This window comes from Micromonospora antibiotica, assembly GCF_017599305.1.
Taxonomy (GTDB): domain Bacteria; phylum Actinomycetota; class Actinomycetes; order Mycobacteriales; family Micromonosporaceae; genus Micromonospora; species Micromonospora antibiotica.
Window position 1 is genome coordinate 1 of record NZ_JAGFWR010000037.1, and the last position, 40,653, is coordinate 40,653.

Consider the following 40,653-nt stretch of genomic DNA (forward strand, 5'->3'; position numbering starts at 1 on the left):
GTGTTACGGCGGTCATGGCGGAGGGGAAACGCCCGGTTACATTCCGAACCCGGAAGCTAAGCCCTCCAGCGCCGATGGTACTGCACTCGGGAGGGTGTGGGAGAGTAGGACACCGCCGGACAATCTTTAGTTGAGGCCGACCCTTCGGGGTCGGCCTCAACTGTTTTCACGCCCCGAACACGCCAAGCCACACCGTCCCCTCTGCTGCCGATTTCGGTCAGCACCAGCAGTCCCGGTTCCTGGCGTTCTGCCACCCGCCCGGGCCCGCCCGGCCCCGACGATACTGCGACCGTATCGACGAATGCAGATCACCACCATTTTCGTTGACCTTTATTGCGTCGTCATTCTGACATTCATGACTCTTCTTCCGTTGTCTCGGGAAGATGTGATGGATGGACGAACTGACCAACCGGAAACAGTCGTCGTCGGGTCCGGGCCGGCCAGCAGAAGCCGAATCGTCGACGATCCGGGTCGTCGTGGTGGGCCCACCGGGCCTGCTGCGTACCGCGCTGGCAGCGGTGTTGGCCGCCGCCCCCGGGTTCGAGCTGGCGGGGGAGAGTGATCCCGACCACCAGGTCACCGATCGGGTCGTCACCCGCCGTCCACACGTGGTCCTGGTCGACCTGGACGGGATCGACGACCCGGCCGTCCTCACCGGACGGTGGCACGCCAGGGTGCCGGAGTGCGCCGTGGTGGTGTTGACGTCCCGGCGGACCGCGCGGGTGCTGCGGCGGGCGCTCGGGGCGCGGGTGCGGGGCATCATCGCCAAGGACGTCCCGCCGCAGGAACTACTGGATCAACTGCGGCTGGTCGCCGAGGGCAACCGGATGATCGACCCGGTGACCGCGCTGGCCGCGCTCGACGCCGCGGTCAACCCGTTGAACGAGCGGGAACGGGAGGTGACCGCCGCAGCTGCACGCGGTCTGTCGACCAAGGAGATCGCCGCCCATCTGCATCTGGCCCCCGGCACCGTCCGCAATCACCTGTCGGCGGTGCTGCGCAAGACCGGTGCCCGCAATCGTTGGGAAGCTGTCCTGCGCGCCCAGGACGCAGGCTGGATCTGACCAACCGTGAGAAGGGGTGTCGGTTCAGTTACGAGTTCAATAAGATTCCCAACCGTGCGTCATGGGTTGCGCACATTTCGTCAACACCTGCTTGATCTCGGGAGTTGCTTATGGTCCGCACACTGCTCGCTCTCCAGGGCGGGCTGCTTCGTGGCGCCCTCGCTCAGGTGCTCTCGGCCGAGCACGACATCGAGATCGTCGGCGAGGTGGACAGCCCGCACCAGCTGCGCGCTGCGGTCCGGGCCGAACGCCCCGACGTGGCCGTGATCGAGTTCGACATGCTGACCGTGGCGGAACTGATCCACCTGGCGACGGCCGAGCCCGGTGCCGACCCCATGGCCGATCCCGGAGCGGGGGCCATCGGCCGGGCCGACACCGTGACGGCGGGTTGTGCTCCGGTGGCCACGGACATCGTCGGTGCTGCGTCCCTGCGGCAGCGCACTGCTTCTCCGGTCACCCGCGCAGGGTCCCTGCTGGTCCTGGTGGAGCAGCGGCGGGCGGGGCGGCTCGGGTCGGTGCTCGCCGAGTACGGGAACCGGATCGGCTTCCTCAGTCGGGACGTTCCACCCGGGCGGATCGTCGATGGGGTGCGCCAGCTCGCCGAGGGCCGGGTCGTCCTCGATCCGGATCTGGTGGTCGCCGCCCTGGAGGTCGCCGCCAGTCCGTTGACCAATCGGGAGCGGGAGGTGCTCGACGTGGTCGCCGAGGGGCATCCGGTCCAGGAGATCGCTGATCGACTGGTGCTGTCGACCGGGACGGTGCGCAACCACCTGTCGCGGATCATGGCGAAGACCGGGGCCCGGACCCGTTGGGAGGCGGTGCGTATCGCCCGCGAGTCGGGCTGGCTGTGACCCGTCCGCCCTACCCCGTTGCCCGCCCCGCCTCGTTGCGTGGCGCAACCCCCGGTGACGACCCGGCACCGGCGGCCTACGCGGCACCCCCCGCTCCGGTCGTCGACCCCGTTGCGGTCCGGGCTGTCGCCTCCGACCCGGCCCGAGCCGTCGCCACCCTCGCGCCCCGGACCGTCCCGGTGCGGGGCGTCCTGTCCGTCCCTACGGCCGGTTCCGTCCCTGGCTTCGACGCCGGGCCGGTCCCCGCCTTGTCGTCCGGTGTCGTCCAGCAGGTGGCGATCGCCGGCGGCTCGTCCTGCGTCTCGCCGTAGCCGACCAGGGCGCGGTAGGCCGCCGAGCGGGTGAGCAACCCTTCGTGGGTGTCCAGCAGCGCGGTCCGTCCGTCCAGCAGCAGGACCCGCCGGGCCCGCAGGGCCGAACTGACCCGGTGTGCGATGACCACCAGGGTGCCCGGACGGGTGGCGAAGACGCTCTCCAGTCGGGCCTCGGTCGCCGGGTCGAGGTGGCAGGTGGCCTCGTCGAGGATGATCAGCGGGGCGGGGGAGAGCCAGGCCCGCAGCAGCGCGATCTGCTGGCGTTCCCCTGCGGACAGTTTCCCCGGGCACAGCAGCGCGTCGTGGCCGCCGAGCCGGGCCAGCAGCCCGGTCAGGCCGAGCCGGGCCGCCGCCCGGTCGACCGTCTCGTCCGGCAGGCCGGGCGCCAGGTAGCCGAGGTTGTCGCGCAGCGTGCCGGTGAAGACGTACGCCTCCTGGGGGATGAGCACTCGCCGGTCGGCCAGCTCTCCCGGTGTGGCACCGGTAACCGGCAACCCTCCGACGTGGATGGTGCCGGACTGCGGATACAGCACCCCGGCGATCAGACCCGCCAGGGTCGACTTGCCGATCCCGCTGGCCCCGACGATCACCAGGTGGTCCCCGACGGGCACGTCGAGGTCGAGGTGGTCGAGCACCGGGTCGGCGTGGGGGCCGTACCGGAAGGTCACCGCACGCAGCGACAACGCCGTCGCGGCCCGCTGCGCTCCGGGGGGCGACCATCCGGGCGGGCCGGCGGCGGGCCGGCAGTCGTCAGGGGGGAGCGCAGGTGCGGAAGCGGCCGGGCCGGCGGGCCGTGGCGCGGCGGGCCGGCCGCCGGTGGTGCCGGTGGGTGTGGTGTCCGCCGGTGCGGCGGTGCGTAGCAGCCGGTCCAGGGTGACCGCGAACCGGAGGCCGCCGGCAGCCACCCCCTGCACCAGGCTGTGCAGCGCCGGCTGCACCCCGCGCGTCACGTAGACCAGCGCGCCGAGCACGGCACCCGGCCCCAGGCCCTGGCGGACCAGCCAGGGCGTGGCCAGCAGCAGCACCGGAACGGGCAGCCAGCCGCCCAGTGCCAGGCTCAGACCGCGCGTCGCCGCCATGGTGGCCAGCCGCCGCTCCACCCGGGCCTGGGCGTCGACGGACCCGCCGACCCAGCCGGTGACCTGGTCCCGTGCGCCGCTGGCGGCGACGTCACGATGGCCGGTCACCGCGGTCACCACGGCCCGCCCCAACTGCTCGTCGGCCTGCACGTACTCCCGTTGCCGGGTCACCATCACCGGCAGTGCCACGGCGAACAGGACGAGACCGGCCAGCACCGGCACCGCCACCACCAGGGCCACCGGGGCGGCCAGCGAGAACAGACCGAGCACGGCGGCGCCGAGCGCGAACAGGAAACCGCGTACCACCATCAGGAGACCGGCGTAGGTGTCCCGGACCAGCTCCACCTGATGGGTGAGGCGGGCGACCGCCGCGTTGTCGGCCCGGCCGCCGGCCGCAGCGGCGACCGCGCCGCGTACCACCCGGCGGAGCAGGTCGTCGCGGAACGGCTCGACCACGGCCCCGAGCAGCGCGTACGACCGGTGGGTGCCGGCCGCGCCGACCAGCACCGCCAGCCCCAGCAGGGCCAACCAGGCCAGCCCGACGTCCGGCCGGCCGGCCAGGAAGCCGCTGTCGACGGCGCGGGCGGTCAGCAGCCCGGACAGGGCCGCCGGGAGCACCTCCGCCGCCGACCAGCCGGCCAACCGCCACAGCTGCGCCCGGCGGGCCCGCAGCGCGGCCCGGGTCACCCCGACGACGGTGCTCACGACCGGAACACCTCCCGGTAGTCGGGGTCGGCCCACAGTGTCGGGTGCGGGCCGACCGCCCGGACCCGACCGCCCGCCACCCACGCCACCAGGTCCGCGCGGGCGGCCATGCCGAGCCGGTGACTGACCACCACCCGGGTACGCCGGTCACCGGGGCCGGTCAGCGCCCGGGTCACCTGGTACTCGGTGGCGGTGTCCAGGCTGGACGTGGCGTCGTCGAGGATGAGCAGCCGTTCGGCGCGCAACGCGCGGGCCAGCCCGAGCCGCTGCCGTTCACCGCCGGACATGGCGACCTCGGCCAGCGGGGTGCCGTACCGGTCGGGTAGCCGTTCGACGAAGTCGTGGATGGCGGCGGCCCTGGCCAGCGGCACCGGGTCCACGCCGACCCCGACGGCGGCACCCACCGTGTCGCCGACCAGCACCGGCCGTTCGAACCCGTAACCCACCGCGGCGTGCAGGGCTGCCGGGGCCAACTCCGGCAGCGGTACGCCGTCCAGGAGCACCACGCCGTCGTCGGGGTCGCGCAGCCGGCCGGCGACGGCGGCGAGCAGGGACTTGCCCGCACCCGAGGCACCCACGACGGCCAGCAGGGTGCCACCGGGCACCCGCAGGTCCACCCGGTCGAGCAGGGCCCGGCCCTCGGCGTCGCGCACGGTGACTCCGCGCAGTTCCAGGGTGCCCGGCCCGGGTGGCAGGGCCCGGGTGCCGTACGGCCGGGCGGGTTCGGCGAGCACCTCGGCGGCCCGGCGGCAGCCGGCGCGTACCCGGACGGCGGTGTTCAGGGCGGCGACCACGGTGCCGAGGCCGGCACCGAGCGCGGCGTACTGGATGGCGGCCAGCAGTTCTCCGGGTGTCAGCCGGCCGGCGGTCAGCGACAACCCACCGACGGCGACGATCGCGACCTGGAGCAGCGGGTTGAGCACGGCACCCCGGGTCGCCGCCCCGGCCAGCACCGTCCAGGTGCGTGCGCCGTGCCGGTGCAGCGCGGCGAGGGGGGTCAGCACCCGGTCGACCTCCCGTTCGCCGGTGCCGGCGGCGGCGATGGTGCGCGCCCCGGCGAGGGTCTCCACCAGCCGGCCGGCGAGGTCGCCCTGGGCCTGCTGGTAGCCGGCGACGGCGGCGGAGGCGTCGGCGACGAAGCCGCGCAGCAGCAGGGCGAGCAGCAGCAGGCCCAGCACGAAGGTGACACCGAGCCACGGGTCGATCAGGGTGAGCGCCACCAGGCTGCCCACCGGCGGCAACGCCACGGTGGCGGCCGTGACGACCGTGGGCGCGGCCTGCCCGGCGTCGGCCACCTGCCCCACCACCCGGCCGGCCAGGTCACCCACCGGGCGGCGGGCGGCGGTGCGCGGGTCGAGGGCGAACAGGTGCCCGACCAGGGTGTGCCGCAGGTGCGCCACCGACCGGGCGGTGGCCGCGCCGGTGCCGTAGTCGCGGATGACGCCGACGACGACCAGCAGGGCGACCAGGGCGGCGACGGCGGCCAGCCAACGGCCGGGGGAGGACTGCGGGGCGGCTCCGACGGCGGCGTCGACGGCCCGTCCCAGCACGGCCGGCAGGGCCAGTTCGGCTGCGGTACCGGCCACGGTGACCACGGCCAACGTCGGGGTCCACCAGCCGGCGGCGCGCACCGCCCGCAGCAGGAGCCGGTCGTCCGGTGTCATCGCGCCCCTTCCCACGCCGCGCGGCCCCGGACCGGCAGGTGCCGGTCCGGGGCCATGCGATACCGGTCGATCAGTTGCAGGTGGTGACGCTGAGCGAGCTGTCGCCGCAGAGCAGCAGGCTGGCCTGGCTGCCGCCGCCGGTACGCTCGGTGGCCGGCAGTTCCATCGCCTGGAGGTCGAGCAGAGCCATGGTCTTACCTCTTTCTGTCGTCATTGGACGTGCCTGGTGGTGAACCTCGTCGGGTCGTCGGTCGACGACCGTCGGCTCAGTTGCAGGTGGTGACGCTGAGCGAGCTGTCGCCGCAGAGCAGCAGACTCGCCCGGCTTCCGCCGCCGGTACGCTCGGCGGCCGGCAGCTCCATCCCCTGAAGGTCGAGCAGGGCCATGTCTTTCCTCCTTTCCACAGGTGTCGGGTCGGGTGGCCCCGGGGTGACCCCCGGGGAGCGGGTGGGCCGTCAGTCGGCCGGGGTGGTGTCGGTCGCGCCCAGCAGCGGCAACCGCACCGGGTCGGTGGGCCGGCTGGCCGCGACGGCGGCCAGCACGCCGGCGGTGCCGGTGGCCAGGTCCATGGAGAGCCGCAGCAACTGTTCGCCGGGGAAGGCGGTGCCGTCGGCGTACGGCAGGGCGTGCCAACCCAGCAGCCGGGCCTGGGCGTGGGCCGTCTCGTGCTCGCCCCGGCCGGCCAGGTAGGCCACGATGCCGGCGCGTCCGGCGAACAGTCCGGACTGGGCGTAGAACGGGAAGTCGGCGCAGCGGCGGATCGCCTCGGCCTGCTCGGCCAGGCCCTCGTCGGGCCGGTGACGCAGGTAGCGGTCGAGCACCAGTCCCACCCCGACGCTGCCCTCGGCGAGGTACGGCATGGTCCGCCAGCCCTCGTTGACCTCCAGGTGCCCGTCGTCGCGGCGGACGCACCGGCGCAGGTCCTGCCGTAGCGCGGTGGCGGCGTGGTCGAGGAGCCGCTCGTCGGGTTCCCGTTCGTGCCGGCCCAGCAGCATCAGCGCCACCCCCGCCCCGCCGCGCATCAGTCCCGCGTACGGGTGCCGGCCGCCGCTGACCTCGGCCACCGAGTCGACGTCGCCGAGCCGGTCGACGACCAGGTCGACGGCGTGCCGGGCGGCGGCCTCGTAGCGGTCCTCGCCGGTCAGCGCGGCGAAGTGGGTCAGGTTCAGCGCGATGCCGGGCAGGCCGCCGACGAGGTCGTTGCCGAGTTTCGGCCACGGTTCGTCGAGGCAGCGGTCGAGCAGCCGGCGGGCGTCGTCGCGGTGCCCGAGCAGGTCCAGCACGTACGCCACCCCGTGCAGCCCGTCGAAGAAGCCGAGCCGGCTGCCGGAGGCGGGTTCCCGGACCCGGTCGATCAGCCACCGGACGTGGCGGGGGTCGACGGGGGCGCCGGTGGCGTGCAACGCCCAGAGCACCCCGGCCGCGCCGTGGGCGAGGTTCAGCCCGCCGTCGTTGCCGCTGAACTGCCGGATGTCGCCGGGGAAGAGCCGGTCGTCGCGCTGGGGCGTGGCGCTGGCGGTGATCGCCCGGACCAACCGGTCGCGCAGGCCCGGCCAGTCGTCCGGGTCGATGCGCACCACGTCCGGGTCCAGCCGGGGCCGGGTGGCCGTGTCGGGTGTCGTCGGGGTGGCCGCGTCGGGTGTGCCGGTGGCCGGTGGGTCGCCGACGATCACCGCGACGGTCTCGTCGAGCACCGCCCGGTCGACCGGGAAGTGCTCGGCCACCACGTCGGCCAGGTGCGCCGCCTTCGTCGGGGCCAGCCGCAGCATCGCGGTCAGCGGCAGGAACAGGGCCAGCCGCAGGCAGGCCAGGGCATACCGGTCGACGTCGGGGCCGACCCGGTCGCGGGGCGCGGCGAACGCCTGGTTGCGCAGCGCGGGGCGGCTCGCCTCGGCGGCGGGTGCGGCGACCTCGAAGTCGATCAGGGTGACCGCCCCGTCGTCGCCGACCATGATGTTGAACATGTGCAGGTCGCCGTAGACGATGCCGTGCGCGTGGATGGCCTCGACCGCCTCGGCGACCTGCCGGTGCACGTCCAGCGCCCAGCGGGTGTAGCCGGCCCGGTCGGCGTCGGGGTGCACCAGCGGGTAGCGCTGCACCACCTCCTGGTTGAGCGGGCGGCCCTCGACGAACTCCAGGGCCAGGAACTCGTGCCCGCCGAAGCTGAACTCGTCGTGCACCCGGACCAGGTGCGGGACGTCGGCGAGTTGGCGCAGCACCTCGGCCTCCCGGCGCAGCCGGGTCACCGCGTCCGCCCCGGTGGCGTCGAGGCCGGCGTACGGGCGGGCCTCCTTCAGCACCACCCGGGTGTCGGTCCGGGTGTCCCGGGCCTCGTACAGGCCGCCGCCGTTGGAGAAGTGGACGACCTTCTCGATCCGGTAGGGCAGCTCGGTGGTGCTGGCGGCGTTGCGGGCGGCCAGGTGCGGGGCGAGGAAGTCCGGCAGGGTCACCCAGTCGGGCAGGTGGAACACCGGGTCGCGGCGGTCGGGGACCAGGGTGCCGGTGGCGTCGGCGATGGCGGGCACCACCTGACCCTCGGGTGAGAGGCAGTAGCGGGCGGCGAAACCGCCGTAGCGCAGGTAGACCGGGCCGTCGCCGTAGCGCAGGTCGCTGAGGATGTAGGGCCCCTGCTCGCCGTCGAGCAGCGCCGACAACTCCTTGGCGGTCAGCTCCAGCTCGGCGTCGTCGCGCGGGTAGACGGTGACGAACTTGCCGCTGCCGCCGCGGCGGGCGTACTTGCTGTTGCGCATCAGCAGCATCCGGGGGCCACGCAGGTGCTTGAACGGGATGCCGCGCGGCTGGCAGTAGTCCATCACCCGGGTCAGCACCCGCTCGGCGTTGTCCAACCGGGCCGAGACGTGGATCTTCCAGCCCTGGGCGGGCAGGGTGCCGCCGACCGGCGCGTGGATCAGCCAGTCGTCCTTGACCTCGGACTCCCAGCCCGCCGGCTGCGGGCGGTCCGCGGCGTAGCCGATGCCGGTGGCGGTGGCGCTCGCGCTGGACAACGAGTCGTAGAAGAGCGGGTCGACCGCGCAGTACGCGTCGTATCTGTCGTCCATCTCGGCTGCCTCCCATCCCCTGATCGGTTGATGTCAATCCTGCGATCAGTGGGCCGTCGGGCACAGTGCGATGCGTCATCGACCAGCGGTGAGATTCCGGGCGGAAACTCGTGACAATGGCGGAGTTTGAAATCGTGAATACGGCATCACCTGCGGGGCGGCGCAGGTGGACGCCCCCCAGGGCGGTCAGCGCCGTGCCGGGGCGGCTGCCCCGATCCCGGCCCCTGCGGGCGACGTGGTCGGTGCTGACCACCCGGGCACGCCGACTCCCGCGCGTCGCCGGTCGGGCGACGCGCGGAGCCGTGCGGGAGTACGCCGGCCGTGCCACGACCCGGTCGGCGTCGGTGGCCCGGCTGTGTCGCGGGCCGAGGTGTCGTCAGACGGTGTAGAGGACCTTCACGCCGCTGACGGTGGTCGCCGAGACGGCGGTGCCCCGGACGTTGGAGTTGAGGTTGCGCCAGCCGTTGTTGCTGGCGGCCTCGTGCACCAGGCCGCCGACCACGGTGTAGATGATCTTCACGCCGTTGAAGCTGATCACGGCGAGGGCGTCGGAGCTGACCCCGGAGATGCCGGTCCACAGGTTGCGCCAGCCGTTGATGCTGTTCGCCTCGTGCACCAGGCCGTTGACGACCGTGTAGATGTACTTGACGCCGTCCATACTGATCACGGCCAGGGCGTTGTTGCTGACGCCGGAGATGCCGGTCCACAGGTTGCGCCAGCCGTTGTTGCTGGCCGCCTCGTGCACCAGGCCGCCGACCACGGTGTAGATGATCTTCACGCCGTTGTGGTTGATGGCGGCCAGGGCGTTGTTGCTGACCCCGGAGATGCCGGTGTTCAGGTTCTTCCAGCCGTTGGCGCTTGACGCTTCGTGCACCCAGCCGCCGACCACGGTGTAGATGTACTTGACGCCGCCCACGTTGATCACGGCGAGGGCGTTGTTGCTGACGCCGGAGATGCCGGTCCACAGGTTGCGCCAGCCGGTGTCGCTGGACGCCTCGTACACCAGGCCGTTGTTGACCGTGTAGAGCAGCTTGTTGGTGCCCATGACCATGGCCGCGGTGGCCGAGCCGGTGATGCTGTTGACCGGCAGCATCTGCCAGCCGCTGTGGCTGCCCGACTCGTACACCTGGCGGTTGGCGGCCTGACCGCAGTTCTGGCTGGTCATGTTCCGGGCCGGCGAGGTGGGGCCGGAGACGTAGAGCGGGCCGGTGGACGGGCTGCCGTCGGAGGTGATGCCGGAGGGCACGCCGTTGAAGTACGACTCGGTCTTGACGCCGTCGCGGACCTGCTCGTAGTGCAGGTGCGGGCCGGTGGAGTTGCCGGTGCTACCCACCCGGCCGAGCTGCTGGCCGGTCGACACCCACTGCCCGGCGCCGACCATCGGCGTCTCGATCATGTGCAGGTAGAGCGTCCGCCAGCCGTCGCCGTGTTCGATGACCACGTACCAGCCGCCGCTGCTGCCCCAGCCGGCGAAGGAGACCGTGCCGCTGGCGGAGGCGAGGATCGGGCGGCCGTTGCTGGCCCCGCCGGTGAAGGTCAGGTCGATGTCGTAGTCGTCGTGACCGTAGTAGGTGGCCATCCGCCAGGTCTCGCCGCAGGGCACCGGCATCTGGAAGTTCGGTCGGGGGCCGGCGGCCTGGGCCGGGGTGGTCACGACGGCGGCGGTGCCCGCGAGCGCGAGCACGGCGACGCCGGCGGTCGCGAGCGTCAGCCGGGCGGTGGCGAGGAGTCGGGTGAGTGGACCCGTCATGCGCGGTTCCCTCCAAAGTGGAGTGTGGGGTTGAAGGATGTCGATCCTATGGTCCCGAGCCCCGTCCGGAGGGTCCGCGCCGCTCAGCCGACGGCGACCGAGACGGCGACGACCACCATGATCACGGCGATCACCCCGTCGATGACCCGCCACGCCGCCGGATGGGCGAGCACCGGACCCAGCCGGCGGGCACCGAGCCCCAACCCGACGAACCAGACCAGGCTCGCCGTCACCGCTCCGGCACCGAACGCCCACCGGTTCGGGTCCTGGTGGGCGACCGTGCCGAGCAGCACCACCGTGTCCAGGTAGACGTGCGGGTTGAGGAAGGTGAACGCGAGGCAGGCCAGCAGTGTCGCGCGCAGCGTGGCCGGCGGACGGTCCAGCGGGGTGAGGGTGGTCGGGCGCAGGGCGCGGCGGGCGGCCAGCACCGCGTACCCGAGCAGGAAGGCGACCCCGCCCCACCGGACCGCGGTCAGGACGGCGGGCGTCCCGGTGAGCAACGCCCCCAGGCCGGCGATGCCGGCGGCCATCAGCGTGGCGTCGCCGGCCACGCAGACCGCCACCACCGGGAGTACGTGCTCCCGACGTAGCCCCTGGCGCAGCACGAAGGCGTTCTGCGCCCCGATGGCGACGATCAACGCGAGGGAGAAGCCGAAACCGGCGAGCACGGAACCCATGGCGGCCAGGCTAGGGTGGGCCACTCCCACACTCCAGCTAAAGATTCTTCAGTAGCATTAGAATTGCTTATGTCACTCGACCCGGTCCAGCTGGCGACCTTCCGGGCGGTCGTCACCCACGGCAGCTTCGACGCCGCCGCGCAGGCGCTGCGCGTCACCCCCTCAGCAGTCAGCCAGCGCATCAAGGCCCTCGAACGCGCCGTCGGGCAGGTCCTCGTGCGCCGCGCCCGGCCGTGTGTGCCGACGGCGGCCGGAGCGCCCCTGATCCGCCTCGGCGGGCAGGTGGCGCTGCTCGAACAGGAAGCCCTCGACGCCGCGCGCGGCGCCCTGCGCGACCACACCCGGGTCACCGTCGTGGTCAACGCCGACTCCCTCGCCAGCTGGTTCCTACCGGCCCTGACCGCCGTCCCCGACATGCTGGTCGACCTGCGCACCGACGACGAGGCGCACACCGCGCAACTGCTGCGCGACGGCACCGTGATGGCGGCCGTCACCACCGAACGCACGGCCGTGCAGGGCTGCCGGGTCCTGCGCCTCGGCGCGCTGCGCTACCTCGCCGTCGCCACACCCGCCGCCCACTCGGCACACTTCGCCGACCGGGAGCCCGCCACCGCGTTCCCGACCGCGCCGATGATCCGCTTCGACCGCAAGGACACCCTGCAACACCGCTTCGCCCGTACGCTCACCCGCCGCGACGTCGACCCGCCGACACACTTCGTGCCGGGGACGGCCGCCTTCACCGAGGCGATCCGGCTCGGCCTCGGCTGGGGACTGCTCCCCGAGGCCGTCGCCCGACCCGACCTCGCCGCCGGTCGCCTCGTCGACCTGGCCGCCGGCCGGCACCTCGACGTGCCGCTCTACTGGCAGTGCTGGCGGCTGGAATCCACGGCGCTGACAGCGCTGACGGCGGCGGTGCGGGCCGCCGCCGGCACCGCGCTGTACTGACCGGACCCGAGGAGGGGCGGGCGCGTCGTGGTACCGGTCGGGACCGGTGGGCGGGCCGGCCTGGCGACGAACACGGCGTGACCGCCGCCCAGCCGCTGGCACAGCATCGGGTGTACCCGGGGCCGGTCACTCCCGGCGGCGACGGTGCACCACCCGCCGTCCCCGGCGGAACGCCCGTTCAGCCGGGCACCGACCCGGCGACGAAAGTCCTGCGGTACGCCTGCGGTGACACTCCACTGAGCCGCTTGAACTGGACCCGGAAGTGCGCCGGTGAGGCGAAACCGACGAGGTGGGCGATCCGGTCGACGCCATGGTCGGTGCGTTCCAGCAACTCCTGCGCCCGGCGGATACGCACGGCCGCGACCCACTGCATCGGGGTGAGGCCGGTCTCCTCGTGGAAACGGCGGTTGAGCGTCCGCACGCTGAGCCCGGCCCGGGCGGCCACGTCGGCCAGGGTCAGCCGCTCGTCCGCGTGCGACTCCAACCACTCCAGGACCGGGCCGAGACCCACCCCGGCGGGGTCCGCGCCGGGGCGCACGATGAACTGCGCCTGCCCGCCGTCGCGGTGCAGCGGGGCCACGGCCTGCCGGGACGCGTCGGCGGCGACCGCCGCCCCGTGGTCACGGCGGACCAGGTGCAGGCACATGTCCACGCCTGCGGTCGCCCCGGCGGAGGTGACGAACTGGCCGGTGTCGACGTACAGCACCGCCGGGTCCACCCGGACGGCCGGGAACATCGCCTGGAACCGCTCGGCGGCGGCCCAGTGCGTGGTGGCCCGTCGACCGTCGAGCAACCCGGCGGCGGCGAGGGTGAACGCGCCCACGCAGATCGAGGCGATCCGTACGCCGGCGGCGGCGGCCGCCCGCAGCGCGTCCAGCACCGCACCGGGCACCGGCGCGGCCGGGTCGTACCGGCCCGGCACGATGACGGTGTCGGCGTCGGCGAGCGCGTCGAGGCCGTGGTCGACGGCCAGCCGCAGCGGGCCGGCGTCGACGACCGGTCCGCTGCCGCAGACCAGCACCCGGTAGCCGGCCCGGCCGCCCGGCAACCGCACCCGGCCCAGCACCTCGATCGGGGTGGCCAGGTCGAACGCGATGGTGCCCGGGAGCGCCAGGACCAGCACGGTGTGCACAGCGGCACCTCCTTCGGATCGGCGGCGGGCACCCCGCAACGGGCGGGGTGGCAAGAAGCCGTCGGGCAATGGCAATCCTGCCACTGGCCGGCGGCTGCGGCGAGGCCGAGGATCGTGGACATGCCGATCCAGATCGTGTTGTTCGACGGGTTCGACCCGCTCGATGTCATCGCGCCCTTCGAGGTCCTGGCCGCCGGCGTCGACGCCGCCGGGAGTGCCCTGACGGTGGAACTCGTCTCGGTCGAGGGCCCCCGGGAGGTGGTCGGTGGCACCCGCGGCCTGACGCTACGAGCGACCGCCCGGCTGGACCCGGCCCGGCCCGGCTACGTCGTGGTGCCCGGTGCCAGCGGCCCCACCACCGGCGACCCCGACGAGGGCGTGGCGACGATTCCCGTGCTGCTGTCCCGGTTCGCCGACTCGGCGGCCGTACCGCTGCGCGCCGCCCTCGACAACCCCGACGTGACGGTGGCGGCCGTCTGCGGCGGGTCGCTCGCCCTGGCCATGGCCGGCCTGATCGAGGGCCGCCACGCGGTGACCCACCACCTCGGCATGGACGCGCTCGACGCCACCGGCGTGCACACGGTGCCGGCGCGGGTCGTCGACGACGGCGACCTCGTCACCGCGGGCGGCGTCACCTCCGGCCTGGACCTCGGCCTGCACATCCTGGAACGGGAGTTCGGCCCCCGGGTCGCGCATGCCGTGGAGACCCTCTTCGAGTACGAGCGACGCGGCACCGTGTGGCGTGCCGCCGGCCACCTCCCCGTCACGGTCTGAGGAGAAACGGTGGCACATCCCGTCATCGGCACCTGGGACGTCAGCCTGAAGACCCCCATCGGCACGCTCCGCGCCACCTACGTCTTCCACGACACCGGCGGGGTGCCCGCCGGCACCGCGTCGACGGCGGCGGAGACCGTGGCGCTGGCGGCGGTGACCTGCGCCGGCCCCCGGGTGACCTGGCGACAGTCGGTGACCCGGCCGATGCGCCTGCACCTCGACTTCGACGTGGTGGTGGACGGCGACACGCTGGCCGGTCACTCCCGCGCCGGCCGACTGCCCCGCACCGTGGTCACCGGCACCCGCCGCCCACCCGCTCCGACTACCCGACCCGCCGGGTAGTCGGACCTGGAACGCCGGAGACTTGTCCTTGCTACGGACGGCCTGGGCTTTTGGTCCGCAGAGGACGCAGTACGCGGTGACATCGTCTCCCTGCAGGAGATCCGCCAAAGGACTGCCGACGGTGAGGCCGGGTAGGCCACCAGGGGTGTGGCTGGTGGCACGCGTACGGGGACCCCGTACCCGAATGGTTCGACCTCTACGGCGGCCTGGAGTCCGCCGCGTGCCGACTCCGCGAGCACGCCGGGGCGCTCGTCCCCGCCCTGTTGCAGACCCGGGCGTACGCTGCCGCGACCTGCCCGCACCGGCCCGGCGCGACCGGCGAGGAGCGGGAACGGCCGGTCGAGGCGCGACTGCGACGGCAGGACCTGCTCCGGCGTCGGCTACCCCGACCACCACGGTACGAGGTGCTGCTCGCCGAGGCGGTGCTGTTGCGGGAGGTGGGCGGCGCGGCGGCCATGGCCGGACAGCTCCGGCACCTGGCGGAGGTGAGCCGGTTGCCGCAGGTGTCGATCCGGGTGCTGCCGCTCGCCGCCGGGGCGCACGACGGGGCGCTCACGGGCTCGTTCGTGCTGCTGGACTTCCCGCTCGGCCTGCGCGCCGACCCCGACCCGCCGGTGGTCTACCAGGAGTCGTTGACCGGGGCGCTCTACCTCGACCGGCCGGCGGAGTTGGCCGCGTACGAGAGGGTCTGGGCCGACCTCGTCGGGGCGGCCCTGGACGAGGAGGAGTCACGCCGGCTGATTGTCAAGATCGGCGAGGAACTGCACCCCGGCTGACCGGTCCCGATGACCGTGGCGCCTTGACGAGGATCGTGCCGGTGAGCCACACCGCATTCGTGTCGTCGGCCGGTGCGGACGGAGAACCCGGCCCGTCGGGTGCGTGAGGAAGGATGGGGGTATGCAGAGCTTCCTGACCCCGGAGCAGATCGCCCAGCGAACCCGGCGCGCGGTAGACGCGGCCGTCCACGCCGGACGCGCGCAGGGGCTCGACGTGACCGACGCCCGCGTGCTCTACGAAGCCTTCTCCGTGGTCGTGCACCTCGCGCCGTCGCCGGTCGTGGCCCGGGTGCCCACGGTCCTGCCCGCCTATGCGGACCTCGACAGTGTGGCCGGTCGCCAGCGGGCGGAACTGGACGTGACGGGATGGCTGACGGAGCGGGGCGTGCCGGTCATTCCGCCCAGCCCTCTCGTGCCCCGCGAACCCGTCCGACACGACGGCTTCTCGATGACGTTCTGGCAGCTGATCGAGCTGGCCCCGGCGGCGGAACCCGACTACGTGGCGAACTGTGGCCTCATCCCCGAACTGCACGCCGCCCTGCGCGACTACCCGGGTGAGTTGTCCTTCCTGTCCGCCGCCGAACCCCAGTTCGTCGAGGATGGCCTCGTCGCGCTCGACGGCCAGCCCGAGCTGATCGCCCCGGCCGACCTGGACCGCGCCCGCCGCGAATGGCAGGTGCTGGCACCACTCGTACGCTCCCGCGAACTATTCGAGAAGACCTTTCCCGGGGTCGACCTCCAACCCGTCCACGGCGACTCCCCGGTCGTGAACATGGTCGCCGGGGTGGACGGGTACCGCTACGCCGACTTCGAGATGGTGACGCTGGGACCCGTCGAGTGGGACGTCGTCGGCGTCGGTCCGGACGGTGAGGCCGCCTACCGGAGTGCGGCGCAGCACCGGGACATGCGGCAACTCGACGAGGGCGTGCTGCGCTTCGTTACGGCGGTGGGGATGCTGCGGGGCGTCGCCTGTCTCGCCCTGGCCCCCCAGTTGCCGATGCTGGCGGACGCCCTCGGCGGCATGCTCGACCAGTGGCGGTCGACGCCGTTCGCCGGAGGGCTCCGCTGAGCGGCCAGGCTCAGCTGCTTCCGGTGGCGTCGAGGCTGTCCCGCAGGGCGGCGGCACGGGCATCGTCGAACCTGTCGAGTAGGGTCCGTGCCTCCCGGCGCGGCGGCTCCGCCTCCCCGGAGCGACCCGCCCCGACCAGTGCTGCGGCCAGATTCGCCAGGGAGACCGCCAGGTGCCAGGCGTCACCGATTCCCCGGTGGGTGGCCGTCGCCCGCAGGTGGAACGCGACGGCCTCCGCTGCCCGGCCCAACTCCCGGTACGCCTCGCCCGCGCCGTCGAGTGCCATCGCCTCCCGGCTGCGGTCGCCCAACCGCCGCTGGATCGTGGCTGAGCGATGCGCCGCCTCCAGCGCCTCGGCCGGTCGCCCCGACGCGCGCAGCACCCGGGCCTGCTCGACCAGCCAGTGCGCCAGCCACACCGGGCTCCCGGCGTCCTCGGCGATGGCGAGCGCCCGCCCGATGGCCGCTTCGGCCTCCCCGATCCGCCCGAGGTCCCGCAACGCCATGCTGAGGAAGAACAGCGAGTTGCCCTCCTGCCCCCGATCGGCGATCTCCCGCTGCACGGGGAGCGCCTGCTCCAGCAACTCGACGGCCTGCGTCGGCTCGCCGAGTTCGTAGCGGGTCTCGGCCAGGTTGCTGAGCAGCAGGGCCTGCCACCGGCGGTTTCCGAGGCGCTCGAAGCGGGTGAGCGCGTCCGTGAAGTGGTCGAGCGCGTCGGTGAGCCGGCGGTGCCGCAGCCCCAGCAGGCCGAGCGCGTTCACCGACACCGCCGTACCGTGCTCGTCGCCGATGTCGCGCCGGATCGCCAACGCGGCCCGGTGGTGCTCGGCCGCCTCGTCGAGCTGACGGGCCTGAAAGTGGGCCTTGCCGAGACTCTCCAACGCCTCCGCCTCGCCCCGTCGGTCGCCGAGCGAGCGGGCCGCCGCCAACCCGATCCGGGCGGTGGTGAACCACCCTTCGAAGGCGTTGCGGTGCATGAAGACGCTACGGAGGATCGCGGCGAACTGCCAGGCCACGCGCGGCATGCCGGCGTCGGCGGCGGCCCGGGTGGCGACGACCAGGTTGTCGCGTTCACCATCAAACCAGGCGTCCGCCTCGGCGGCACTGGTGAAGGCCAGCGGCACGACGTCGGCCGGTGGTTCCAGCGGCACGGTGCGGTTGAACGGCAACGTCCGCGCCAGTGCGGCGTCCGCCGAGTGCAGATACCACTCCAGTACGCGACGCAGCGCCTCCCGCCGGTCCTGCTCATCCTCGAACTGCCGTACCTGGTCGACCGCATAAGCGCGCAACAGGTCGTGCAGGTGGAAACGCCCGGACGCGTGCTGCTCCACCAGATGGGCGGTGACCAACGCATCCAATGGCTGCCGTACCTGGGCGACCGGCACTCCGGCCAGCGCGGCGACCGCCGGCACGCTGAAATCCGGCCCCGGATGCAACCCGATCAGTCGGAACACGCGGGCCGCCATGGTGCCCAGGCCCCGGTAGGACCAGGCGAAGACGGTCCGCACCGCGTCGGCCTCCTCGTCGTCCTCGGCGGTGAGCGCGTCCCACAGTGCCGACTCGTCGCGCAGGTCCTGGATGAGCTCCCTGAGCGGCATGAACGGGCGGCCCGCGGCCCGTTCCGCGGCGATCCGCAAGGCGAGCGGCAGGCGGGCGCAGAGCCGCGCCAACTCGATCAGCTCGTCGGGGTCGTCACCGGCCCGATGGTCGGCGGTGACACTGCGCAGCAGGGCGACGGCGTCGTCCTCGGTCAGCATGGGCAGGGTGAGCCGCCGCCCGCCGTCGCGGGTGACGAGACCGGAGAGCATGCTCCTGCTGGTGACGATCGTCAGGCAGGTGTCCGAGCCGGGCAGGAGCGGACGCACCTGTCGGGCGGTGGCGGCGTTGTCGAGGACCAGGAGCACCCGCCGGTCGGCCAACCGGGAGCGGTAGAGCGCCTCGCGGTCTTCCCGGTCGGCGGGAATGGCGGCAGCCGGCACGCCGAGCGCCCGCAGGAACCGGTCGAGCACCGCCTCCGGCCGGATCGGCTCGCCCGGATCGTATCCGCGCAGGTTGGCGTAGAGCTGCCCGTCCGGGAAGCGGTGCCGGGCGCGGTGCGCCCAGCGCAGGGCGAGGGAGGTCTTGCCCACCCCGGCGGTTCCCGTGATCACCGAAAGGGTCAGCCGGGCGTCGTCGTCGCCGGTCAGCCGATCGAGGGCACTCAGCTCCGCGACCCGGTTGACGAAACCGCGCACGTCGCCGGGGAGTTGCCGGGGTGGCGGCTGACGGTCGAGCGGGTCACCGTGGAAGTGCACTCCGCCGTAGACGTCGCGCGCCTGGACCAGATCGGCGGGGCCACTCGGGTCCGACCGGTTGACGTGGCGGGGCGTCGGCTCCTGCTCGTCCCGCTCGCTCACGTCAGTCGATCCGCGGTGGCTCCAGGGGCGCCACGGCGCGAGCGAAGAACGCATCGAGTGGTTCGCCGTCGCGGTAGAGCGACTCGATGAACGTCTGGCAACGCGCCACCAGCTCCGGGTCGCGCCAGCGTCGGGCCGCCGCGAGCACCCCGTCGGCGTCGTACACCGCCTCGTACATGACTTCGGTGCCCAGGGTGTAGATCTCCGGTAGCACGCCGGTCGACTCGGCGCTGGCGACCCGGGCCGAGTCGACCACCCGGGTCAGGCCGCCGTACTCGTGGCGCAGCCGCAGCACGTGCAACTCCCACTGGAGGTACGGGGTGAGCGGCTCGTCGACGACCCGTACCCGCCGAGTGGCGAAGCCGTTCTCGGCGACCCGACGGTAGTAGTCGGCGAACTCGGGGCGACGACCCTCCAGAATGCGTAGTGAGTCGGCCCAACGACCTTCGGTGAAGGCCCGCCAGCCCTCGTCGCCGGGCTCCTTGAACGTCTGCTGCCGTTCCAGTTTCCAGAACCCCGGTGCCGCCGTCTTCCAGAACCGTTCCTCGAAGTCTGACCAGTAGTCCGCCAGGTCGAGCTGCTCGCCGGGATCGCCGCCGAGAAGGTCATGCATCGGGAATATCCACCTTCGCGGCGATAGCGGTGGAACGGGGAACGATGATCAGGCGCTCGCCCGGGTCGATCGACACCCCGTCGGGCAGCCGGCCGCGATACTCCTCGGTGGCGTCGTGTCCGATCATCGCGACGTCCCCGTTGCTCAGCTCCCAGATGTCCGGGCAGCTTCCGTCGCCTGAGGTGTTACCCAACTCGTGCGACGACTTTCCCCACCGCCGAGTGAGCTCGGCAGAGGTGTCTGCCTGCCAACGGTTCCCACTCATCTGGCCCTCCAGGTGGGATCGTGGATGAAATGTCGACCGTATTATCGAACTGGCTGATTTCGTTGCTGCGCCAGCTGTCGTGTTTCCGACGCAAGACGCATTCGAGGAGAACCGAATGACGGATCCGATCATGCTCGCCGCCGCCACGACCCTCGTCACCTGGGGCACCACGCAACTGGCGCAGGGGGGCCGGGAAGCGGTGGGCTCCCTGGTCACATTCCTGCGCGAACGCTTCCGGCGCGAGCCGGCGGCGCGAGCAGCGATAGAGGGTGCGTTCCACGAGCCCTCACCGGCGGCTACCCAACTGCTGGCTGCGGTTTTGGCTGAGGAGGTGAGCCGCGACCGGGCTTCGCCGCCGAGTTCCGCAACCGGTGGGCGAAGGTGGAGGCCGTCCTCGTCGCGAGTACGGGCGGGGTGGTGAACTCGGTCTCCGGTGATGTCAGCGGCCCGGTCGTCCAGGCACGCGACATCCACGGCGGCATCTCCTTCGGCGGTTTACGGCACGCGGGATCGCGGTAATGCGCGTTTGCCCCGTCGGTCCTTGATCTGGTTGTCTTGCCGGCTCAGGGACGGGTCCGAAAGGGACGGGGTCAGCATGGTCACGGCGCAGGAAACCACACTGCAACGTCTGCTGGAGGGGGCGAAGCAATATCAGGTGCCGCTCTACCAGCGGACCTATTCGTGGACCGAGCTTCAATTCGCCCGGATCTGGGATGACGTCTGCCAGCTCGCCAGGGACCGGGCCGACCACCCGGGGGCCACCCACTTCATCGGCTCGCTCGTGCTCGCGCCCAGCCCGGCCATCGGTCCGGTCGGCGTCGCCGAATACCTGGTCGTGGACGGCCAGCAGCGGCTCACCACGCTGACCATCCTGCTCTGCGCCATCCGCGACCACCGCGCCGAGCACGAAGACCCGAAACACCGGCTCCGACTCGACCAGCAGTACCTGACCAACCCGTTCGAGGAGCAGCGCTGGTTGAAGCTGGTCCCCACCCAGGCCGACCGGAACGCGTACACGGCCTGTGTGAAGTCGACGCCGCACGTCGGCGGGGACGACGCGGTGGGCCGGGCCTACCGGTTCTTCGCCAAAGCGCTGGATGACCTCGGCGGTGCCGAGGAACCGATCGCCATCGAGCAGATCGAGAGTGCCGTGATCACCGGACTGGCGTTGGTGGCGATCACCGCCAAGCCCGGTGACAACGTCTACCGGATCTTCGAGTCGCTGAACAACACCGGGCTGACCCTCACCCAGGCCGACCTGCTGCGCAACTACATCTTCATGCGGCTGCCCCACCGGGGACCGGTCGTCTACGAGTCGCTCTGGCTGCCGCTGCAGCAGCGGTTCACCCCGACGGAGCTGGTCCTGCTCTTCTGGCTCGACCTGGTCCACGCCAACCCGAAGGTCAAGCAGACCGACACGTACTCGTCCCAGCAGGAACGCCTCGAAAAGCTGCGCACCGAAGCGGACGTCGAAGCCGAGGTGCAGCGGTTCAGCCGCCTCGGCGCGTTGCTGCGGTTGATCCTGCACCCCACCGAGGAACAGGACCCGGGCGTACGGCAGCGGCTGGAGCGGCTCAGCGCGTGGGGCACCACCACCGTCTACCCGCTGGCACTGCACCTGCTCGACCGTCGGGAGGGCGGCACGGCGACCTCCGAACAGGTCGCCTCGGCCCTGCTGTACGTGGAGAGCTTCTTCGTCCGCCGCCTGATCATCGGGCGCAGCACCATGAACATCAACCGGATCCTGCTCTCGATCGTCACCGAGATGAGCAAGAGTCTGCCGGTAGACGAGGCGGTCCGGGCGTACCTGTCGACCGGGCGTAAGCACTTTGCCACCGACGCCGCCGTACGTTCCGCAGTTCGGTCCATTCCGTTCTACCTGCACGGCCGGGCACCCCAACGCAGCCTCGTGCTGCGTTGGCTGGAGGAGTCCTATGGCAGCAAGGAACCGGTCTCGTTGGAGAAGGCGACCATCGAGCATGTGCTGCCGCAGACGCTCACCGACGAGTGGCGGCAGATGCTCGCCGCCGACCTCGGGACGGACGAGAACCTCGACGAGATGTACGAGGCGCTGGTGCACACGCTGGGGAACCTGACCCTCACCGGCTACAACCAGGAGTTGGGCAACAAGCCTTTCGCGGAGAAGCGCGACAAGCTGAAGAGAAGCGGCATCAGGCTGAGTCAGGAGATCGTGGCGCAGCCCCGGTGGGGGCGCCCGGAGATCCACGCCCGCGCCGAGGCACTCGCCGAGCGGGTGATCAACTCCTGGCCGGGGCCGACCGCGCAGGCAGGCAACCAGTCCGAGGTGCCCTGGGACCTGATGATCAAGGCATTGTCCGAGCTGCCCGCTGGCTCCTGGACGACGTACGGCGACTTGGCCGCCCTGGTCGGCACCGCGCCGATGCCGGTCGGGACGCGGCTGGCCAACCACCCGGCCCCGAACGCGCACCGGGTGTTGCAGGTCGAAGGGACGATCGCGCCCGGTTTCCGGTGGCTCGAACCGGACCGCACCGACGACCCGCGCGAGGTGCTCCGTGCCGAAGGCGTCACGTTCGACCGCAACGGCCGCGCCGACCAGGGGCAGCGCATCGGAACCGAGGAGTTGGCACAGCTCGCCGGCATCACGTCGGAGGAATTGCCCGAACGGGCCTTCCGGCACCGGCCGGGTCGGAACGGCACCTACGCCGAACGGTTCCTTGAACAGGTCACCGCTCGGCAGACTCCGGCAGTGTCCACCGCCACGGTCGTCCTGCTCGAGGCATGGACCGCGATGGGCGGCACCCTGTCCTACGGCACCGGCGCGGAGACGTCCTGTTTCCTGATGGCCCGGCGCAGGGAACACGAGCTGGGCAGCATCTGGCCGGTGGTCATCTACCCGGGTGGAAAGTTCGAGGTGGTGTTCCAGCACCTCAGCGTCCGCACGCCGTTCAACGACATCGTCCTGCGGGAGGAGCTTCGGCAGCGGCTCAACCAGTTGCCGGGGGTGAACATCGCCGCCGCCAGGCTCGCCCTGCGCCCGGGCTTTCCCTTGGAGGTCCTCGCCGACGTCGAAGCCCGTGAGGCGTTGCTCGACCATCTCCGCTGGTTTCTTGACCAGGCACAACCATCCACCTCGGAAGATCCGGTCGTCGACTGACCGCCGCCTCGAATCGTCACCGTTGGAGGGTGCCCGTGCCGCAGCTCGCCTTCGCTAACAGTTTCTGGCAGAACTTCGACGTCCTGGAGAAGCCCGTCAGGGCCGGCGTCCGCAAGGTGATGGAGAAGTTCCAGCAACTCACCATCGCCGAACTTCACGCGGACAAGGGCCTGCACCTGGAGTCGGTGCACAACGCGCGAGATCCCCGCATGCGGACCATCCGGATCAACGACTTCTGGCGCGGAGTCGTGCTCGCCCCCGACGATGGCAGCGACACGTTCCTACTGCTCAACGTCGTGCCGCACGACGGGGCGTACACCTGGGCGGCGAAGCGTCTCTACAACGTCAGCACCGCGACCCGGGCGCTGGAGGTCCGCAACGCCGTCGCCATCGAGCAGCTCACGCCCACGTTGGAGAAGGCGGCGGCCCGGGCGCCGACGTTGCTGTTCGCCAAGCACTCGGACACGGCGCCCAGCCCCTACCTGTCGTTCGCCGCTGGAGGCCGTCAGTCATGACCAAGAAAAACTGGGAGTTCACGGTACGCCTCCGCGGCGTGGAGGAAGACCAATACGCCGACATCATCAACACGGTGTGGATGCAGCTTAGGGCGATCGGAGGCGACTTCGCCGTCATACCGGACCGACTTGGCAATGCGGCTGCACTCGACGCCCGGTGGGACTCGTACAGCGAGGTGTCCTGGACAGCGGGCGGCCGGGGCGGGACCCCACAGGCGAAGGCGGCCCGCAAGCGGCGCTCCACCGACAGCGGCCAATGATGGCACCGAGGTCGCGTGTTCGTCCGACGCAGCGCGTCTGCGTCAACTGCGGCGACACCATCCACGGCCGGGCGAACACCCGCCAGCGAGGGCCGGACATCGCCTGGTACGCCCACTGCCGACCCTGCGCCGACCTGGTCGCCGACCAGATGCAACCGCTCGGTCTGCTGCCGGGCGGGGGCATCGACGTCTACCAGTGCCGCAACTGCGGCAGCCTCCGCGTCTGCCGTACCGGCTGGCGGACCCGGTGCCACATCTGCCTGGACGAGCGATCCGCCGGGCTGAGCCTGGCCGCCGGGGCACGCCTGCTGACCCGGCTACCGGACGAACCCGCGCTCGCGGACCGGGTACGCCACTTCGCCGGCCTGGCCGACACCGACATCATCCCCACCCGGGACGCCGCCGAGTTCCAGGCCGCGATCACTCTCGGCGAGGAACTCGACAGGCATCGCCGCGACGGCTGGACCGACCTGGCCGGCGACGTCCACGGCCTACCGTGGTACGGCGAACGGCAGGCACCCTTCTCGCACGGGACCTGGGGCCTGCACCTGCGCTGCGGCTCGTGGCAACGGCTGCGTGACCGCAGTTGCGCCCAGTGCCCGCCCGAGCCCGACGACCGGACCTTCGCCGCGCTGCGGGACACGCCGTACCTGCTGTATCTGGTGCGGCACCGCGGACTACTGAAGTTCGGCGTCGGCGGGGCGAGCCGGGTACGGCAACACCTGTGTGCCGGTGCCCAACTGGTGGAGGTCGTCGAGGGGCGGCATGCGGACGTCATGGAGGCGGAAGCGGACCTCAAGCGGCAGAAACGGGCCGCGGGGGAGTCGTTGCGCTGGTGGCGTACCCGCCGGATGCCGGAGTCGTTCGGAGCGGGCACCGAAGTGGTCCGGAACGGAGTACGGATCAGGCTCGGTGACTACCTGGGTAACGGAATCGACGTGACCGACCGCTTCACGGAAGCCGCCGACCTAACCACGGACCGGCGCAATCGGCTTCGTCGGGCTCACCATCAGTGAAGTGCCGGGCTGGGAGGTCGGTGGTAGCCGAGGAGCCGCATCGCTTCCTTTCCAGCTGCGCGAAGATCCTCGACCCGTAGTTCAGGAATTTCATAGTTGTTCGCCCGGATGGCGGCCAGGAAGTCTTCAGGGAGGCGTGCGTGGTAGGTCTCCACGTAGAACCGCAGATCGTCGCGCCAGAGCCACTCCCCGTCCGTCAGCACGGAAGCTCCGCCGACGATATGCCGGCCGCTGCCGAGGGCATCCGACTCTGCGCCCATCACGTCGATCAGGCCGTGTCCGTCGCGCAGGTATCGGACCACGCGATCGGCATCGGGAAGCGGACGTGGAGCCAGCTGGGCGTGGATGCTCTCGGTGTAGACCTCGACCGGATCTGGCCCGAGTTCTCGGAAGAAGCCCGCAGTCTTCACCGGTGCTCCTCTGGCCGAGGCTCGAAGACCCTCCAGCTGCCGCCGGCTTCGACGATGGGCGGCTCGGGAGCAGCCGCCCATCGTTCCGTACCGACCCGCTTCGTCGGCGCGACCACGGGTACCCCGAGCGCGTCAGCGACCTGTTGCCCGAGCGGGACGGCGTCGATCAACTTGGGATCGATCGAGCCCGAGTAGCAGGACACCAGCCGCACCGGTCCTCCGTGATAGTCCGGGTTGTCTCTGAGCGCCGTGGCGATCTGTGCTGCGCTGGTCGGGTTCCCGTCCATGTCCGCCCCCTCGGCCGAGACTTTACCGGGGATGAAGTAGCCCTTGTCGGTGCCGTGGACGACGACGTCGTGGTGCCCGTCCAGGGGCAGAACCTTCTCCATGTTCCGTATCGTGCGAGCGTCGTACCCAATGCTCGTGGAATGGTCGGTGTGGTAGACCGGATCACCGGCGGCGAGATAGGAGTCCGGCAGCGCCTCCGGGCGCGTCGGTCGGGATCGCGGATCAGCCCAGTCGCGGCGTCTGCCCATCCGGTCGGTCGGACCGATCCGAGTGAGCCGGTTGAGGGCCTGCTTGAGTTTCTCGATGAGGTCGCCGAGGCGGCGCAGTTCCGGCAGCAACCGCCGCAGGCTGGCCAGCAGCCCGCGCAGCAGCCGGGCGATCCGCGCCGCCCACGATCCCACCAGCGTGGTCACCTGCTCCACCACCCACGGCGTGGCGAGCCCGCCGGTGGCGAGCAGTTCGCCCGCGTACACGATGAGGCGGGAGACGCAGGCGGCGATGGCGTCGCGGACGAGGAGCCGGACGGCGGCGACGAGGCCGGCGGCGCCCTCGGTGGCGGCGGCGAGGGTGTCGGCGCCCCGGGCGAGGCCGGTGATCGCCTGGTGCTGCTCGGTGGCCCAGGCCCGGTAGGCGGTGCCGGCGTCGCCGCCCCAGCCGGCGACCTCGGTGCGCACCGCGTGGGTCAACTCGGCGGCGTCTGCGCGCAGGGCGGCGGCGACGTTGCGCCAGGTCTGGGCGTGGGCGGTGATCTGGGCGGGGTCACCGGCGAGCCAGTCGAGGGCCTCGCTGAGGGGTTTGACGTGTTCGATGAGCCAGGCGATGCCGTACTGGAGCAGCGCGCCGACCGGGTCGGAGACGAGGGCGAGGGCATCCAGGCCGGCGCTGACCACGCCGAGGCTGCCGTCGATCCAGCTGCCGGTGCGGACGCCCTGGGCGATGAGTTCGATGTCCTCGCAGATCCAGATCCCGGCCCATGCGCTGGGGTCGGCGTCCGACGCGGTGGCGACCAGCGGGTTGCCGGTCACCGGCGGTCCCGTATCTGATCGAGTTGTCGGGCGGCGCGGGTGTCGGCGGCCCGGTAGCTCTCGGCGCTGCGGCGGAGCTTGCCGGCGGTGTCGCGGACCGATCCGGCGGCGGTGTCGACGCCGTCGACCAGGGTCCGTTGGAGGCCGCCGAGCAGCGTCGGCATGATCGCGCAGAGCTGCCCGTACGCATCAGCGTCGAGCCGGACGTGGTGGCCGGCCTGTCGGGCGGTGTCCAGGCTGTCGGCGCAGCGGTCCAGGTGGGCGGCGTGCGTGGTCAGGTCGTCCGGATCGACCCGGATGCCGTCACCGGTGAGCATCCGGGGTGTCCTGGCCGGGGTCGAGGCGCTGCCGGTGCGCCGCGATGATCGCCTGGGCGGTCGGGTCGTCGGCACCGAGGACCCGGGTGGTGGCCTCGGTGAGCTGCCGCAGCAGGTCGGTGCGCGCGGCGCGGGCGGTGGCCATGATCTGCCGGGCGGTGTGGGCTGCGGAGTGTCGCCGGGTCTGTTCGTCGAGCCGCAGGTCGACCAGCAGGCCGGTGGGGTCGACGGTGACCTCGATGGTCCGGTCGGGGCTGCGGGCGGTGCCGGTCAGGGTGTGCACCTGGGCCGCGAGGCGCTGCGCCCGCTCCGCCCGGTCGGTGAACGACGCCTCCCACCCGTCGAGTCGGCGGGTCGCCGCGTCCAGGGCCGCCTCATCCGCCCACATTCCACCCTCCCCGGGGGACAGTCACCGACGCCGGCCCGGTCGGGCCGGGACGCCTCGGTCAACGGCGGACCGTGGTCACCGACACCGTACCAACCGGTTACGCACGGCAGTGTCCCGTCGGAACCGGTCTCGGCGGACGGCCGCGACGCGGGGTGTCGAGTCGGCTTCCCGACTGGGGCGCGACGATCCGGGGGTTGTCCGGGGGTGCCGCACCGTCCATTATGCTCACAGCGCGTGCCGGCGACGATGCCCTCGGTAGTCACGCGCCTGAACGAAGGGACCCCTGCATGAACTGGACCGAGCGGATCAGCCCACTGCTGCGGCGGCGGGGCCCGGGGACGACCACCCCGCTGCGTGCCGTCCTGGCCCTGCTCGCCGTGCTGGTCGCGGGGGTCGCCGCCACGCTCACCGTCGCGACGCCAGCCAGCGCCGCGACCACCACGATCTGCAAGAGCTCGCCGATCCCCGCCGGCTACGTGATCATCGCGGAGGGCTCGTCGGCGTCCTGCCCGTACAGCTTCCCCAACACGTGGACGATCACCACGCCCTCCACCACCTCGACCACCGTGATGTGCAAGGCCTCCGCCGTGCCGACCGGCTACGTGATCCTGGCCGAGGGGTCGTCGGCGTCCTGCCCGTACAGCTTCCCCAACACCTGGACCATCAAGATCCCGCCGACCGGCTCGGCGAGCGTGATGTGCAAGGCGTCCACCCTGCCGTCCGGTTTCGTGATCATCGCGCAGGGGTCGTCGGCGTCCTGCCCCTACAGCTTCCCCAACACCTGGACCATCACCACCCCGTCCACCACGGGCATCACCACCATCTGTTCGGCCTCGCCGATCCCGGCCGGCTATGTCGTGGTCGGCACCGGGTCCTCGGCATCCTGCCCCTACAGCTTCCCGAACACCAGGAGCATCAGGCTGCCCTGATCGGCGGGCTCCGGCTGCGGCCCCGAACGGGGGCCGTGGCCCGGCTCGCCGCCGACGCCGAGCCCCGCGCGTCGCGCCGGCCCGCCCCGGGTGCGTAGAGTTCCCGGGTCGGGCCGGCGGTCGGCCCCGGATGGCAGGGCGGGACGATAGCGGACATGACGGTGGACAACGTCGGACAATCGGGCAACGCCGACAGCCGGGGGCGCGACGCCGGCACCCCGGGTGTCGACCAGGACGAGTTGGCGGTCGCGCTGCGGGTCTTCGCGGCGCTGGAGGCGCTGCCCAGCGACCACCCGGACGTGGTACGGGTGCAGCGGGCCACCGCCCGGCTGTTCAAGATGGTGAAGCAGCGGCGACGCGAGGAGCGGCGGGAGAGCGTCCTGGCCCACGACCGCGCGGTCACCGCCGCCACCGCGACGGGTGCACCGGGCCGGATCGACGACGAGACCAAGGGCATCCCGCTCGCCTCACCGACCGCCGGTGACTCCGCCGGCACCCTGATCAACCCGCGCGGCTGCTACATCTGCAAGACCCGCTACCGCCAGGTCGACGCGTTCTACCACCAGCTCTGCCCCGACTGCGCCACCCTCAACCGGGAGCGCCGCGACGCACGGTGCGACCTGACCGGGCGGCGGGCGCTGCTCACCGGGGGACGCGCCAAGATCGGCATGTACATCGCGCTGCGCCTGCTGCGCGACGGCGCGCACACCACGATCACCACCCGGTTCCCGCACGACGCGGTCCGCCGCTTCACCGCCATGCCGGACAGCGCCGACTGGCTGCACCGGCTGCGCGTGGTCGGCATCGACCTGCGCGACCCCGCCCAGGTGGTGGCGCTGGCCGACTCGGTCGCCGCGCAGGGCCCGCTGGACATCCTGATCAACAACGCCGCGCAGACGGTACGCCGCACCCCCGGCGCGTACGCCCACCTGGTCGCCGCCGAGTCGGCGGCGCTGCCCGAGGGGCCGCTGCCGGAGCTGCTCACCTTCACCGGCGGCCGGGGCGTCACCCTGGCGCTGCCGGACGGGACCGTGCCGGCGGCCGCCATCGCCCCGCACGCCCTCACCGCGCTGGCGCTGACCGGCCGGTCAGCCACGCCGGAGCGGATCGCCGCCGCCACCGCCATCGACGCCGGTGGGCTCGCCCCCGACCTCGGGGACACCAACAGTTGGGTGCAGCGGGTGCACGAGGTCGACCCGGTCGAGCTGCTCGAGGTGCAGCTGTGCAACGTCACGGCCCCGTTCGTGCTGGTCAGTCGGCTGCGGCCGGCGTTGGCCGCGGCGCCGACCGGGCGGGCGTACGTGGTGAACGTGTCGGCGATGGAGGGGCAGTTCGCCCGGGGTTACAAGGGGGCGGGGCACCCGCACACCAACATGGCGAAGGCGGCGCTGAACATGCTCACCCGCACCAGCGCCGAGGACATGCGCGCCGACGGCATCCTGATGACCAGCGTCGACACCGGCTGGATCACCGACGAGCGTCCGCACCCGACGAAGATGCGCCTGGCCGACGAGGGCTTCCACGCCCCGCTGGACCTGGTCGACGGGGCTGCCCGGGTGTACGACCCGATCGTCCGTGGCGAGCGGGGCGAGGAACTCTACGGCTGCTTCCTCAAGGACTACGCGCCCTGCGCCTGGTGAGCGGTGGGCGGGCCGACCCGGAGCCGGGGCCGTGGTCGCGCCCGGGACGGCCGCCTCCGGGGTCAGGCGACCCGGGGGACCGGCAGCACGCCCCGGTGGATGGTGCCCGAGATGTCGCCGGTCTGGTCGACGACCGGTGACCTCGGCGCGACCCGGGCGGCGGCGTCGACCGGGTCGGGTGGCCCACCGGCGGGCGGGACGGCCGGCAGCACCGTGGTCGGGGCGAGCGAGGCCCCGATCTCGGCCAGCAGGCCGTGCAGCCGGGACACGTCGTCGAGGGCCATCCGGAACGAACCCCGACAGGTCACGCCGCTCCACAGGGACAGCACCACTGCTCCGCGTTCCGGGTGGTAGCTGACCCGCATCGTCCGTTCGTCGCCCCGTACGTCGGTGAACAGGTCACCGAAGCTGGGCATCGGCAGTACCTCTCCCATCGATCCAGCATGCCCGAGCCGGCGGCGCCGGGGAAGCCCCGACGGATCAGTCGGGCAATCGGGGCATCTCCAGGCCGGGGCGACGGCCGAGCAGGGTGGCCCGGGTCAGCGCCGCCGCCCCGAACCGGTCCCGGACGGCGTCGACGGCGGTGTCCAGCTCGACGTCCCGGTCGGCGTCGAACGGCAGTTCGGGCTGCACCGGGGCGTCGTCGAGGTTGCCCACCGCCACCCCGATCAGGGTGACCCCGCGTCGGGTCAGCTCGGGCTGGGCGGCGCGCAACAGTGACCGGGCGGTGTTCAGCAGCGGTGTCGTCCGGTCGGTGGCCCGGCGCAGGGTCCGGGACCGGGTGGCCGAGGTGTAGTCGGCGAACCGCAGCCGCAGGGTCACCGTCCGGCCGGCCCGGCCGGCGGCCCGCATCCGGCGGGCCACCCGGTCGACCAGCCCGGACAGGGTGGCGTCGACGTCGGCGGGGGAGTGCGGCCCGGCCCCCAGGGCGTGCTGGGCGCCCATCGACGACCTGCGCCGGCCCACCTGCACCGGCCGTGGGTCGCGGTTGTGGGCCAGCGCGTGCAGGTGCCCGCCCGCGCCGACGCCGAGCAGCGACTCCAGGGCGGGAACGTCGAGGCGGGCCACCTGGCCGACGGTCCGGATGCCCCGGGCGCGCAGCTTCGCCGCGGTGACCGGGCCGACACCCCAGAGCCGTTCCACCGGCAGCGGGTGCAGGAATGCCAGCTCGCCGTCGGGCGGCACCTCCAGCAGGCCGTCCGGCTTGGCCACCCCGCTGGCGACCTTGGCGAGGAACTTCGTCCGGGCCACCCCGACCGTGATGGGCAGCCCGACCTGCTCGCGCACCGCCCGACGCAGCCGGGTCGCGATCTGCACCGGTGATCCGGAGAGCCGGCGCAGGCCCCCCACGTCGAGGAACGCCTCGTCGATGGAGAGCCCCTCCACCCAGGGGGTGGTGTCCCGGAAGATGGCGAACACCGCCCGGCTCGCCGCCGTGTACGCGGCCATCCTCGGCGGCACCACGACCGCCCCGGGGCAGAGCCGCCGGGCCTGCCGGCCGCCCATCGCGCTCTGCACGCCGTACGCCTTCGCCTCGTAGCTGGCCGCGAGGACCACCCCGCCGCCGACGATCACCGGCCGGCCGCGCAGCCGGGGGTCGTCCCGCTGCTCGACCGAGGCGTAGAACGCGTCCAGGTCGGCGTGCAGGATGCGGGCTCCGGTCGACACCGAACCATGTTCGCACAGATGTTCGAAAAATGGTGCTGAGCTGCCCGGTTCGGGTCGCGGGTCAGCGCTGGGCGGTGGCCGAGGGGAGGGCGCTGCCACCCCGGGGTGCCTCGCCGGCCATCAGCCGGGCGATCTCCGCCCGGTCGGCCGCCGACGGCAACCCCCACTGCGGCTGGTAGCCGTAGACCTCCCGCAGGGGGCGGGCCGAGGTCCGGCCGTCGAGGATCTCGACCGCGTCGGTGTCGATCAGCCCCGGATGCTCCACCCCGCACGCCTCGGCGACCTTCACCAGATCCCGACGTAGGGTGCCGATGTAGTTCGCCGCCCGCACCGACTTGCGGGCCGGGTCCAGGCCCCGGGCCAGCCAGGCGTTCTGGGTGGCGACGCCGGTGGGGCAGGTGTCGGTGTGGCACTTCTGGGCCTGGATGCAGCCGATCGCCAGCATCGCCTCCCGGCCCACGTTGACCAGGTCGCAGCCGAGTGCGAAGGCCACCACGGCGTTGTCCGGCAGGCCGAGCTTGCCCGCGCCGACGAAGACGGTCTGCTCGTGCAGGCCCTGCTCGGCGAAGGTCCGGTAGACCCGGGCGAAGCCCTGCTGGAACGGCAGCGACACCGAGTCGGTGAAGATCAGCGGCGCGGCACCGGTGCCGCCCTCGCCGCCCTCGCCGCCGTCGACGGTGACGAAGTCGACGCCCCGGCCGGTCTCGCGCATCAGCGTGGTCAGCTCCTCCCAGAACCCCAGGTCGCCGACGGCGGACTTGATGCCGACCGGCAGCCCGGTCTCGGCGGCCAGCAGCTCCACCCAGTCCAGCAGGCTGTCGCAGTCGGAGAACTCGGCGTGCCGCGACGGGCTCACACAGTCCTGCCCGGGGGTGATGCCCCGGGTGGCGGCGATCTCGGCGGACACCTTCGCGCCCGGCAGTAGCCCGCCCAGGCTGGGTTTCGCACCCTGGCTGAGCTTGATCTCCAGGGCCCGCACCGGAGCGCCGGCCACCAGGTCGCGCAACTGGGCGAGGTCGAACCTGCCCCGGGCGTCCCGGCAGCCGAAGTACGCCGTACCGAGCTGGAAGACCAACTCGCCGCCGTGGCGGTGGTACGGCGACAGCCCGCCCTCGCCGGTGTTCTGCAGGCAGCCGGCCAGCGCCGCCCCCTGGTTGAGGGCGGACACCGCGTTGCCGGACAGCGAGCCGAAGCTCATCCCGGAGATGTTGACCACCGACCCGGGGCGGAACGCCTTCGCCCGGCCGCGTGGCCCGCCGAGCACCTTGGCGGCCGGCAGCCGTACGTCGTGTCCGGCGGTCGGCACCGACGACGGGACGGTCCGGGCGAACGTGCGGTGTTTGATGATCGGGTAGCCGGGGCTGCGTTCGATGTCGTTGTCGGTGCCGAAGCCGAAGTAGTTGTTCTCCTGCTTGGCCGAGGCGTAGATCCACCGCCGTTGGTCCCGGGTGAACGGGCGTTCCTCGTCGTTGCCGGCGACGATGTACTGCCGCAGCTCCGGGCCGATCGCCTCCAGCAGGTAGCGGGCCCGCCCGACCAGCGGGAAGTTGCGCAGCAGCGCATGGTCACGTTGGAGGACGTCCCGGGCGGCGAGGCCGGCGACGGCGGCGGCGATCACGGGTACGGTGCGGCGGGCCCACGTCATGCCGGCCACACTCCCCGCTGCCGCCGTCGCCCAAACAGCCTGGCGGTGTGGCGTGTGGTCAGTGCCGCAGCGACTGCCGCACGATGCCGCCGACCAGGGCGCACCAGGTTTCGGTGGAGACCGTGCCGGTGCGGGGTAGTCCGTGCAGCGCCTGGAGGTCCTGCACGGCGCGGCGGGTGGCCGGGTCGTAACCGCCGGTGACGGTGACCTCGGCGTAGCCCTTCCAGTTCAGGATGAACTGCACCGCCTGCACGGGCAGGCCGGTGGCGTTGCGGTCGAGTTCGGGCGCGAGGGTTTCCCAGGTGGGGGCGGTCAGGGTGGCGTCGACGTCGACCGGGATGCCGTTGCGGGCCTGCCAGTCGCCGACCGCGGCGACGGTGGCGGCGTCGAACGTGCCGCTCGGGGTGACCGGGTAGCCGCGGTGGGCCAGCAGGTACTGGGCGACCTGGACGCCGGGGGCGTTGACGAAGCGCCACAGGTCGGGCCAGCGGCGGGCCGGTGCCTCGCCCGCCCGGGTGCCGAGCCGGTGCGCGACCTGCCGGCGGATGCCGGGGAAGAGGCGGTAGAACTGCGCGCCGGGGCAGAGCGTGGCGCGGAAGTCCCAGTGGCCGAAGATGTCGTGGGCGTGTAGGCCGTACTGCCGGCAGACGGTGGTGCAGAGCCGGACCAGGGAGTCGAGCAGCGCCTGCGGCGGCGTGTCGGTGACGTAGGTGCCCTCGTTCTCGATGCCGATGGCCCGGCCGTTCTCGCCGGGGCAGTGCGCCGAGACCATCTGCCGGTCACCGGCCCGTAACCGCTCCAGGCTGCCGTGCCGTCCCTCCAGGACGTACCCGCCCCGGCTGACGGTGAAGTGCTGGCCGGTGTCGGACCAGCCGTTGCCGTCCATGTGCAGGTCCTGGCAGTCGTGGGCCAGGGTGACCGCCTGCTCGCGGGAGTAGTCGGTGACGTTCGGGAAGGCCATGTGGTGCACGATGATCTTGTTGGTGGGGATCGTGCTGACCGACAGCGGGTCGGCGGGCGGGCGGGCGTCCCACTCGTCGCAGTCGATGATCCAGTCCAGGTCCGCGCCCGGGGCGGCCTCGGCGACGCCCGGCAGGGCCAGGTCGGACCCGACGACCGTGACGGTGGCCGCGCCGAGACCGGCCCGCAGCAGCGTACGACGGTCGAGTGCGGGGCGTACGACGGACATGGCATCTCCTCGGCGAGCGACGGCGGCGCTGACGACGAAAACTAGCTCCAGTTATCCCGCTTGTGATGGAGGATATTGCCACTCCGGCGGTCGGCGCTAGAGGGCGGCATCGATCGATTCTGCCCGTCTCCGAGGCGTGCCGGGCAGAACCGTCCGAATGTCCTGCCGTCGGGGGATGGACCGGTCGACCGCTCAGTCGGCGACGGCGAAGTCGTCCAGGGCGGCCAGCAGGTGCCGCCGGGTCTGCGCCGTGCCGAAGTGACCCGCCCCCTCGACCACCTGCAACCGCGAACCAGGCCAGGCCCGGTGCAGCGCCCAGGCGGTGGCCAGCGGACTGCCCAGGTCGACCCGGCCGTGGATCAGCACTCCCGGGATGCCGGCGAGCCGACCGGCGTGCCGGATCAGCTCACCCTCGGCCAACCAGGCCCCCTGGGAGAAGTAGTGCGCGCAGATCCGCACCATCGCGGTCCGCTCGGCCGACGGGCGGTCACCGTACGGGTTGCCCACCCCCTCGGCGGAGACCACCGCGTCCTCCCAGGCGCACCAGTCCCGCACCGCCCGCTCGCGCACCGCCGGGTCCAGGTCCTGCACCAGCCGGGCGTACGCGCCGACCACGTCGTCGTCGGGGCCGACGCCGCCGCCGGCGAGGAACCGTTCCCACTCGCGGGGGAAGTAGCGGCCGACACCCCGGTAGAGCCAGTCGATCTCCGACCGGCGGGTGGTGGTGACCGCCCCGATCACGATCGCCGACACCCGCTGCGGGTGCCGCTGCGCGTACGCCAGCAGCAGCGTCGAGCCCCACGAGCCGCCGTAGAGCAGCCACCTGTCGACGCCCAGGTGCCCGCGTAGCCGTTCCATGTCGGCGACCAGGTGCGCGGTGGTGTTGTGCCGCAGGTCGGTGGCCGGGTCGGCGGCGTGCGGGGTGCTGCGTCCGCAGTTGCGCTGGTCGAACAGGACGACCCGGTAGCGGTCGGGGTCGAAGTACCGCCGGGCCCACGGGCCGCAGCCCGAACCCGGTCCACCGTGGACGACCAGCGCGGGCCGCCCGGCCGGGTTGCCGCACACCTCCCAGTAGACCGCGTTGCCGTCGCCGACGTCGAGCATGCCCTGGTCGTAGGGCTCGATCGGTGGGTACCGCTCGTCCATCGGTGGCCTCCCCGGCAGCGCGAGATACAACAGCGCTGTTACATTACGGCATGCCCGACGAACCGTCCGACCCCGCACTGCTCGGCACCCGACTGCGGCACCTGCTCGACCTGCTCGACGGTGACGTCGCCGCCGTCTACGCCGACCTCGGGCTGCCCGGCTTCCGACCCCGCTACACCCCGGTGCTGATCGCGCTGGACCGCCTCGGGCCGGCGTCGATCCGTACCCTGGCCGGGGCGACCGGGGTGACCCACTCCGCCGCCAGCCAGACCGTCGCCCGGATGGCAGCCGACGGGCTGGTCACCCTCACCCCCGGCGTCGACGCCCGGCAACGCGTCGTCACCCCCACCGACCGGGCCCGGCACCTGCTGCCCCTCCTGCACGCCGAGTACGCCGCCACCGCCACCGCCGCCCGCCGGTTCGAGGCGGAGCTGGCGTACCCGCTGAGCCACCTCGTCGACGAGGCGCTGGCCGCGCTGCGACGGCGGTCGATGCGGCAACGCGTCGCCGACGTCGCCCCGCAGTTCGCCCCGGGCGGACAGCCCCCGACCCCACCCGGTGACCGAAAGTAATCTTCGCAGCCGGACGACCGGAGGCGAGGAAACAACCGTTGCGCCGATTCACCGCAGCTCCCGCCGGGTAAGAATGATCAGTGTGGCCCTGACCTGTGACCAGTCCCGGCGGACCGGAAAGGCCGGCGGGTGACCGGCGACTGGCGGTTGTCCGGCTACACCCCGGTACGGCAGCTCGGCGCGGGCACGTCCGGCCCGGTGCTGCTCGCCACCCACGACGCCACCGGCACCCCGGTCGCCATCCGCTACCTGACCCCGGCCCTCGGCGGCGATCCGGCCTTCCGGATGGCCCTGCGCGAGCAGGCGCGACTGCTGGTCGAGGTGGACGACCCGCACGTCTGCCGCCTCTTCGAGTACGCCGAGACGCACGCCGCCGCGGCGATCGTGGTGGAGTTGGTCAACGGGGTGACGCTGCGTCAGCTGCTGCGCACGCGCGGCCCCGTCGGCCCGGAGGCCGCGCTCTGCGTCCTCAAGGGCTCCCTCGCCGGGCTCGCCGCCGTACACGCCCGCGGTGTGGTACACGGTGACCACCGCCCCGACAACGTGCTCGTCACCCGCGACGGGTGGCCCACGCTCACCGACGTCGGCATCGCCCCACCCGCCGGCAACCGGCACTACCAGGCCCCCGAGCAGTGGACCGGGGCCCCCGCCGAGCCGGCCGGTGACATCTACGCCGCCACCGCTACCTTCTTCGAGTGCCTCACCGGTCGACCTCCCTACGACGGACGGGACCTGGCCACCCTGCGCGCGCAGCACAGCGCCGCCCCGATCCCCGGTACCCCGACCCCCGCCCCGGTGCACGACCTGCTCCGCCACGGCCTGGCCTGGTGCCCCGCCGACCGGACCCAGCCCGCCGAGATCTTCCTCACCGAGCTGGAACACACCGCCGCCCGCTCGTACGGCGGGGACTGGGAGGAACGGGGGCGGCGTCAGCTGGCCCAACGGGTCGCGCTGCTCGCCGCCTGCCTCCCCTTCCCCGAGGGCGCCCCCGGGCACGTCGACCCGGCGGCCGTCGACCCCGCCGGGCCCCACCCGGGTCCCCGGCGCGGCGGCACCCGCAACGCCCTGGTCGGTGTCGGGCTGACCGCGGCACTGCTGGTCGGCGTCGTCGGGCTGGGCTACGTCGCCCGCGGGCCCGGGGCGTTCACCCTCGCCGACGGTGCCGTCGGGCCGGGAGCTACCGCCGCCACCACCCGCAGCCCCGCGCCGCTCGCCGCCGCCCCGGCCATCAGCGTCGTGCCGCCGGAACCGAGCCGCAGCCCCACCCCGGCGGCGACCACGACGGACCCACCGCCCACCACCCCGGCCCGGTCCGCCACCGCCGCCACCACCCGGGTACGCACCCCGAGTCCCACCCCACCGGCCACGGCGATCAGCCCGCTGCTGCCCCCCGACGTGTTCCCGCCGACGGTGTCGGCCGTGGACGCCAGCCCGGCCACGGTGGAGCCGAAGGGCTGCCCCGACGTGGCCACCTCGACCACGGTCACCGCCCGGGCCCTCGACGACGGGGCTGCCGGCGACCTGCTGCGGGTGTCGTTGCGCTACACCCTCGACGGGGCCACCCGCACGGTCGCCATGACCCAGACCGGCCCGGACACCTTCGCGGGCACCCTCGGCGACCTGCCGACGCCCCCGGCGACCACCAGGATCCCGGTCCAGGTGATCGCCGTCGACGACGCCGGCAACGCCTCCGCCCCCGCCGGCCCGGTGGTGGTGTCACTGCTGCCCACCTGCACCTCGGGCTGACCGTCCGGTCCCGACCGGAGTTTCCGGCGCACCGGCCGGGGGTAGCTTCGGGGGTCGACCGAGCTGACGGTGGAGGACCACGGATGACAGACAACTTCGGCGACGCGGCGGGTGACGCCCTCCGCGCGGTGCTGCTTTTCCTGCCCAAGGCGGTCGCCTTCGTGGCGATCCTGGTGGCCGGCTGGCTGATCGCGAAGGCCGTCCGCAGGATCGTCGACAAGGTGCTGGAGCGGGTGCACTTCGACCGGGCCGTCGAGCGTGGCGGCATCAAGACCGCCCTGGCCCGCTCCCGCTACGACGCCAGCGACATCGTCGCCAAGCTCGCCTACTACGGGGTGCTGCTGGTGACCCTCCAACTCGCCTTCGGCATCTGGGGGCCCAACCCGATCTCCGACCTGATCGCCGGGGTGATCGCCTGGCTGCCCCGGGCGTTCGTCGCCATCGTCATCGTGGTGGTCGCCGCCGCGATCGCCAACGCGGTCAAGGACATCATCAGCAGCGCGCTCGGCGGCCTGTCCTACGGCCGGGTGCTGGCCAACATCGCCTCGGTGTTCATCCTCGGGCTCGGGGTGATCGCCGCGCTCAACCAGATCGGTGTCGCCACCGCGGTCACCACGCCGGTGCTGATCGCCGTCCTCGCCACCGTCGGCGGAATCCTCGTCGTCGGGGTCGGCGGTGGACTGATCCGTCCCATGCAGGCCCGCTGGGAGTCCTGGCTGACCCGTGCCGAGCAGGAGTCCCGCACCATCGCCACCCACGCCCGTGCCTACCAGGCGGGCCGGCAGGACGTCGCTGCCCGGTTGGGCCCGTACGCGCAGGCCGAGCGCACCCCGCCGGTGCCCACCGCCGCCACCCCCACCCCACCGACGACGCTGGACGACGACGCCGAGCGCACCCAGGTGGTGACCCGCCCCGACGACGCCGAGGCGACCCAGGTCCTGCCACGGTCCGACGAGGCGGAGCAGACCCAGGTCGTGTCCCGTCCTGCCGACCCGGAACCGACCCCACCGGCAGCGCCGGGCGCGGACCGGGACGCCACCGACGCGTCAGGCGTCGCGGTGCCGCGCCAGGCCGGGCCGGTGGACGGCTCCACCACCGACAGTGAGGCCACCATGGTCATCCCCCCGCTGGACCCGGGCACGCCCCGAGGCTGACCGGCGCAGGCGGCGGGGCGGGACCGGACCGGGTCCCGCCCCGCCGCCGTGTGCACCCCGCAGGGCCGGACCCCAGGGCCGGGACGGGCTAGCATCGGCGGATGACCTGGCGATGTTGATCCGGCCCTGAAGGCCGAAGCCGCGGGCCGCCGCGGACGCCGTACCTCCCGCGTCCGTTCCGTCCCGTGGAAAGGCCCTGATGACCCTCACCCGCACACGGGTGCCCGACACCCGTGTCCGCCGACTGTCGACCACGCTCTACTGCTACCTGTTCCTCGACGACCTCGTCCTGCTCTATCCGGTGTACGTCCTGCTGTTCAGCGACACCGGCCTCACCGTCGGGCAGATCTCCGGGCTGTTCGTGCTCTGGTCGGTGACGGCTGTCCTGCTGGAGGTCCCGTCCGGGGCCTGGGCCGACACCGTCTCCCGCCGCCTGCTGCTCTGCCTCGCGCCGCTGCTCACCGGGGCCTGCTTCGCGTTGTGGGTGCTGGTGCCGTCGTGGTGGGCGTTCGCGCTCGGCTTCGTGCTCTGGGGTGCCGCCGGCGCGCTCGGCTCCGGCGCCCTGGAGGCGTTGGTCTACACCGAACTCGACCGGCTCGGCGCTGCCGGCCGGTACGCCCGCACGATGGGCCGGGCCCGGACCGCCGGGGTGCTCGGCGTGCTCGCCTCGCTCGGTCTGGCCGGCCCGGTCCTCGCCGTCGGTGGGTGGCCGGCGGTCGGCGCGGCGAGTGTGCTGGCCGGTGTGCTGGCCGCCGCCGTGGCCACCCGGTTCCCGGAATACCGTCCCGCCGCGCCGGCCGACGGCTCGTCGACCGTGCCGGTCCCCGGGCCACCGGACGGTGCGGAGGCCGAAGTGGGCTGGTGGGCGAGCCTGCGCACCGGTCTCGCCGAGGCGCGCGCCGACCGGCGGGTACGCGCAGCCGTGCTGCTCGTCCCGGCGGTGACGGCACTCTGGGGCATCCTCGACGAGTACACCCCGCTGCTGGCCCGGGACACCGGTGTCCCGACGTCCACGGTGCCACTGCTGCTCCTGCCGGTCTGGCTCGGGATGACCGTCGGTGGCCTGCTCGCCCCGACGGCGGAGCGCCTGTCCACCCGGGGGTACGCGGCGCTGCTCGCCCTGGCCGCGGTCGCGCTGGCCGGCGGGGCCGTCGTACGACATCCGGGCGGCTTCGTGCTGCTCGGCGTGGCGTTCTGCGCCCTGCAACTGGCCACGGTGCTCGCCGACGCCCGGTTGCAGGCCCGGATCACCGGCCCTGGGCGGGCGACGGTCACCTCGCTCGCCGGGATGGGCACCGACCTGGCGATGATCGTCGCCTACGGCGGTTACGCGCTGGTCGCCGCGACGGGCGGGCACGCGATGGCGTTCGCGGCGGCGGCCGGGCCCTACCTGCTGGTCGCCGCCGCGTTGCTGGTGTCGGGGCGGTCCGGTGCGGTGCCGCCGCCCCGCCCGTCGGTGGAGGTGGTTTCGTGAGCCGGCACCGGGGCGGCGAGCGGGCGGCGGCGGACGTGCGCCGTTGCCGAGGGGCCGACGCCCGCCGCCGGGGCTCGGGGCCCGGGGCCCGGGCGTGACCGGCGTCGCCGGGATCAGCCCGGCAACGCGTCGAGGTAGACCCAGTTGCCGTCCTCGCGGACGAACCGGCTGTGCTCGTCCACCGTGCCCGGCTGCCCGGCGTCGCGGTAGTGGGCGCGGAACGCCACCGTGCCGGTGCTGTCGAGCAGGCCGCCGCGCGTGCGTTCCACGATCTCCAACCGGGTCCACCGCTGGGCGGGATCGAGTCGTAGCCCGCCCGGCCGGGTGCGGGAGTGCCAACTGCGCAACAGATAGGCGGGGTCGCCGACGGCGAAGGCGCTGAACCTGGACCGCATCAACGCCTCCGCCGTCGGGGCCGTACCCTCGCCCCGGTGCAGCGGCCCGCAGCAGTCGTCGTACGGCAGCCCGGTGCCGCAGGGGCAGGACCGCCGGGATGCGTCTTTGGCCATGACACCCATCCTGCCGCACGCCCCGTGACCGACGATCGGGCCGCCCCCGGGTGGGGGCGGCCCGATCGGTGTCCGAGGTCAGTGTGAGTAGCGGGTCAGGAGGTGTAGCCGCGGGTGGCGATCCAGTCGGCGAGGTTGTCGACGCTCATCCG

General features: G+C 72.8%; 37 protein-coding genes, 1 rRNA gene and 1 pseudogene. 18 read left to right on the forward strand and 21 right to left on the reverse strand.

Annotated features, from left to right (window positions below; genetic code table 11):
* Positions 1-4: 4 nt before the first annotated feature.
* The 3 genes from rrf to JQN83_RS31355 all read left to right on the forward strand — a co-directional run bounded on the left by rrf (position 5) and on the right by JQN83_RS31355 (position 1,915).
* A 5S ribosomal RNA gene (gene rrf / locus JQN83_RS31345) occupies positions 5-121 on the forward strand.
* 271 nt (positions 122-392) lie between these two features.
* Entirely contained in the window at positions 393-1,064 is a 672-nt protein-coding gene (locus tag JQN83_RS31350) for a helix-turn-helix transcriptional regulator (protein ID WP_208570766.1), read from the forward strand.
* Positions 1,065-1,174: 110 nt separating this feature from the next.
* Complete coding sequence (locus tag JQN83_RS31355) at positions 1,175-1,915, forward strand: response regulator transcription factor (protein ID WP_244253603.1); 741 nt, start codon at positions 1,175-1,177, stop codon at positions 1,913-1,915.
* A 76-nt stretch (positions 1,916-1,991) separates the two neighbouring features.
* Here JQN83_RS31355 and JQN83_RS31360 read toward each other — a convergent pair whose 3' ends face one another.
* From JQN83_RS31360 to JQN83_RS31390, 7 genes are all read right to left on the reverse strand, one after another.
* Positions 1,992-4,013, reverse strand: a complete 2,022-nt coding sequence (locus tag JQN83_RS31360; RefSeq protein WP_208570767.1) for an ATP-binding cassette domain-containing protein — start codon at positions 4,011-4,013, stop codon at positions 1,992-1,994.
* Complete coding sequence (locus JQN83_RS31365; RefSeq protein WP_208570768.1) at positions 4,010-5,677, reverse strand: ABC transporter ATP-binding protein; 1,668 nt, start codon at positions 5,675-5,677, stop codon at positions 4,010-4,012. Before JQN83_RS31365 ends, JQN83_RS31360 begins: the two co-directional genes overlap by 4 nt.
* A 70-nt stretch (positions 5,678-5,747) precedes the next feature.
* Positions 5,748-5,867: a SapB/AmfS family lanthipeptide gene (locus JQN83_RS31370; RefSeq protein WP_067312693.1), complete on the reverse strand. Its 120-nt coding sequence runs from the start codon at positions 5,865-5,867 to the stop codon at positions 5,748-5,750.
* 76 nt (positions 5,868-5,943) lie between these two features.
* The gene (locus JQN83_RS31375; protein WP_088647629.1) at positions 5,944-6,063 is read right to left on the reverse strand and encodes a SapB/AmfS family lanthipeptide; all 120 of its coding nucleotides are present in this window, start codon (positions 6,061-6,063) and stop codon (positions 5,944-5,946) included.
* Between the two features lie 69 nt (positions 6,064-6,132).
* On the reverse strand, positions 6,133-8,736 hold the full coding sequence (gene lanKC / locus JQN83_RS31380) for a class III lanthionine synthetase LanKC (RefSeq protein WP_208570769.1): 2,604 nt from the start codon (positions 8,734-8,736) through the stop codon (positions 6,133-6,135).
* 376 nt (positions 8,737-9,112) lie between these two features.
* A complete protein-coding gene (locus JQN83_RS31385; RefSeq protein ID WP_208570770.1) occupies positions 9,113-10,486 on the reverse strand; it encodes a M23 family metallopeptidase in 1,374 nt (457 codons plus the stop codon).
* A gap of 83 nt (positions 10,487-10,569) precedes the next feature.
* Positions 10,570-11,163: a LysE/ArgO family amino acid transporter gene (locus JQN83_RS31390; protein ID WP_208570771.1), complete on the reverse strand. Its 594-nt coding sequence runs from the start codon at positions 11,161-11,163 to the stop codon at positions 10,570-10,572.
* Positions 11,164-11,232: 69 nt separating this feature from the next.
* Here JQN83_RS31390 and JQN83_RS31395 point away from each other — a divergent pair, with 69 nt between their 5' ends.
* Positions 11,233-12,108, forward strand: a complete 876-nt coding sequence (locus JQN83_RS31395) for a LysR family transcriptional regulator ArgP (RefSeq protein WP_208570772.1) — start codon at positions 11,233-11,235, stop codon at positions 12,106-12,108.
* A 178-nt stretch (positions 12,109-12,286) separates the two neighbouring features.
* On the opposite strand, the gene JQN83_RS31400 is transcribed toward JQN83_RS31395, so the two are convergent.
* Entirely contained in the window at positions 12,287-13,240 is a 954-nt protein-coding gene (locus tag JQN83_RS31400; RefSeq protein WP_208570773.1) for a GlxA family transcriptional regulator, read from the reverse strand.
* Positions 13,241-13,360: 120 nt separating this feature from the next.
* Between JQN83_RS31400 and JQN83_RS31405 the strand changes: the two genes are divergently transcribed.
* The 4 genes from JQN83_RS31405 (at position 13,361) to JQN83_RS31420 (ending at position 16,201) form a co-directional block, all read left to right on the forward strand.
* Complete coding sequence (locus JQN83_RS31405; protein WP_208570774.1) at positions 13,361-14,014, forward strand: DJ-1/PfpI family protein; 654 nt, start codon at positions 13,361-13,363, stop codon at positions 14,012-14,014.
* Between the two features lie 9 nt (positions 14,015-14,023).
* A complete protein-coding gene (locus JQN83_RS31410; RefSeq protein WP_208570775.1) occupies positions 14,024-14,356 on the forward strand; it encodes a hypothetical protein in 333 nt (110 codons plus the stop codon).
* Positions 14,357-14,562: 206 nt separating this feature from the next.
* Complete coding sequence (locus JQN83_RS31415; protein ID WP_244253607.1) at positions 14,563-15,132, forward strand: DUF5753 domain-containing protein; 570 nt, start codon at positions 14,563-14,565, stop codon at positions 15,130-15,132.
* Positions 15,133-15,253: 121 nt separating this feature from the next.
* Positions 15,254-16,201 carry a phosphotransferase gene (locus JQN83_RS31420; protein ID WP_208570777.1) on the forward strand — a complete coding sequence of 316 codons (948 nt, stop codon included), beginning with the start codon at positions 15,254-15,256 and terminating at the stop codon, positions 16,199-16,201.
* 10 nt (positions 16,202-16,211) lie between these two features.
* Here JQN83_RS31420 and JQN83_RS31425 read toward each other — a convergent pair whose 3' ends face one another.
* Genes JQN83_RS31425 through JQN83_RS31435 form a run of 3 tightly spaced genes read right to left on the reverse strand, consistent with a single transcriptional unit; the run spans position 16,212 to position 19,474 of the window.
* Positions 16,212-18,596, reverse strand: coding sequence for an ATP-binding protein (locus tag JQN83_RS31425; protein ID WP_208570778.1), 2,385 nt, complete (start codon positions 18,594-18,596; stop codon positions 16,212-16,214).
* A gap of 1 nt (position 18,597) precedes the next feature.
* Positions 18,598-19,209, reverse strand: a complete 612-nt coding sequence (locus tag JQN83_RS31430) for a DUF6879 family protein (RefSeq protein WP_208570779.1) — start codon at positions 19,207-19,209, stop codon at positions 18,598-18,600.
* Positions 19,202-19,474, reverse strand: coding sequence for a hypothetical protein (locus JQN83_RS31435; protein WP_208570780.1), 273 nt, complete (start codon positions 19,472-19,474; stop codon positions 19,202-19,204). The genes JQN83_RS31430 and JQN83_RS31435 overlap by 8 nt, the downstream gene beginning before the upstream one ends.
* A gap of 595 nt (positions 19,475-20,069) precedes the next feature.
* On the opposite strand from JQN83_RS31435, the gene JQN83_RS31440 reads away from it, so the two are divergent.
* From JQN83_RS31440 to JQN83_RS31455, 4 genes are read left to right on the forward strand one after another with little or no spacing between them, the layout of a single operon-like run.
* Complete coding sequence (locus JQN83_RS31440; RefSeq protein WP_208570781.1) at positions 20,070-22,610, forward strand: GmrSD restriction endonuclease domain-containing protein; 2,541 nt, start codon at positions 20,070-20,072, stop codon at positions 22,608-22,610.
* Between the two features lie 29 nt (positions 22,611-22,639).
* Entirely contained in the window at positions 22,640-23,125 is a 486-nt protein-coding gene (locus JQN83_RS31445; protein ID WP_208570782.1) for a hypothetical protein, read from the forward strand.
* Positions 23,122-23,385, forward strand: coding sequence for a hypothetical protein (locus JQN83_RS31450; RefSeq protein WP_208570783.1), 264 nt, complete (start codon positions 23,122-23,124; stop codon positions 23,383-23,385). The genes JQN83_RS31445 and JQN83_RS31450 overlap by 4 nt, the downstream gene beginning before the upstream one ends.
* A complete protein-coding gene (locus JQN83_RS31455; protein ID WP_208570784.1) occupies positions 23,385-24,401 on the forward strand; it encodes a hypothetical protein in 1,017 nt (338 codons plus the stop codon). The genes JQN83_RS31450 and JQN83_RS31455 overlap by 1 nt, the downstream gene beginning before the upstream one ends.
* Here the strand turns inward: JQN83_RS31455 and JQN83_RS31460 are convergent.
* From JQN83_RS31460 to JQN83_RS31475, 4 genes are read right to left on the reverse strand one after another with little or no spacing between them, the layout of a single operon-like run.
* On the reverse strand, positions 24,395-24,811 hold the full coding sequence (locus JQN83_RS31460) for a hypothetical protein (RefSeq protein ID WP_208570785.1): 417 nt from the start codon (positions 24,809-24,811) through the stop codon (positions 24,395-24,397). The two genes, JQN83_RS31455 and JQN83_RS31460, sit on opposite strands and share 7 nt — an antisense overlap.
* A complete protein-coding gene (locus JQN83_RS33575; protein ID WP_307799981.1) occupies positions 24,808-26,124 on the reverse strand; it encodes a WXG100 family type VII secretion target in 1,317 nt (438 codons plus the stop codon). Before JQN83_RS33575 ends, JQN83_RS31460 begins: the two co-directional genes overlap by 4 nt.
* Complete coding sequence (locus JQN83_RS31470) at positions 26,121-26,441, reverse strand: type VII secretion target (protein ID WP_208570786.1); 321 nt, start codon at positions 26,439-26,441, stop codon at positions 26,121-26,123. Before JQN83_RS31470 ends, JQN83_RS33575 begins: the two co-directional genes overlap by 4 nt.
* Positions 26,428-26,829 carry a YbaB/EbfC family nucleoid-associated protein gene (locus JQN83_RS31475; RefSeq protein WP_208570787.1) on the reverse strand — a complete coding sequence of 134 codons (402 nt, stop codon included), beginning with the start codon at positions 26,827-26,829 and terminating at the stop codon, positions 26,428-26,430. The genes JQN83_RS31470 and JQN83_RS31475 overlap by 14 nt, the downstream gene beginning before the upstream one ends.
* A gap of 287 nt (positions 26,830-27,116) precedes the next feature.
* On the opposite strand from JQN83_RS31475, the gene JQN83_RS31480 reads away from it, so the two are divergent.
* Positions 27,117-27,758, forward strand: a complete 642-nt coding sequence (locus JQN83_RS31480) for a hypothetical protein (RefSeq protein ID WP_208570788.1) — start codon at positions 27,117-27,119, stop codon at positions 27,756-27,758.
* A 155-nt stretch (positions 27,759-27,913) separates the two neighbouring features.
* Positions 27,914-29,398 (forward strand): SDR family NAD(P)-dependent oxidoreductase, encoded by a 1,485-nt coding sequence (locus tag JQN83_RS31485; RefSeq protein ID WP_208570789.1) that lies wholly within the window; start codon positions 27,914-27,916, stop codon positions 29,396-29,398.
* Positions 29,399-29,460: 62 nt separating this feature from the next.
* Here the strand turns inward: JQN83_RS31485 and JQN83_RS31490 are convergent, their stop codons facing one another.
* The 5 genes from JQN83_RS31490 to pip all read right to left on the reverse strand — a co-directional run bounded on the left by JQN83_RS31490 (position 29,461) and on the right by pip (position 35,046).
* Complete coding sequence (locus JQN83_RS31490) at positions 29,461-29,832, reverse strand: hypothetical protein (protein ID WP_208570790.1); 372 nt, start codon at positions 29,830-29,832, stop codon at positions 29,461-29,463.
* A 46-nt stretch (positions 29,833-29,878) separates the two neighbouring features.
* Positions 29,879-31,066, reverse strand: a complete 1,188-nt coding sequence (gene dinB / locus JQN83_RS31495) for a DNA polymerase IV (RefSeq protein ID WP_208570791.1) — start codon at positions 31,064-31,066, stop codon at positions 29,879-29,881.
* A gap of 61 nt (positions 31,067-31,127) precedes the next feature.
* Positions 31,128-32,711, reverse strand: a complete 1,584-nt coding sequence (locus JQN83_RS31500; protein ID WP_208570792.1) for an FMN-binding glutamate synthase family protein — start codon at positions 32,709-32,711, stop codon at positions 31,128-31,130.
* A gap of 58 nt (positions 32,712-32,769) precedes the next feature.
* Positions 32,770-33,900, reverse strand: a complete 1,131-nt coding sequence (locus JQN83_RS31505; protein ID WP_208570793.1) for a peptidoglycan recognition protein family protein — start codon at positions 33,898-33,900, stop codon at positions 32,770-32,772.
* Positions 33,901-34,092: 192 nt separating this feature from the next.
* On the reverse strand, positions 34,093-35,046 hold the full coding sequence (pip, locus tag JQN83_RS31510) for a prolyl aminopeptidase (RefSeq protein WP_208570794.1): 954 nt from the start codon (positions 35,044-35,046) through the stop codon (positions 34,093-34,095).
* A 50-nt stretch (positions 35,047-35,096) separates the two neighbouring features.
* Between pip and JQN83_RS31515 the strand changes: the two genes are divergently transcribed.
* From JQN83_RS31515 to JQN83_RS31530, 4 genes and pseudogenes are all read left to right on the forward strand, one after another.
* Positions 35,097-35,618: a MarR family winged helix-turn-helix transcriptional regulator gene (locus JQN83_RS31515; protein ID WP_208570795.1), complete on the forward strand. Its 522-nt coding sequence runs from the start codon at positions 35,097-35,099 to the stop codon at positions 35,616-35,618.
* Positions 35,619-35,747: 129 nt separating this feature from the next.
* Positions 35,748-37,364, forward strand: coding sequence for a serine/threonine-protein kinase (locus tag JQN83_RS33980; protein WP_208570796.1), 1,617 nt, complete (start codon positions 35,748-35,750; stop codon positions 37,362-37,364).
* An 83-nt stretch (positions 37,365-37,447) separates the two neighbouring features.
* Positions 37,448-38,206 (forward strand): annotated as a pseudogene (locus tag JQN83_RS31525) (mechanosensitive ion channel family protein); the annotation flags it as partial.
* Positions 38,207-38,717: 511 nt separating this feature from the next.
* On the forward strand, positions 38,718-39,992 hold the full coding sequence (locus JQN83_RS31530) for an MFS transporter (protein ID WP_208570798.1): 1,275 nt from the start codon (positions 38,718-38,720) through the stop codon (positions 39,990-39,992).
* A 113-nt stretch (positions 39,993-40,105) separates the two neighbouring features.
* Here JQN83_RS31530 and JQN83_RS31535 read toward each other — a convergent pair whose 3' ends face one another.
* Entirely contained in the window at positions 40,106-40,501 is a 396-nt protein-coding gene (locus JQN83_RS31535) for a YchJ family protein (protein WP_208570799.1), read from the reverse strand.
* Between the last annotated feature and the right edge of the window lie 152 nt (positions 40,502-40,653).

Excerpts from the sequence above, each read along its gene's own strand:
- pip (WP_208570794.1), bottom strand. The coding sequence starts at position 35,046 with ATGGACGAGCGGTACCCACCGATCGAGCCCTACGACCAGGGCATGCTC.
- JQN83_RS31370 (WP_067312693.1), bottom strand. The coding sequence starts at position 5,867 with ATGGCTCTGCTCGACCTCCAGGCGATGGAACTGCCGGCCACCGAGCGT.
- lanKC (WP_208570769.1), bottom strand. The coding sequence starts at position 8,736 with ATGGACGACAGATACGACGCGTACTGCGCGGTCGACCCGCTCTTCTAC.
- JQN83_RS31480 (WP_208570788.1), top strand. The coding sequence starts at position 27,117 with ATGAACTGGACCGAGCGGATCAGCCCACTGCTGCGGCGGCGGGGCCCG.
- JQN83_RS31515 (WP_208570795.1), top strand. The coding sequence starts at position 35,097 with ATGCCCGACGAACCGTCCGACCCCGCACTGCTCGGCACCCGACTGCGG.
- JQN83_RS31470 (WP_208570786.1), bottom strand. The coding sequence starts at position 26,441 with ATGCTCACCGGTGACGGCATCCGGGTCGATCCGGACGACCTGACCACG.
- JQN83_RS31350 (WP_208570766.1), top strand. The coding sequence starts at position 393 with ATGGACGAACTGACCAACCGGAAACAGTCGTCGTCGGGTCCGGGCCGG.
- JQN83_RS31435 (WP_208570780.1), bottom strand. The coding sequence starts at position 19,474 with ATGAGTGGGAACCGTTGGCAGGCAGACACCTCTGCCGAGCTCACTCGG.
- JQN83_RS31505 (WP_208570793.1), bottom strand. The coding sequence starts at position 33,900 with ATGTCCGTCGTACGCCCCGCACTCGACCGTCGTACGCTGCTGCGGGCC.
- JQN83_RS31430 (WP_208570779.1), bottom strand. The coding sequence starts at position 19,209 with ATGCATGACCTTCTCGGCGGCGATCCCGGCGAGCAGCTCGACCTGGCG.
- JQN83_RS31530 (WP_208570798.1), top strand. The coding sequence starts at position 38,718 with ATGACCCTCACCCGCACACGGGTGCCCGACACCCGTGTCCGCCGACTG.
- JQN83_RS31365 (WP_208570768.1), bottom strand. The coding sequence starts at position 5,677 with ATGACACCGGACGACCGGCTCCTGCTGCGGGCGGTGCGCGCCGCCGGC.
- JQN83_RS31385 (WP_208570770.1), bottom strand. The coding sequence starts at position 10,486 with ATGACGGGTCCACTCACCCGACTCCTCGCCACCGCCCGGCTGACGCTC.
- JQN83_RS31390 (WP_208570771.1), bottom strand. The coding sequence starts at position 11,163 with ATGGGTTCCGTGCTCGCCGGTTTCGGCTTCTCCCTCGCGTTGATCGTC.
- JQN83_RS31455 (WP_208570784.1), top strand. The coding sequence starts at position 23,385 with ATGGCACCGAGGTCGCGTGTTCGTCCGACGCAGCGCGTCTGCGTCAAC.
- JQN83_RS31355 (WP_244253603.1), top strand. The coding sequence starts at position 1,175 with ATGGTCCGCACACTGCTCGCTCTCCAGGGCGGGCTGCTTCGTGGCGCC.
- JQN83_RS31490 (WP_208570790.1), bottom strand. The coding sequence starts at position 29,832 with ATGGGAGAGGTACTGCCGATGCCCAGCTTCGGTGACCTGTTCACCGAC.
- JQN83_RS31405 (WP_208570774.1), top strand. The coding sequence starts at position 13,361 with ATGCCGATCCAGATCGTGTTGTTCGACGGGTTCGACCCGCTCGATGTC.
- JQN83_RS31450 (WP_208570783.1), top strand. The coding sequence starts at position 23,122 with ATGACCAAGAAAAACTGGGAGTTCACGGTACGCCTCCGCGGCGTGGAG.
- JQN83_RS31475 (WP_208570787.1), bottom strand. The coding sequence starts at position 26,829 with ATGTGGGCGGATGAGGCGGCCCTGGACGCGGCGACCCGCCGACTCGAC.
- JQN83_RS31440 (WP_208570781.1), top strand. The coding sequence starts at position 20,070 with ATGGTCACGGCGCAGGAAACCACACTGCAACGTCTGCTGGAGGGGGCG.
- JQN83_RS31535 (WP_208570799.1), bottom strand. The coding sequence starts at position 40,501 with ATGGCCAAAGACGCATCCCGGCGGTCCTGCCCCTGCGGCACCGGGCTG.
- JQN83_RS31375 (WP_088647629.1), bottom strand. The coding sequence starts at position 6,063 with ATGGCCCTGCTCGACCTTCAGGGGATGGAGCTGCCGGCCGCCGAGCGT.
- JQN83_RS31420 (WP_208570777.1), top strand. The coding sequence starts at position 15,254 with ATGCAGAGCTTCCTGACCCCGGAGCAGATCGCCCAGCGAACCCGGCGC.
- JQN83_RS31395 (WP_208570772.1), top strand. The coding sequence starts at position 11,233 with ATGTCACTCGACCCGGTCCAGCTGGCGACCTTCCGGGCGGTCGTCACC.
- JQN83_RS31485 (WP_208570789.1), top strand. The coding sequence starts at position 27,914 with ATGACGGTGGACAACGTCGGACAATCGGGCAACGCCGACAGCCGGGGG.
- JQN83_RS31500 (WP_208570792.1), bottom strand. The coding sequence starts at position 32,711 with ATGACGTGGGCCCGCCGCACCGTACCCGTGATCGCCGCCGCCGTCGCC.